The following is a 46,032-nucleotide window of genomic DNA, read 5'->3' as shown; positions in this document are numbered from 1 at the left end:
TTGGCTCCCCCTCCCCGACTCGAACGGGGGACCTGCGGATTAACAGTCCGTCGCTCTAACCAACTGAGCTAAGGGGGAATCGTTTATGGTTAAAAAGCTTGGCTCCCCCTCCCCGACTCGAACGGGGGACCTGCGGATTAACAGTCCGTCGCTCTAACCAACTGAGCTAAGGGGGAATCGTTTATGGTTAAAAAGCTTGGCTCCCCCTCCCCGACTCGAACGGGGGACCTGCGGATTAACAGTCCGTCGCTCTAACCAACTGAGCTAAGGGGGAATCGTTTATGGTTAAAAAGCTTGGCTCCCCCTCCCCGACTCGAACGGGGGACCTGCGGATTAACAGTCCGTCGCTCTAACCAACTGAGCTAAGGGGGAAGCGTCTTGCCTTTCAACGGGGCGAAATATTAATGACCGCGCTGCAAAGTGTCAACATATAAAAGTCATAAATTAAAAAAAGAGGTTTATTCGTTGTTTTTATGTGCAATCTGCGTGTTTTATAGCTTTGTTTTAAGCACTTCATTGGCATTTTTATAAAACCGTTACTAACAAAATAACTTTTTGTGATCGTTTAGTACTGTTGGTTGAGTAAATAAAATACAAAGATAAAGTGATTTATTACGCGTAAAACTCAAAAAACAAAATTAACTGTTTAGGCCTATTAGTTAATTAATTCTGTAATATTGATGTTAGGGTATTTTTTATTCGGTATTACTTTACTGATAAACACGCTGTTTAATTGTGTGCAATTATGAAGTGTAAACATTTAAATAAATAAAGTCCTGCATGTTCATAAAGAACACAATCAATAACTTGTAACTACATACGCATGCGTTAATGCGTGGTCACAGGGCTGTCGAAATTTAAAAATATTAACCTAGGTTAATTTGTCGGCTAAGGTTACAAAAGCATTAAAATGTAAATCCCTCATTTGGTCAGACCTGCACGTAAAATGTATGTCTCTCGAAGCCTTTATAAATGCGGCCTTGAATGAGTTATCCACGGTTTCTGTGGATAACTCTGTTTATGAAACTTTAAGAACATCAGCGGCACCAGTATTTTAGAGTGCTACAACGATTTCAAGCTTTTAAATCATTATTTTTATTTTAAATGAAAACAGCAGCTTAGCGTTTTAGGGTTGCAGTGTGTTATTCGATGAGAGTAACTTTTCGTTACGATAAATCAAAGTGTCGAATTGTGTAAAAAACCGACAGGTAAACCGTGTGTTTTGTAATAAAAGTAGCAAAAATGTGTCTTAATTGTTTTTTGATGCATTAAGGCCTTATTTTAGCAAAAACGTATAAAAAGTGATGTTTACTCCATACGCTCTTTTTATTGGGTGTGCCTGTGTAAAATGTAGTGATAAATCCGTGGCTTGAATTGCCCTGATGCTTTAAAATGATCAACTCAGTAAAAGAGGCCATTTATTCCATGCGCGCAATTTCAAATACGAAGACTCGCCCAGATTTACTTAACGATCCCATTATGCCAACGTTGAAAATAATGACTGTTCCGATGATCTTCGGCATGATCATGTTAATGATGTTTAATATAGTTGATACCTTCTTTATCAGTTTGTTGGGTACAGAGCCTCTCGCTGCAGTGAGTTTTACTTTTCCAGTCACCTTTACCGTAATTAGCTTAGCTATTGGTTTAGGCATAGGCACTTCAGCTGTCATTGCAAAAGCGTTAGGCAGCAACAAAATAGATGAAGCTCGTTTTGACGCCAGCATCTCTATATTAGTGGCTGTTGTGTTGGTGCTTATATTATCGTTTATAGGCTATTTACTTATTGACCCGGTATTTACGTTACTGGGTGCAGGACAGCAGGTGCTTCCTTTAATACATGAATACATGAATGTGTGGTTTATTGGCAGTGTATTTTTAATCACACCCATGATTGGGAACTCTGTATTACGTGCCAGTGGCGATACTAAAACTCCCAGTATTGTAATGGGAGGAGCAGGGCTTATAAATGCAATACTCGACCCCATGCTTATATTTGGTTTTGGTCCTATACCTGCAATGGGTATACAAGGCGCAGCCATTGCAAGTGTAATAGCTTGGGCTGTAGCTGTTGTCATTATTTTATATATTTTAATAGCAAGAAAACGATTACTTAGTTTAAAAGCTGGGTCACAAACAGTTATGGGGTCAATCCGCAAAATATTAAAAATAGGTGTACCTGCCGCAAGTGCTAATATGCTTACACCAATTGCAATGGCGGTAATGACGGCACTTGTTGCTAATCATGGTCCTGAGGCCGTTGCCGCGTTTGGTGTTGGTAGTAGAATAGAGTCTATTGCAAGTATTTTAGTGCTTGCCTTATCAATGACACTCCCGCCATTTGTAAGCCAAAACTTCGGTGCTGGAAAATTATGTAGAGTTAAAGACGCATACATAGGGACGTTGAAGTTTGTGATGGTTTGGCAATTTATTATTTACGTTTTGCTGATTATTTTTTCTGGAGTAATAAGCCAGATATTTGGTAAAGAGCAGGCAGTAATAGATGTAATTAAGCTCTTTATTTACACCATACCATTAAGTTATGGTTTGCAAGGTGTGATCATATTATCAAATTCATCGTTTAATGCTTTGCACAAACCAATGAATGCATTGTTTTTAAGTATTATACGTTTATTTATTTTTTATGTTCCGTTTGCTTACTTAGGCAGTCATTTTGCAGGGTTGACGGGGTTATTTATTGGTGCGGCGGTAGGTAATTTATTTACCGCGTTTGTAGCGTATAAATGGTTTATAAAAGAGCTTGAGTCATTGAGCAGTCAGTCATTACAGGAGTGCAATAATTGAGCGATCATTTTCAGTTAAAATCACAGTTTCAACCAGCAGGGGACCAACCTACTGCAATAAAGCAATTATGTGAAGGTTTAGAAGCCGGGCTTGCTCATCAAACATTGTTAGGGGCAACAGGTACGGGGAAAACCTTTACCATGGCTAATATAATTAACGATTTGAACCGCCCGACAATTATAATGGCGCACAACAAAACGTTGGCTGCGCAGCTTTATGGTGAAATGAAAGAGTTTTTTCCTAAAAATGCCGTTGAATATTTTGTTTCTTATTACGACTACTACCAGCCTGAAGCGTACGTTGTATCGAGCGATACCTTTATTGAAAAAGACGCATCCATCAATGAGCACATTGAGCAGATGCGATTAAGCGCAACCAAAGCATTACTTGAACGCCGTGATACTATTATTGTTGCGTCGGTTTCGGCTATTTATGGTTTGGGTGACCCCCAGTCATACATGAAAATGATGTTGCTTTTAAAAGTAGGTGAAAAAGTTGATCAACGCGATATGCTTCGCCGTTTAGCCGAAATACAATATACTCGTAATGACATAGAGTTTAGTCGTGGTACTTACCGAGTTCGCGGCGAAGTGGTCGACATATTCCCGGCAGAGTCAGAAACATACGCAGTGCGAGTAGAAATGTTTGACGACGAGATAGAGCGTTTAAGTATTTTTGACCCGCTAACAGGCGCTGTTGAAAAACATGTTGTGCGCGCCACTATTTACCCTAAAACGCACTATGTAACTCCGCGTGAAAAAATTCTTGGCGCAATCGAAAATATTAAAATAGAACTAAAAGATAGAAGAGCTCAATTACTCAGTGCCAATAAATTAGTAGAAGAGCAGCGCATTGCGCAGCGTACTCAGTACGACATAGAAATGATGACCGAGTTGGGTTATTGCTCGGGAATAGAAAACTACAGTCGTTACTTATCGGGTCGTACCCCCGGCGATCCGCCGCCAACCTTGCTTGATTATCTACCTGATGACGCATTAATGATTATTGATGAATCGCATGTAACTGTATCGCAAATTGGCGCTATGTATAAAGGCGACAGAAGCCGTAAAGAAAACCTTGTAGAGTATGGTTTTAGAATGCCCTCAGCTATGGACAATCGACCCCTTAGGTTTGAAGAGTTTGAAGCCATTGCACCGCAAACCATTTATGTATCGGCAACGCCTGGCGACTTTGAAATGGAGCGAAGTGGTGGGGAAGTTGCAGAGCAAATTATTCGCCCAACAGGGCTTTTAGATCCGCTTATTGAAGTGAGACCCGTTGGCGACCAAGTTGATGATTTACTCTCAGAAATATATCAATGTGTTGAAAAAGGTGAGCGAGTATTGGTTACTACACTGACAAAACGCATGTCAGAAGATTTAACCGATTATTTAAGCGAACATGGCGTAAAAGTGCGCTACCTGCATTCAGACATAGATACCGTAGAGCGGGTAGAAATAATTCGCGACTTACGCGCTGGTGTATTCGATGTGTTAGTGGGTATTAACTTACTAAGGGAAGGCTTAGACATGCCAGAAGTGGCATTGGTTGCCATACTTGATGCCGACAAAGAAGGCTTTTTACGCTCAGCCCGTTCGCTCATTCAGACCATTGGTCGAGCTGCGCGTCATTTGGATGGGCGTGCTATTTTATATGGCGATAAAGTCACAAAATCAATGGCAAAAGCAATAGATGAGACAAGTCGCAGACGCGAAATTCAGCATCAATACAATTTAGACAACGGCATAGAGCCACGTGCATTGGCTAAAAAGATTCTTGATGTGATGGATGTAGGCGAAGAGGCTGGCCCTAAAGATAACCTTCAGCTTATTCGCAAAGAATCTAAAAAGGTACTTAGCGCGAAAGAAATTGCAACGCAAATTAAGCAACTTGAAACTAAAATGCACGCGTATGCGAGCAACTTAGAATTTGAAAAAGCAGGCTCTGTGCGCGACGAAATACACGAACTACAACAACAGTTGATTAATTAAAAAATGACTACAAATTTTACGCCTCTGATTACGGCACTTGAAAGCGCCCCTATTTTAAATAACGAATTGTGTCGTGTTTTTCATGGGCGAGGCCATAGTGTTGAGGCATTAAGCCACTTAAATTTAGATTTTTATCCACCAAGCTTATTTTTAGTCTCTTATGATGAAATAGACGAAAAAACGCTTCATCAGTTAACCGAAACGCTTTGGCAATGGGCGCAAGCACACCACCCAGAATTAATTACCTCGCTTGTTTATCAGCAACGCGCGGGTGTGCAAAGTCAAAACACAGTCATGTTTGGAACGCTCCCTAATAAGCATACAGTAACCGAAAACGGAATTCGCTTTTTAGTCGATTTGCAAAGCCGCCAAAATACAGGGATTTTTCCTGATATGCGAAGCGGCCGCGAGTTTGTAATGGCTAATAGTAAGCATGGCAAAGTACTTAATTTATTTTCGTACACGTGCGGTTTTTCGTTAGCAGCAATGCAAGGCGGTGCCGATCATGTAATGAATATGGATATGAGTAAAGGGGTGCTTAAAGTAGGTAAGCAAAACCATCAGTTAAATGGTTTTGACAAAGGGGTGAGTTACTTACCTCACGATATTTTAAAGTCGTTTGGTAAATTAAAAAAAGCAGCCCCGTTTGATTTAATTATTGTCGATCCGCCAAGTTTTCAAAAAGGCAGCTTTATTTTAACCAAAGACTACCAAAAAGTGCTTCGCAGGCTCCCAGAGTTACTTAATCAAACAACAAAATTGCTCTTATGCGCAAATAGCCCTGAGCTCTCAGAGGATGCATTTAAAGCCCTGATTGACGAGCACACACAAGGTGCGATTACATTCGTAGAACGCCTTGCACCTACCGACCGCTTTATTGAAATAGACAGTGATAAAAGTTTAAAAGCGCTCGTCTATAAAATGTCACATTCGCCTGATTAAATGAAACTCAGTAAACGACTGACTGCGATTGATGCGCTTATAACACGCCAGCAAAACACTATTTGGGATTGTTGCTGCGATCATGGCTATTTAGGTATGGCTTTGTTGAAGCGCTCAGCTGCCAATAAAGTCATGTTTGTTGATATTTTGCCTAATGTGATGACCGATTTAGAAGCGCGATTAACCCATAATAAAAAATTTAGGGTGCCTGGTAATAAAAAGCCAGAATGGCAGGTCTTGTGTCAGGACGTTGGAAGTATAAAGCTGGATGATGTAAAAAATCAGATCGTTGTTATAGCCGGTATTGGTGGTGAATTAGCGCTGCGTTTGGTGAAGCAAATAATAGCGAATAACTCACCAGAGCGTTTACAGCATGTGCGTTTTATTTTATGCCCAATTCACCATACTTATTTACTGCGCAGTGGTTTACACACGCTTAATTTGGGTTTGCATAGCGAGCAAATTATTAGTGACAAAAACCGTGTTTATGAACTCCTAGAGGTTAGCTTTAAAAGCAGCCAACCGGTAAGTAAAACAGGTGATGCCATGTGGGACTTAAATGATAAACAGCATACGGCTTACATTCAACGACTATTAAATCATTATAATAAAATGCTCAATAAAGATGAGCTTTATTATCAAAAAGTTATAAGCGACTATCAAAGCCTTTACGATAGTTAAAAAAGCCCAATTTTGTCGGGCGGCTGTGATCTAATTACATAACAAAACACGTAATGTAAACACAGTTAATATCTTGCCCAGTGCGAGTTTATTTGGTTTATTTATGTCAGATAAAAATAGTCACCTAAATACGTTACTCAGTAACGACAAAAAATGGCAACATAGTTACGAGCAGCCAATCCCGTATGCGCCGCTTGTGCAATTAGCGAATAATAATTGGATAGTTCCACAGCATTTTTTACGTTACAAACATACGCTTGAAAGTGTGAACGAAGTGCTCGAAAGTATTGAGTTTTCGGCTCATTTTAGGGTGCTTGCCGCTCAAAAAGGTGATGAGATATACCTTCAAGTTGCGGTACTCAGCCCTGACAACTACAAAAAAAGTGGTAATCAAAATACCGACAAAGCAAAAAAACTGCTTTTTGGTAGACGCTGGATTGTAGAAGAAAACTTACCTACGTCAGAACTTATTCAAACGGCTTTTTTGGCTTTAAAAGTTGCGCGTGAGCACGAAGTGAGAGAGTTATTCCAGTTAAAACAAAATGGTGCAATAAGCACACCGTTTAATAACCATCACGATTTACCTGTCATGGCGCAAAACCCAGAGTTAGTTTTACACACGCACCATAGCGATAATATTACCGATTTGGTGAGCCGCATTGTATTTGCTGATTCGGCTGTTGAACTAACAGGGTATCAAGCCATTACTGACGAGCAACATTTGTATACAGTAAAATTGCATTGTGATGGCGCTCAGTTAAGCGAGTTTAACAATAAATCCATCGCGTTTCTGACTACGGGGTCGTCAAGTAACCATTTTTTACATGGTTTTATCACAGCCTTAGTTAACACGAGCAACGACTATGTGAGCGAGCAATTTAAATATCAAGGGTTTGCCCGATTTAGTAAAAACGTGGCAGTAGAAAACATTGGTAAGTTAAGTATTGCAATGCGCTCCCCCAGTACAGTTGATTTGTGCTCAATGGGTAAGCAAGAAGCCAATCAATTAAACTTTGAAATAGACAGTGGGCGTGCACCTCAAGGGTGTGGACAAGCTATAGGTGGGTTTTTAGCAGCCCATGGAATAGAGCAACCAGAAAATGCCCATCTATATCCAAATTACCTTTAATAAATTTAGCGAACGAGTAAGCGTTTAATAACGCTTACAGTTTATTGATCTCTTGCTTAACGTTAAAGCTTGAGTCAGTCACAATGGCTTCAAGTGTTTGTACACGTTCTCTTAGAGCAACCACTTCTGCTTTTGTTTCGGCAAGTTGTTTATGAGCGTCGCTATTATTGTTTTGCATTTTATGTTTAAACTCTAAATGCTTTTTATACATATCGTAAACCACACCCGAACCCACAGATATAAGCACAATAAGTACAATCATCGTAGTACCAGACATAACTATATTCCTTTTTAATTTTATTTATTAAAGTATACGCTTTCCCCACTTTAGTTAAAGCTGACAATTGTAACTTTATTTGTAAAGAGCTGTACGGTGAAATTAACCGCTTAATACCATGGCTAAATACGTATACACAAATACTTACGTGTGGTGTTCATACTTTATACAGTAACAGGGTTGTTTAATATGAAATTAATCGCCATATAGTTATTAACATATTATTTTATAAACTAATTTTATCAGTGAGTTATTATGCTAAATAATAAAATCCCCCCCGTTATCGTTGTTCTATTTTTTGCAGGCATTATGGCGCTCATAGCGCAATACAGTGTCATTGACTTCACTGTATTTGTTGCCTATTTAGCGGCAAGTTTAGTTATTATTGGGTGTGTAAGTTGTGTTGCAGGTGTAGTGAGCTTTAAGTTAGCTAAAACCACGGTAAACCCAAATAAACCCGAACAGGCATCAAAGTTAGTCACCAGCGGTATTTACCGTATTTCACGTAACCCAATGTATTTAGGGTTTGCATTTATTTTAGCTGGGTGGGGCGTGTGGTTAAGTTCGGTTTGGGCAATGCTAGGTGTTGTTGGCTTTATTGGTTATTTAACGTTGTTTCAAATAATGCCAGAAGAACGTGCGCTTACTAAATTATTTGGTGAAGAATTTACTGCCTACAAAGCACGCGTAAGGCGCTGGTTGTAATTTTTAAAAGGATTTTTTAATTATACGCTGTGTAATTAAATGCTATGCAATAAAAAAGGCTACGTAACATAGCCTTTTTTATTTAAACCTAAATAACTATTTATTTGTTGCTTATTCGTATTCTAAAGGGTCTGTAATATTATTAAGTGCAAATGCTTCTAAACGTTCTTGGCACGCACCGCATTTACCACAGGCCTTTTCACGGCCGTTATAGCACGTCCATGTTTGGCTGTAATCTAAACCCATTTTTATGCCATCGGTTAAAATATCAATTTTGGTGTTATTTAAATACGGGCTAAAAATTTCCACTGCATCGTAGTTTGCAATACGACATACATCATCCATTTTTTGCACAAATTCAGGACGGCAATCGGGGTAAATAGCATGATCCCCAGAATGAGCACCGTAATAAACTTGGCTTGCTTTAAGTGATACCGCGTAACCAACAGCAAGCGAGAGCAAAATCATATTACGATTTGGCACAATCGTGCTCTTCATGCTTTCTTCTTCGTAATGACCTTCTGGCACGTCAATGTTATCGGTTAACGACGAACCACCAATAAGCTGATTGATAGCCGAAATATCCACAATTTTGTGCGGAACATTAAGCTTTTCACACACTTGTGCAGCCACTTTAAGCTCTTTTACATGACGCTGACCATAGTCAAACGAAAGGGCATATACATCATGGCCTTGCTGCAGGGCTTTATTTAATACGGTAAATGAGTCCATACCGCCGGAATAAATAACAACTACTTTTTGCGTCATATCTGTTTTGCTCTTAGTTTTAATAGAGGTTTATATCAGGGCGCGATATACTACACGGCCGCAGCTTAAATAACAATTTTTGCACAGCGCTTTTTCGTCTTTAATAGTAGCAATTTGGCTACTAGGTAGTAAGTGAGATCTCTTTTGTACAAAATTAATGAAGTATTTGAAACCATCCAAGGTGAAGCAAGTTTTACTGGCACACCCTCAATATTTTTGCGCCTGCAAGGCTGCCCAGTCGGTTGCTCGTGGTGTGACACTAAACAAACCTGGGATGTAGACAACGTATACAAAGTATCACTTGATGAAACCGTAGAAAAAAAAGCCGACTCAGATCATTGGGCCGATGCCAGCGCAGAGCAAGTACTCGCGTTATTTAAATCACGTGGTTATACCGCAAAGCACGTAGTAATTACCGGCGGCGAGCCATGCATGTTCGATTTAAACCCAGTATGTAACTTATTACACGATAACGGTTTTACAACGCAAATAGAAACCAGCGGCACGTTTGAAATACTCGCCCCTGAGCAAACATGGGTGACAGTATCGCCAAAGATAAACATGCGCGGCGGTTACGAAGTGCTTACCAGCGCTATGAAGCGCGCTAACGAAATTAAGCACCCGATAGCCATGCAAAAACACGTAGAAGAGTTAGAAGCGTTATTTGCTAAAACAGGGGTTAACCCCAAGCTTGTGTATTTACAGCCAATTAGCCAAAAGGTATCTGCAACCAAATTAGCAATCGACACCTGTATTGCTAAAAACTGGCGCTTATCAATCCAAGTGCATAAGTATTTAGGAATTAGTTAAAGCGCAAAGGCGGCTTTAAGTGGTTAGCTGTAAGCGATAAGCTGCTCGGCGTTAATTTATATTACGTAGATAAAAGGTTGGGTTGAGTGAAACGAAACCCAACACAGCAACTTCAATGCTCACTCTTTCCAAGCACTCTTTCCAAGCACTCTTTATATCAAACTCTAACAAGCTTATTTAAACACGTAGGTCGGATAAGCGAAGCGCCATCCGACAAGGCTAGTTAATTTCTTCCTCGCAGTGATAGCACTTATTTGTTGGCAGGCGATAGCTTGTAGCCGATTGCATTACTTGGTTTTTCTTACACTTTGGGCAGAAGTAATTAATAACATTAACAATTAGTACGATTGCAAAAATAAAACCGCCAATATAAAACGGGTTTGCATAAAACAGATTACTTGCCGTCGAAAACTGAAACCCAATAATACATGTGATCAAAGCCACTAAATACGCTTTAAACCTAACTGCTTTTTTCAAATTTAAATCCTTATATTTTGTTCTTAATATGTTTTTATCAAATAGGTTGGTGTTTAGCCATACAAAGTTCTATTTTATATGAGCTTTTTGAAAGTGTTTCACTCAATGAATATGGAGATTATAAATGGGAAAGGAATTGCAGATAACAATTTCAAATGATGTAAAGCTTACTCCTTTATTGATTGGTGATGCGAACGAGATATTGAAACTGGTGAATTCAAACCGTGCTAATTTAGCAAGGTTTCTTTATTGGGTTAAAGACGTAAATGATATCGCGTCTGCTCAAAAATACATCTCTGACAGGATAAACAGTGGGCAACATGGTGCGCGCTGGTTTAAAGTACACTTTAAGGGTGATTTTTGTGGTGTATTTGCCGTTAAATCAATTTGTTCTGACTCTGCTGTTGCAGAGTTAGGTTATTGGTTGAGTCAAAGTACTCAGGGTAATGGGGTTATTAGTCAAATTATTTCAAAAGCTTCAGAACTATTGGCGGATACTCATACTCAATTTATCGAATTTAAGTGTTTAGAGAAAAACGCGGCAAGCATAAACATTGCATTGAAGTCGGGCGCATTGATAGTGGATGTTATACCTAATTTTGCATTTGCCGATAATGTATGGCAAAACCTGAATATATACAGATCGATGTTAAAATAGAAATGTATACATAATGACTTTCATCAATAGCCTAATTATTAAGGTTGCAAAACATAATTTTTGACTAAGTATTCTTTATCCAGCCGATACTGAGTACATAACGGTTACCTTTTTCTATTTTCGATACTTGGTGCTCGCAGATATCAGGACGAAATAACTTGATTCGTTTTGTTTCAAATAGGGGGCTAGCGCAAATAAACTCTCCGCCTATATCCGCTTTTTTTAAAACAATATTTAGTCTGTAATGATGACCATCTTTAACATGATCAGTGTGCGGTGGTATTTCACTTCCTTTTGGAAACTTTAATAAATACACATCAAACTTTATGGGCCAAAATGCACCACAAAGCAGCATTTTATCATAGCCTGATTTTTGCCTGCCTCGTGACCATCGAAATAGCTTTTTTACAAAAGACATGCACACTCCTTGATTTAGAAACTTTAATTCGCGCTTTTAATTGTTGCTTAAAGCATTATGCACATCGAATATGAGCACTTGGGGCTTATAAATTAGCGAGCACCATTTGTTTTATTTTATGAGCTTTTACAAAGTGATCTAATTGATGGGTTTGAATCCACCAAGTAGCAGCTTCCATTAAAAGTTCAGGATTGTTGTTTTTATTAGCAAAAAAAGCATAGAAAGACAGGCCTACATTATCACCTTTACTGGCAATTTTTTTATCACACACTTCAATAATTTTAGTTCTTAATTCTGGTCTCATAAATAAGTAACCTAATAGATCGTATTGGGGAAACAAAAAGGGACAAACTGTAACTTCAAATTCAAAACTAGCAATTGTTTATTTATCTCTCGAAGATACTTTATTTAACCTGGATATTTAGTAAATAACATAAAAAAGCGCTGCTCTAGGGCAACGCTTTATGTATTTTTTTGGTCGTTATTTTCTAACTTATTCTGCCGCCAAATAATCAAGCACCACTTGATGATGATCTTTGGTTTTAAATTTATCAAATAAGTGTTTAATTTTACCGTCTTGGCCTACTAAAAATGTAAGGCGGTGAATACCATCGTATTCTTTACCCATAAATTTTTTGTAGCCCCATACGCCAAATGCTTCTGCAATGGCGTGATCTTCATCGGCTAGTAAATCAAAGTTAAGCTCTTTTTTAGTTTCAAAGTTTTTAAGGCGCTTAATTGGATCTGGGCTAATGCCTACAACACGCGTGTTAAATTTAGCAAGCTCGTCTTGTTGGTCGCGCAGGTTTTCTGCTTGTACGGTACAACCCGGAGTAGAAGCTTTAGGGTAAAAGTACACAAGTACTTGTTGTTCTTTTAACAATTCACTTAAAGTGATTGTTTCGTCGTTTTGGTTTTGTAAGCTAAAAGCGGGTGCTGTATCACCTGCTTGTAATGGACTAATTGTGTTCATGCTATTTCCTTAACGAATGCGTTTAAAAATATAATCTACGTTTAGGGTATGAGAAAGGCTCTCAAAACTAATTTTAAATTTATCTATGTCTACATCTATTGGGATATTAAATTCTACTTCACAGCGCATTTTTGTGTCAGTTTCTTCGTTAAACGTATCTGACTTTAAAGAACAAATGCTGATGTGGTTATCGGCAAAAAAGCGTGTCACTTTGCTTAGTGTGCCCGGGGTGTCTATACCTGTGTATTCGAGCGTATAGCCGGCACAAAACTCGCCAGGGGTATGGCTTGTAGTGCGTTTCATCATGGTTAGCAGGCCAAGTTCCATTGCCTTGGTTGGTAACACGTGTTCAATGCGGCTTATGGCCGACATGTCACCCTGCAATAACATTATAAAGGTAAACTCACAGCCTAAAATGGCAATGCGGCTGTCTATAATATTACAGTGGCAGTCGCTGACTAATTGCGTAAGCTCACTGACAATACCCGGCCTGTCTTCGCCTATAGCGGTTAACACAATTTGATGATTTGAAAATGCAGTCATGGGTTAAAATACCTAAGTTACAAGGGTTATAACAACGCAATGGATAACACTACTAAATACACTCGAGGACTTGCTCGGCGGCGAAGTTTAACACAAAACGGTGTGTAAACTATAATGCGGGCTAATTAAGCGCGTTTAAAGTACGGTGTTTCTTGTTTTTACTGGCACAGGAAAGTACCATAGCTAAAATTTGCTTATTTGCCCTTAGTTTTTTCTAAGTTGAGGTGCTGAACTTTATTGCAATTAAGTAGCCAAATAAAAATGTAAAGTTAATATTGATTTTACACTGAACCAAATCGGCATAACCCACTCATATATTTGTTAAAACAATTAAAGGGTATGCTAAGGAGAAATATCTGTGCAGTATTGGATCCCAAAAGCACTTGCAGTAAGTGTATTGGTAAGTTTATCAGGGTGTAGTGTATTTGTTAACGATGCGCATAATGAACGTAATTACCGCGCATATGAACCAGTAAAAGCGCCAGCGTCTTTATCTCAGCCGGCTCAGGATCCAGTTTATAAAATGGAAGTAGGTCAATATAACAATAATCCAGACGCAACCAACTATCGTCCACCAGCTCAAGTACTCACTGTAGCAAAAGGCAGTTGGGTCGAAGAGGCGGATAATTTAGCACGCGTATATTTTGATAAAAACGATGGCATTGTTGATTTAGATGACTTTATTTGGGATTCAATAAATGCTGTTTTAGCTGAAAATAACACCGCTACAACCAAAGAAGACAAGTTACTTGGTATTATTGAAACCGATTGGTACGCAATTATTAAAACCGAAGAAAGCTGGTTGTGGGGCGATGAAAAGAACGATGACCTCCAACGTTTTAGATTTTCTATTGAAAAAAAATCGCATGAACGTACAGCCTCTTTACGTGCTGAATTAATAGATTTTAAAGGTGATACAACACTTACAGACTTGCTTAAGCAGCAACTAGAAGTGCGTGCACTTAACCAAGTTATTACTGAATTTGATTACCGCTATCGCCAACTTGAAGTTGATATGCGCAAGCGCCAAGGTATTATTTCTTTAGAAATGGGCTTTGACAATAAAGGCAATGCAGCACTGGTTACTGAGCAATCTTACGATGCGGTATTTGATCGTTTTTCAGGCTTTTTAGAGCGCTTGTCGTTTACTATTGTTGAAATAAATCAAGACACAGGTTTAATTACCGCCGATTATAAAGCACCAGAGAGCAGTATGTGGGATTCGATTTGGGGCGACGATTTTGCGCAATTACCAATTGATGAAGGCCAATACCAAATTTTAGTGAGTAAAACCAAGCAAGGTGGCACAAGCTTAACCTGGATGGACGATAAAGGCGAAACGCTTGAGCCAGGTACCATGAATGGTTTACAGCAAGCACTAGAAGCAGCACTTATTAAGCGCGGCATTAAAATATAAATAATAATACGTTTTACCACAAAAAGAGCGCTTAGCTCTTTTTGTGGTTTTTATAGGTTAAAAATATGTCTCAATTATCAACTTCACCTCAGTACGATTGGCGTACTTGGTTTGCGTTCCTTGTGCCTTCGTTAATTGGTGTGTTTTTGTTTATGACGCCGGTGTCAAGCGGTGAAGCAATGACCATACCTATTGCAATGATGGCTAAAGCCATGCAAGTGTTTTTTGCAGATACAGCACAGGCCATTATTACAGCCATAATTTGTATAACGGGTGTATCTTCATTCATTATCAGTATTTTTAAGCCTCACTTTATTTGTAAAATACCACTGTTAAATCATTTATTTAACGTTAGTTGGATTTGGTTAGTTACGCGTTTATTTGGTACAGCATTTGTATTAATGACCTATTTAGGCGTGGGGCCGCATGCTATCACGTCCGAAAATACAGGGGCACTGGTACTAAACGACTTACTTCCTGTGTTGTTTTCGGTGTTTATACTGGCAGGGCTTTTGCTCCCTTTGTTACTTAACTTTGGTTTGCTTGAGTTGGTAGGCACGTTATTAACTAAAGTAATGCGTCCGTTATTTGGCGTGCCAGGGCGAAGTGCCGTTAACTGTGTGGCATCGTGGTTAGGTGATGGCAGTGTAGGAATATTAATGACTGCGCGCCAATACGAAGATAAATACTACACACAACGCGAAGCTGCTGTTATTGGTACTACATTTTCTGCTGTTTCAATTACGTTTTGTTTAGTGGTTATTGGCCAGGTAAAGCTTGAGTATTTATTTGCTCCGTTTTATTTAACGGTGTGTTTAGCAGGGATTACGGCTGCTATTATTGTGCCGCGCTTGCCACCGCTTAGGTTTAAAAAAGATTTGCTTATTGATGGCTCAGAGCCTGACGCAAACGCAGAGCTGGTGCCTTTAGGTAAATCATTAGTGGGTCATTCTTTAGATATAGCGCTGGCCAAGGCAGATAAATCGCCGGGCGTAGTGGGGACATTAAAAGAAGGCGTACACAACGCACTTGATATGGTATTTGCTGTGTTACCCGTTGTTATGGCCGTGGGTACATTTGCATTAATTATTGCAGAATATACGCCGCTATTTCAATATTTGGGTATGCCGTTTATTCCATTTTTAGAGTTGTTGCAAGTACCTGAAGCTGAGGCTGCAGCACAAACAATCATGGTTGGTTTTGCCGATATGTTTATCCCTTCTATCCTTGCAGCTGGGACTATTGAGAGTGATGTAACACGCTTTATTATTGCTGCTATGAGTGTGACTCAGCTTATATACATGTCTGAAGTGGGCGCGTTGTTGTTAGGAAGTAAAATTCCAGTAAACATCGTTGAGCTGTTCGTTATATTTATTCTCAGAACGCTAATAACATTGCCGATTATTTCGTTAATGGCACATTGGCTAGTTGGTTAAGCTTATTATTTAAATTAAAAGCCCTGATTTATCAGGGCTTTTTTGTGTCTTGCTTGTTTTTTAAGTGCGTGTCTGATTTCTTAAATTCCATATTAGCACTGTGTTTTATTAGGGCAATATTGCCTATCACAACGCCAAATACCATCACTACAATGAGTACTATTTGCCATGTTTGCATATTAATTTCTCATTTTTATTTTTTGGCTATTCTACTTTTTTAAACTGTAATTACCAGCAAAAACATCAGTTGGGTAGTTTACCTATTCGCTATAAAATTTAATGATTGTGAGCGGCTAAACGTGTCGCTAACTGCGTTAAAAACTCTCTTTTAAAGTAACTATATAGCGACTCTTTTGTTTAGCTATCAACACATTTACCCACGGTTAAAATAGATCATTTAATTAAACGAATGGTTATTAAAAGCGCTTGGCAACCGATAAGGTCATAAAATCAAGTCCGGGGTTAGGTTTTTGAAAGCCCGCATTAGAGTAATGAATAATTCGTAAAGCAATGTGTGTATCGCCTAAGTCAGCAACGAGTCCAATACGATCTTCAAATTGATAATGGCTATTTAGGTTTTTACCACCAAATTGTGTTTCGTCAATGAGTGATACGCCAATGCCAGCTTCAACATAAAATGGGGTGTTATTAAAACTAAACGCTGGAAACTGCAATACAGGCGATATCGCTAATACTAAGTTGGATTGTGAGTGGTGGTTATGCGCAAATTCCCACAGGTTTACACTGGTTTCGATTTAAAAACGGGCATCTCCAACTAAGTTTTGCATTTTTGGCATATGGTACTAATAGGCTAATTTTATGCCATTTATATTGCCAGTGCCTTTAAGTACATCGACTGCGTAGCCATGGCTTGATTGTGCTAATACTGTGTTATTAATAAAAAGTGAGGCGATTAATAAAGTAATTATTTTAAAGGAGGTTTTCATGGCTGCTCGCTGATAGTTGATTTATCGAAAAAACAGATGATGAGGGTGGGTAGGTTGTAAATTCAAGACGAGCGAAAACAGGGATGTATACTGCGTGTTAACAGGTTTTATTAACTTATTGAAATTTAGTCACTTAATTTATTGGTGCTTTTTAGGCATTAATAAATTGCTTATTTGTGCCTGTTTTATTGCGTATGAATGACGTAAATTAGCGTTATCTTAATCACACAAACAAACATATTATGAAACTTATTAAACCATTTTTAATTGCTATCGCACTTTTAAGCACATCGCTTTATGCACAAGCTCAGCAATCACCAGATATACTTTTAGAGTCTGTTGCAGACACCCTTTTTGCCGATATAGGTAAGGTGAACAGCAAAGGTAATGCCAGTAAAATTGAAATGTCGGGAATTGTTGAAAAACGTTTAATGCCACACATTGATATTAAGTTTGTGTCTTTTAAATTATTAGGCAAACACATTAAAGGCATTGAGCGCCAACAAGCGGTTGATTTTATTGACGCGGTTGAGCATTACTTGACTGGTACATATGCCGGTGCATTAATGAAATACACAGGCCAAAAAGTGGTGTTTGAGCACAATAATGCACAAAGCGACTCAGAATATGCCACGGTTAATACGCAAATTATAGAGCCTAACGCCCCCACAATTGATTTAAGCTTTAAGTTACGCCTAGGTAAAGACAACCAATGGAAAGTGTACGACATTGTGGCTGAAGGTATTTCGCTTTTAAGTGCTAAGCAAAAAGAGATCATCCAGCGCATTTCAGATGTAGGCATTGACCAAGTAATTAGTGAGTTAAAGAACAAATAATTAATCTTTTTGTGTGAAAAAGATCAAGCCCAGCTCCAACCTAAAAAGCAGCCAAGTAATTAGTTACTTGGCTGCTTTTATATTTTTGATTATTCATCTACTTTGTTCTAGCGTGGCGATCTGGGTGTGCTAGAATATCGCCTCTTTGATTAAGCGTGGTGTCAGCTGAAAGCTGTTATAACCTGACCACTTACCTAAGCTACACTGGAGTTGTGTTGTTTTAATGGAAAATGTACTGATTTGGCCAAAGGAATATCCGTTACTTATTAAAGGCCTTGTAGAGCAAAACGGTGCCTTTATTTTAGATGCATTAGAAGCTTGGCCTGCTTGTCGTTCTACCAATGAAGACGATGGTGTGTGTACCACTGTTTTGCCCCCTATTTATTATTTGGCCTGGTTAACCCCGCTTGAGCCTTTTGAAGAGTGTTATTTCCAACATATTTGTGAATACGACGAAGATGCACAAGCCTATATTGGCGCAATGAAAACTCATTTTTACGATAATGAATATACACCAGAAAGCTTAGTGCTTTTGGTGTGCCAACGTTTAGAAAAATACGCAAGTGTTGCTGCACAAAATGCCGTTGAAACACCACTTTCATTATTAAGTTTATTTTTTAGTAAACGCTATTTTACATTGATTGAACATGCGTTAAATAATGGCAGTAAGCTCAGTGCTGTTGATGCGTTATCGCTTTGGAAAGAAGTTGATTTTAGAGATCGCTTAAGTCACTTTATACCAGAGTCAATTGCTGACCTAGCCGTGTTAAGTGAACTTGCAAGTGACAAAGTAGCAATGGGTAAAGACTATTTTACTTTATTAAAACAAGTGTCGCCTGATGTTGATTCTGTAGTTTTACTTGAGCAAGCATTACTAACACATTTGCGTAAAAAAACGGCTAAGCAAACAATGGCTATGCGTTTTATTGAGCAAGGAGCAACAGGCACATTAGCTGATGAAAACGGTAAAACTGCATTTATGTGGGCGGCAGAGCGTGGTTTTGTAAACGTGGTGCAAACCTTATTACCTCAGCAAGATAAAAAAGCGTCAGATAGCTTGGGTAACACTGCATTGCATTATGCTGTACTCTCTAAAAATGAATCGTTAATGGTGATGCTAATTAAAGCCGGGTTTGATTTTAGAGCGCGTAATAACGAGGGCTTAAGTTGTTATAGGTTGGCTGTGAGTATCAAAGCGCAAAATTTAGTTAAATGCCTAGAGCGTGACTTTGGTATTAAAGAGTTATCGCCAGATGGGCAGTTTGATCGCATTAAAAAAGTACATGTGTTACATGCTATTGTGACGTTATTATTACCTTTGCAGTTATTTTTCTTCTTTGACGAAGCGCTGACCATAAAAAGTGAACTTACGCTTGGTTTAACTATGGTAACGGTGATTTGTTTTTTCTTTGCTATGAGCTTAAAGCGCTGCGCTTTGTATCCACATATAAAACACCCTTGGGGTTTATTTGTATTGAGGGGCTTTTCACTTTTGAGTTTATTAGCTCAGCTTGGTTTAGCGGGTATCGTGACCTTGGCTGCACTGAGTGAATTGGTGTAAGTAGTTTATAAGCAATTAAGTAATGGTTGAAAGCGCGTTTACTAGAGAGTAAACGCGCTTTTTTATTTTATTTATTAAATTCGTTTGCGGCTTTTTCGTCGGCTAAATCTTCTTTCAATTTGCGAATTTTTAAGCCTAACTCTTGCCCGCGGTGTCTTGCATAATAAGTACATCCAATAAACATGAATGATGCAAATAATAACTCTAGCAACACCCAAATTAGCTCATTAGGTGCAACCCAAAGCATGGTTAAGCCATGAATAAAATAAAGCATAACAACAAAGTTTGCCCAAGCGTAGGTATATGTACTGTCTTTAATAATCCCTCTAAGTGGAAGCAATAGAGGAATAATAGGTACAAATAACGACATAATATCGAGCGGGCCTTCTTGAGGCGGAACAAAATACATCCACAATGGCATTAAAATAAGTAGGCCAACATAACCAATTAAAGCAGTACGCTGAAACTTTACGGTTATTGGCTTTTTTGCAGGATGGGTCACTGTGTTCATTGAAGTTTACTCGCAATTTTTGTCAGGCGAATGCCAACGCTTTGGCATATTTTAATTTCGTCTTTACTTAACTGAGCACTATTGTTACTACCAGCAACATGCGTAGCACCATACGGAGTACCGCCAGTTTGTGTGCCTAATAATTCAGGTACATCGTAGGGTACACCAAGTAACATCATTCCGTGGTGAAGTAAGGGTAATGATAAATTAAGCAGTGTGGCCTCATTACCCCCATGCATACTGCTTGACGATGAAAATACACACGCAGGCTTATCAATTAGTTGACCTTTTAGCCACAGTTCGCTGGTGGTTTCCCAAAATGCTTTTGCCTGAGACGCCATCATACCAAATCGTGTTGGTGTGCCAAAGGCCAGGCCATCACACTGTATAAGGTCATCTTTGGTAATAACAATGTCGTGCGGATTTTTAGCTACAAACGTTCTCAGTAGGGCTGTTGCCCCTTGTTGCTCTATTGATTCAGCTATTTCATGGGCCATCGCTTCAACTGAGCCATGGCTCGAGTGGTAAAGTACCACTATGTTTGTGCTCATTATAAAACGCTTAATACGTTTTCTGGTGGGCGACCAATAGCTGCTTTACCATTGTGCTCAACAATAGGGCGTTCAATTAATTTTGGATGCTCAACCATTGCGTTTATAAGCGTGGTTTCGTTTGTTTCATCTTTAAGATTGAGTGTTTTGTACTCGGTTTCTTTTGTGCGCATTAAGTCACGAGCAGAGCTAAAATCAAGTTGGTCTATCAGTGTGCTTATTTGATCATGAGTTAAAGGCGTTTTTAAGTACTCAACAACGGTGGGCTCTATTGACTTGCTTTGTAAAAGGGCAAGTGTTTCACGCGATTTAGAACAACGCGAATTATGATAGATAGTAACAGACATAAAAGTTTCCATAGTGTGAATTGCCTCTATTTTAGGGCAACAGCTTGCAGAATTAAAGCCTTGCAAGCTCTTTTTGTAAACGGCGATACTGGGTAAGTAATGCCTTTAATCGCTGCTGTTTTATTAGCTCTGTTGATTCTACGAAGTTAAGCGCTTTTTGGATTTCATCAGCGGCTTTCATGTAGGCACCGTATTGCGATAGCACGTCAGCGTTTGCCTCGTGATAGGCCGCCAATTTGTCTTGTTTTTTGTAGGCGTCAGCAAGTAGCTCCTTACCTAAGCTGTGCTCTGGTTTTTCTAATAAAAAACCTTTAAGCACGTTTTCGGCAAGTTCGTATTGCTTTGCCTCTAGTGCTGCATTTGCATAGTTGAGCGTAATTACTTGATTGTTAGGACGGTAATTATGAAGTTCAGCTAAAAATGAAACGGCGTCGTCTGCTTTTTTTTGCGCTATGAGTAAATCAGTTTGCGTATCAATATAAAATAAATTTTTAGGGTCGTTTTTTAATAGCTTACTTAAAATAGAGTCTGCTTCGTCAAGTTTTTCTTGGTCAAGTAAGCTTAACGCTAAACCATAATTAAGGGCTGTATTACTGTAGCTGTTTTCGCGAAGTAATTTTCTAAATAAGGCTTCAGCGTTTTCTGGTTTGTTGTCGTAACGCGCGAGTACTCGGCTTTTAGCAAGGTTAAATTCAAGGCTTGCAGGTAGGCGGCGCATTGGATACTGCTCTGCACGAAGGCGCACGTCAGACACTCGGCTTTCTGGAAGAGGGTGAGTGAGTAAGAATGCAGGTGGCTTATACTTATAACGAATTTGTGCAGCCAGCTTAGTTAAGAAGTCGCTAGATGCACGTGCATCAAATCCTGCATTGTTAAGTGTTTGCATGCCAATTCGATCAGCTTCTTGTTCAGCAGAACGGCTGTGCGTTAATTGGCTAAAAGCAGATTGTGTTTGGCTTGCTGAAATAATGGCAATACCAGCATCTGGGGCAACAATAGTCGCTAAAATGCCGGCTATCATCCCCGCTATGGTCATTGCACTGTTATCTTGCTGTTGCTGGATCCTACGTGCTAAATGGCGCTGAGTAACATGGGCGATTTCGTGACCAAGTACAGATGCAAACTGACTTTCGCTATCGGCTTGTGCAATTAGCCCTGTGTGAACGCCTACATGTCCGCCGTAAAAGGCAAATGCGTTAATATCTGAGTTATTGATCCAAAAAAATGAAAACGGAAAACGAACATCGTTCGCGTTTGCAACGAGCTTTCTGCCAATGGTGGTTAGGTATTCATCTAATACGGGGTCGTTAATAATTGGTGAGCCGCCGCGAATTTGCATCATCATCACTTCCCCAATCGCTTGTTCTTTTTCGAGGGGGAGTACCTGTAATGCAGAAGTTCCTAAATCAGGAAGATTAAAATTAGTTTGCGCCTTTAATGGCTCACTTACTAAAAGGCTAAATGTAAGGACGGCACTGCATAAAGAGATAAAGGCTGATTTTAGCTGCATCTTATTCCTTGTTTATTGGCTCGCCAATGGCAATTTTGGCTATGTCTATTTCGTCACTGCTTGCACGGCTGTCTTTTTCGCACAATTGGTAGAGTTCTTTTATTGAGACTCCATCAACCTTTATTACGTTCAACTCTCGCTGTAAAAAAGTAATAATTTTATGAACAACTTTGTGTGAGTGCAAAATAAGGGCTTTATCGGCTTTATCACCGCGTTCAAAGTAAAAACCAATAAACTTATGTAATTGATTTAACCTTAATAGTACTTTCATTGAATGCGGATCCCACACTCTAAATTCCATAAAGCGGTTATCTTTTATGTATTGGTCAACAACAATATCTTTTGCGTAGGGCAGTGCCCACAGCTCAAAGCCTCGGTCTGTAAATACCTGATGTAACGCAATTCGCGGTTTATGCTTGGTGTGGATCTCACCTAAGTCGTCCTCAAAGCCGTCGAGTATGTCTAGATTCCAGTTACGTCTGTCTATAAGTTGTTTTACGGCGTTATCAAATCCATGCTCTAAAACACCTTCAGACTCGCTAACCGAAGAGGCAACTAAATGATAAAAAGGAGGAAGCTCCCCCCAATTTATTTGTTTTTTAAACCAATTAATCTCTTTGAGTGTTGGATTACTTGGTAGATGCGCTTTATTATGCGTGCGAGACATTAACCTGTCCTTACTGCTAACTATGTATTACAGAATAAACCATAGCAGGCGTTGTTTTAAGAAAAAGTTACATTTGTTGATGTTTTTAGACTATTAACACACAGCAATGCGACTTATTATTCATTTTAATAAATCGGTAAAGCGAGTATGTTACACCAAGATTTACGAAGTTATAGATGTCCTCAACAGTTTGTTCAGTTTAAATTAGGGCTACATGAAGCATTATCTACACAGCAAACCATCACTTTTAGTGTAAATAGTGATGAGAGCATGGATGATATTGAGCGATATTTAAAAAAATATGCTTACAGTTACAACTTAGATAAACAACAAGGTTTATTATTAGTGGAGCCATTACGTGTTTGAATATATAAAAACATGGTACGAAAGAAAATTTTCTGATCCTCATTCGGTCACCTTATTATTTTTACTACTCGTTTCTGTTGCCTTACTTTACTTTTTTGGCTCGTTAATTGTGCCGGTTTTAGTGGCATTAGTTATTGCTTATTTACTTGATTGGCCAGTTGTTCACTTAGAGCGTCTTGGTTTACGCCGTTTTACTGCTACGGTGATCGTAATGCTTATATTTACAGGCATTATGCTCACTTTAATTTTAGTGATTGGTCCTGTTCTTTGGAAACAAACTAGCAATTTAGTACAAGAAACCCCTCATATGTTAGAGCAAGGCAAGTCATATTTGATTGCCTTACCAGAGCAATACCCAAGTTTAATTAATGCCGACCAAGTACAAGGGATTGTTGCTACAGTTGAGGCTAAAGTTATTGAGTTTGGCCAAGTGGTTTTATCGTTTTCGTTAACGTCGTTAAAAGATGTTGTAGCGTGGCTAATTTACCTAGTGCTTGTGCCGTTGCTGGTGTTTTTTATGCTTAAAGACAAGCTGGAATTAACGGGCAGTGTGGCTAAATTAATTCCGCAACAGCGTCGTTTAATATTGCAAGTATGGAACGAAATGAACCAGCAAATTATGAATTACATTCGCGGTAAAGTGTTTGAAATTTTAATTGTAGGCGGTGTTTCGTTCATTGCGTTTACTTTTTTAGACTTGCGCTACGCGGCCTTGTTAGGCGTTTTGGTTGGGTTTTCTGTGTTAATTCCGTTCGTTGGTGCTGCGCTTGTGACTATTCCGGTTGCTGCCGTGGCGTTATTCCAGTTTGGATTAGAAACCCAGTTTTGGACGGTTTTAGTTATTTATGGAATTATTCAGGCTCTCGATGGAAATGTGTTAGTTCCCTTATTGTTTTCAGAAGCCGTTGACTTGAACCCGGTATTTATCATTGTGGCTGTGCTATTTTTTGGTGGCTTGTGGGGCTTTTGGGGCGTGTTTTTTGCTATTCCTTTGGCCTCGTTGGTTAAAGCATTGATTACAGCGTGGTCTTCAACGCAAGAAGAGCTAAATAATAAACTGACAGAAGGTTAGTTCAAAAAGGCATAGAAAACGCACCGTCAGTACTAATTGATTATTACTCAATACGTCTAAAGTTATGTAATATTGGTAATAAGATATATCTTTTAGTAATAAGGTCCGTTTTTAGATGTCTGACTCTTTATTAAACTCTGAGCAAGTTTACCTTGATGCAAACGCAACAACGCCTGTGTTGCCATGCATAGCCGATGTGGTTTCTCATACAATGCAAATTTGTTTTGGTAACCCTTCAAGCCCTCATATTACGGGTATTCAGGCCAAGCATTTATTAGAACAAACCCGCGAAAACGCACGTACTGTGATTGGGGCAATAGAGGGAGATATTTTATTTACCTCTGGCGCGACCGAAGGCATTCAGACCGCTGTTGTATCTACGCTTATTAACGCTAAAAATCATAATATTGCTAAACCCGTATTACTTTACGGTGCCACTGAACACAAAGCGGTTCCTAACACATTAAAGCATTGGAATAGTGTATTGGGCATTCATGCTCAAGTTTTGGCTATTCCGGTGGATAATAATGGCATTTTAGACTTAGCGTTTATCGCTGAACATATACCTAATGCGCTAATGATATGCACCATGGCGGTTAATAACGAAACGGGAGTTTATCAAGATTTAGATGCCATTGAACATACTATTCGTTTTCGTAATACGAAAGTGTCTTGGATGGTAGATTGTGTGCAAGCGCTGGGGAAAAAACAACTCGACCTGAGCGCCACCACAATAGATTACGCGCCTTTTTCAGGCCATAAACTTTATGCCCCTAAAGGTATTGGTTTTTTATATATTCGTGCTGGCAGTGCCTATACCCCTTTTATAGCGGGTGGAGGGCAAGAAAGCGGAATGCGCTCTGGCACCGAAAACTTACCTGGTATTGCGGGTTTAAATAAATTGTTTAGTTTATTGCTAGATAAGTCAGACACCACATTTAAATCAATCGATGTGCTTAGTAATTACCGGGCTCAAATAAAAAACGCTATTGAAGAAACATTTGATGAAGTAACCTTTAATCATAGCTTTGAACACTCGGTACCAACAACATTAAACTTTGCTGTAAATGAGTTAACAAGCAAAGAAGTAATTGATTTATTTGATGCCGCTGGTATTCGTGTCAGTGGAGGCTCTGCATGCAGCACGGGCTCTTCAACGAGTTTTGTGCTTGATGCGATGGGAGTTAACCAATGGCAGAGTGAAAATGCAATTAGGCTATCATTCGGTCCCGCTGCCACTGCCGCTGAAATAGCAAATGCGTGTGCATCTATACGTTCATTAAAAACCATTTTGCAGGCTAATTGTTTAATAGTCTCTGATAGTACAACACCTCAACAAGATGTGTGCGCGCTCGGTTTAACGCAGTTTAGGCACCAAGGAGCGTGTTGTTGGTTATATGTAAATGCCGATAAACAAGCAGTTATTATAGATCCTATTGTAGAGCTCATACCGCGTATAGAAAAAATAGCCAATACACAAAACCTGACTATTAAAGGAGTACTTAATACGCACGTTCATCAAGAGCGAAGTTGTGCTGTAACTTTATTACGCAGTGTATTAGCAAGTCGATGCGACGAGATTGCAGTAGATAAACTAGGTTGGCCGAAAAATGCAGCTAATATCGACCTAAATAACGAACGACTAGAAAAAATAGCCACACCGGGGCACAGTGAAGACAGTGTAAGTTATGTTTTAAAAAGTGAAGATAACCACATTAATTATTGCTTTTGTGGTGATCTAATATTACCCGGTGGCTTGGGTAACACTTCTTTAGCTGGTGGCAATGCCAAGGCTATGGCTTATTCTATTTTAGCACTTGCTGAGCAATTAGATGAAACGAGTGTGATATGTTCAGGGCACGATTATTTGCAATGCTTTGCAATGAACTGGGCCGCAGAGCAACAACAAACACCTTTATTAAACCGATTAATAAATCGCCAAATTAGTATTGATGAATTTGTAATTAAAAAACAGCTTAATGATGAGGCAAAAGAAAAATCAAGGTTACAATTATGTGGTTATGTTACTGCGTTGCCTGAGTTAAATATTCAGCAATTAAATTTTGATAGTGCAAAAGCCATGCTCAGTGATAATGACACTTATTTGATTGATACCAGAGAGCCTTACGAACATGGTGCACATAATGTATCGCAACTTTTTCACACTAGCGAAACAAAAACACTTAACATACCGCTTAGTCGTATGGCTAACGCGTTGATGGAAGGTCAGCTAAGTAAACGCGGTAAATACATATTGTTGTGTCGTAGCGGTAATCGCTCAAGGCTTGCTGCTGCTAACCTAATGCAGCTAGGGTATCGAACAGTGTATAATTTAGAAGGTGGTTTGGCATTGAGCCTTTAAAATACAATACTTATAAGGTTTGCATAAAATCGGCTTCAGTAGCCGATTTTTTATTTATTCACATAAATGTCATAATTATTAAAAAAGTACTGAACGTTTAGTAAAATTCACGAATACACCAACTTAACCGATTAAGCTTTGTGGGTGCCTTTGAAATTGCGGGGAAAATAATTTGCAAAATATTTATGATACCGGTGTCAAAAGGTAAAAATTGCGTTATCATCTGCGTATAAAATAGTTAAAGCAGCGCTTATTTTTCGTTTATGGCTACACTATTGGCATTTTATTTTAGTGTATTTAGAACGTGTTAAGCAGTTTTACAACATAAAAAGAATATATAAATCAACCGGTTAAATTTTTTAGAGGATTTTTAAATGTCGAACCGAACGCAATTAGCAAGTTGGCAAGCCCTTGAACAAAGTGCTGCTAAGATGAAACAAACACATCTTAAAACGTTATTTGCACAAGACGGTGGCCGCTTTTCTCAGTTTTCAACTCAGATCCCCGGTGTATTATTCGACTACTCTAAACAATTAATTGATAACGATGTTTTTGCTAATTTAGTGTCACTTGCTAAAGAGTGCGAAATTGCTTCTTGGCGAGATAAAATGTTTAGCGGCGAGAGAATTAACATCACCGAAGAGCGCTCTGTTTTGCATACTGCATTGCGTAACCGTGCGCATACTCCATTAATTGTTGATGGAGAAAATATAACGCAAGCAGTTGATAACGAGCTTGCTAAAATTAAAGTATTTGTAGAAAAAGTACGAAGCGGCCAGTGGCTTGGTTATACGGGCAAAGCGGTAAAAGACGTTGTTAGTATTGGGGTAGGCGGGTCGAACCTAGGTCCTCAAATGGCAACTGAAGCATTAAAAGCATTAGCAGATGACACTTTAAAAGTGCACTACGTATCAAATGCCGATGGTGTACAAATTGCTTCGGTACTTAAAAAAATTGATCCCGAAACAACATTATTTGTTATTTCGTCAAAAACATTTACTACATCAGAAACTATGACGAACGCTAAAACAGCGGTGGATTGGTTTTTAGAAACAACAAAAGATGAAAGCACAATTGCGAAACATTTTGTTGCAGTAAGTACAAATTTAGAAAAAACGGCTGCCTTTGGCATTGCTGATGAAAACGTATTCACTATGTGGGATTGGGTAGGTGGTCGCTTTTCATTATGGAGTGCGATAGGCTTACCCATTGCGCTGTATTTAGGTTATGACGCATTTGAAGAAATACTAACAGGTGCTTTTGAAGTTGATGAACACTTTAAAAATGCGCCGCTTGAGCAGAATATTCCTTTAATAATGGCTTTGTTAAGCGTCTGGAATACCAGCTTTTTAGGGTACACGTCGCAAGCTATTTTACCTTACGACCAATCTCTTCACATGTTACCTGCCTATTTACAACAAGGTGAGATGGAAAGTAACGGTAAGCATGTTAATTTTGCAGGCAAAGTAGTACCGTATACCACGGTTCCAATAATTTGGGGTATGACTGGCATTAATGGTCAGCACGCGTTTTATCAATGCCTGCACCAAGGCAATGTGATTGTGCCAGCAGATTTTATTGCATCTGTTAAACCACAAATAGATGTTGATAAGCATCATGATATTTTATTATCAAACTTTTTTGCTCAAACGGAAGCAATGATGAGTGGTGTTGATGCAGAACAAGTTACAGCCGATTTAACGGCTAAAGGTAAATCGCAGGCACAAATTGATGAATTACTAAATCACAAAATTCATAAAGGAAACCGCCCAACAACATCAATGCTGCTAGACACAGTAGATGCTAAAACGGTAGGGCGTTTAATTGCGTTATATGAACACAAGATTTTTTGCCAAGGCATAATATTAGACATTTGTTCATTTGATCAGTGGGGTGTTGAACTTGGTAAAGGTTTGGCATCTAAGATTGAAAGTGAGCTGACCGATGATAATGTAAATCACGATCACGATAGCTCAACAAGTGGATTAATGGTGTACTACAAGCAACATCGTACGCAGTAAAAAATTTAGCCTACGTAATAGTAGGTAAACCGAGTACCTTTGAACGGGTAGCGCTGGAGTGCTTAGGGTCTGTATTTTTGTGAGAGGAGATACAGAGTCCTAAGGCTCATTTAATAAAGCGTAGATGATAAAAAAACAATAATACATCATCAATAAAGAACAATTCAGCAGGCTTTTTTAACACATTATAAAAGCTATCATAATCCAAGTAATAAACAGGCATACCCACGAGCTTATTTTAGGACGGGGTATCACAACGTAGAGAGTAACTATGCTTAATCCTTTTGATATCATAATTTTTGGGGGCGGTGGTGATCTTGCGTTACGCAAATTACTACCTGCAATGTATCGAGCATATCAAGAAGGGAATTTACCTGAAGGCTCACGCATCCTGCCAACAGTTCGTGAAGAAAGCAAACGTGCTGAATACATAGAAACAGCGCATAAAGCACTCCAAGAGTTTTTAAGTAAAGGTGAATTTAATGCCAAAGATTGGAAAGCATTTTCAAATTATTTAGTGCCAGTGGTGAGTAATGTTACTGAAGCTGACGATAACTGGGATGTGCTTAAAGGTATTTTAGATGAGCACGATAGCACTAAATCTCGTGTCTTTTACTTATCTTTACCACCAGCCGTTTATGGCAAGTGCTGTGAAATTCTCTCTATTAAAGATTTGATCACGCCAACATCGCGTGTAGTTGTAGAAAAACCAATTGGGTACTGCGGGGAATCTGCAGAAGTAATAAACGCTAAAATTGCTGAGTTTTTTGAAGAAGACCAAATCTTCCGTATAGACCATTACTTAGGTAAAGAAACTGTACAGAACTTAATGGCACTGCGTTTTTCAAACTCATTATTTGAAAATATGTGGGATGCTAAGTCGATTGATAATATCCAAATTAGCCTTTCAGAAACAGTAGGTCTTGAAAGCAGAGCAGGGTTTTATGACAAAGCCGGCGCACTTCGTGACATGGTTCAAAATCACTTGCTACAGCTTTTATGCCTTGTTGCAATGGAAGCGCCTAATAAGCTTAACGCTAATAGCATTCGTAATGAAAAACTAAAGGTGCTAGAAGCACTTCGACCACTTATTGACTCTGGCGTTGATAGTAATATTGTGCGTGGTCAATATGTACCAGGGGATTTAAACGGTAAGATTGTCCCTGGTTACTTGGAAGAGTTAAACGAGGGCGCTAGTAAAACAGAGACCTTTGTTGCTATACGCGCACACATAGATAATTGGCGTTGGGCTGGCGTACCATTTTACCTCCGTACAGGTAAACGTATGGCAAAACGCTGTGCTGAAATTGTGGTTGAGTACAAAAAAGTATCGCACAATATTTATGAAGAAAATGTTGGCAACATAGAACCAAACCGCTTAGTTATTCGCCTTCAGCCAGAAGAAACGATTCAGCTAACGCTTATGTCAAAGCGCCTAGATAACCTTGAAATGCAATTAGAGCCGGTAACTATGAACATTGAGTTATCACAAGCTTACAGCAATGGTTTTCATTCTGATGCATACAAACGTCTAATGCTTGATGCCGCTGCGAATAACCCATCGTTGTTTATTCATCGTGATGAAGTTCGCCAAGCATGGAAATGGATTGATCCGATTGTTGAGCGTTGGCAAGAAAAAGGCAAGCCTGCACTTTACCGTGCTGGTACGTGGGGTCCAGATGATGCCGATGAGTTATTAGCAGAGAACAACCATCTGTGGTTTAACACAGGTGATAAGGCATAATTATGGCTACATTAGTTGAAAAATTTTTTGATGATAAAGATGCACTAACAAAAGAGTTATCGGCAACTTTAGAGCAATCATTATTAGATGGCATTAAAGACGATGGTCGCGCTGTACTGATGGTATCAGGTGGTTCATCACCTGCTGCAGCATATAAGCATTTATCAACCCTTGATTTAGATTGGCAGAACGTTGATGTAGCTATGGTTGATGAACGCTGGGTTGAGCCAAATCACGAAAAAAGTAATGAAGCATTTATTAAAAGTACGTTGTTGCAAAACTTTGGTAATGCAGCCAACTTTATAACAATGAAAAACGAAGCTTCTACTGCACAACAAGGTGCTGAAAAGTGTGAAGCCGCATACAGTGCGCTGAAAACGCCTTACGATGTGACTATTCTAGGTATGGGGCCTGATGGTCACACTGCGTCTTTATTCCCACATGCAGATGGGTTAGAGCATGGTTTAACAACCACTCAAACGGTTTGTGCGATTAACGCAATTCAAAGTGACGTAACAGGTAGTATTACCGAGCGAATGACGCTTACTCTAAATGCAATAGCTAACTCAAAAGTAGTTAAACTACTTATCAGCGGCGATGAAAAGCTTGCTGTGTACAAGCAGGCTAAAGCCGGTGGTGATGTTAACGATATGCCACTGCGTGCAGTACTTAATCATCCGAGCATCAATATCGAAGTTTATTGGGCCCCATAATTTAAGTAAATTTGCATTGCTTACCCCATTTTATAAAGGCAGCTAAATTAGCTGCCTTTTTATTTGCCTAAATATTCTTCACTATGAGCGTGGTTGTAGACAGAAGTCTGTTAACTTTTGTAAATAAGCCACCTCCCTTTGTATGCTAAATAACCGTGTAACGCTTTATTTTTAAGCATGTTTTAAAATTATTACTTGTATGTTTTTTGACAACATGCAGATTTATTTAAATTTTATTTTTAGATGGCTTGTGTCATAAAACTTTCCCTTCCTTTTTTACCTCAAAAGCATTAGCCTTAAGGCATTAACAATGAAACTTATAAATTTAAAAAACGGAGCAGTAACATGGCGGAGCAACAAGTACAGCCTTTACACAACGAAAAACATGCCAACATTAAAATTCAAAACGGCATCAATGTAGATTTCATGAAAACTCAACATTTAGTGCCTGTAGTTGCACATGAGTTTGCACGCGTAGCAAATGAGTTTCCTATGTCGTTTGTTAAAAATAACGAAGCAGGTACTTTCCAAGCAGTTGCAATGTTTGGTTTAGAGCCAGGCGAGAACTTATTTGTTGAAGGCGATAAGTGGACAGCTTCTTTTGCACCAATGGCCTCTACACGTTACCCACTTGGTTTAGTTAAACACCCAGATCAAGACCAATTTGGTATTGTTATTGATGAAGCAAGCCCGCTTGTAAGTGAAACTGATGGCAATGCATTATTTGAAAACGGTGAAGAAACAGATTACTTAAAGCGTCGTAAAGAGTCGCTAGTGTCTTTCATTGAGTTTTCTCAGGTAACCGATGCATTCACTAAATTTCTTGCTGATAAAGAGCTACTCATTGCTCAAACGTTAACAGTAGACATTAAAGGTGAGAAAAAAGACATCAACGGTATCTACCTTATCGACGAGAAAAAACTAAATGAGCTAAGCGATGAAGACTTCTTAGAACTTCGTAAGCGCGGTTATTTAGCACCAATTTATTCTTTCTTAACGTCTACTCACCAAGTAGCACGTTTAGCGCGTTTAAAAGCTAAACAAGCTTAATTTTAAACACGTTAATAATAAAAAGCGCCTTAAGGCGCTTTTTTTATGTCTTTAAACTTACTTTAGTTGAAATTTGCTTTTTAACCGTTCACATTAGTTTTAATACTTTGATGAGAAAGGCAGTCATGAAAAAAATAATCTTATTATCTATTTTAGCCAGTGCATGTATAGGATTTACTCACAGTGCATTAAGTAAAGAATCTCCGCTTGCCATTGCAATTCATGGTGGCGCAGGAACAATTGATAAAGCAAAGTTTACCCCCGAACAAGAAAAAGCTTATCGTGCTAAATTATCCGAGGCCGTTGAGGCAGGTTACAACGTACTAGAAAAAGGCGGGGAAAGCTTAGATGCGGTTACTGTTGCAATTACAGTATTAGAGCAATCTGAGTTTTTTAATGCCGGACGCGGCGCAGTATATACCTACGATGGTGGGCACGAGCTTGACGCGTCAATTATGGACGGACGTAACCGTCAAGCAGGGGCTGTTGCAGGTGTAAAACATGTAGAAAGCCCAATTAAGCTTGCCCGTTTAGTTATGGATAACTCAGTGCACGTTATGCTCAGTGGTCAAGGTGCTGAGGAGTTTGCAAAAGAGCAAGGTATTGAACTTATCGAAAATAATTTATTTGATACCAAACACCGTTACGATGCACTGCTTAAAGCAAAAGAAAAACTTGATAAAGCCAAAGCAACAAGTAAATTATATCAAGCCGCGCACAATGCGCTTCCTAATAACTTTAAAATGGGCACCGTTGGCGCTGTTGCCCTTGATAAAAATGGTAACTTAGCCGCTGGTACATCAACCGGTGGAATGACTGCAAAACGCTATGGTCGTGTTGGAGATGCACCCGTTATAGGTGCAGGTACGTTTGCTGAAAATGAATCATGCGCGGTATCGGCGACCGGCCACGGTGAATATTTTATTCGCTACAACGTGGCAAGTGATATTTGCGCTCGTGTTAAATACCAAGGCAGTACAATCGCCCAAGCCGGTGATGAAGTAATAAACAAAGTATTAAAGCCAATAGGTGGCACAGGCGGTGTGATTATTATCGACACGCAAGGCAACATTAGCTTACCGTTTAATACGTCGGGGATGTATCGCGCAAGTAAATCGAATACGCAAGCAACTTATGTAGGCATTTTTAAAGGCGAATAGAAATACAGCCTTGTACATGTGATTAAATGTCAAACAACTGAGCGTTTAATGATTTGTAGGATTAACCCCAGCCGTTAATTTTGATACAATTACGGCTCTTTAACATATTTTATAAGGTATGCGGGTGGTTAACCTAGGTCAGTTGTTTGGCGAGCTAAAAACGTGCTTAAAAAAAGATCAATTCATCTTTAAAAAACGCCTTCACGGCGTTAAAAAAATCGTCGACGAGACTAAACAAGCCAATGCGCTTGAAAAAATTGCCGCAGATATAACCCGCAGCCAACAATCAAAAGAAAAACGCTTAGCAAATTTGCCACAGGTAACATACCCAGAACAGCTGCCTGTAAGCCAAAAAAAACAAGCCATTAAAGACGCGATAGCAAATAATCAAGTTGTTATTATTGCTGGTGAAACAGGATCGGGAAAAACGACACAAATACCTAAAATGTGTTTAGAGCTTGGCCGCGGCGTTGATGGTTTTATTGGCCACACGCAACCGCGTAGGTTAGCCGCTCGCACCGTTGCAAACCGTATTGCCGATGAGATGAAGTGTGAACTAGGTCAACAAGTGGGTTTTAAAATCCGTTTTAGCGATCAGGTTTCTAACAATACATACATTAAACTGATGACTGACGGTATTTTACTTGCCGAAATTCAGCAAGATCGTTTTTTAAATCAATACGACACTATCATTATTGATGAGGCCCACGAGCGTAGTTTAAACATTGACTTTATTTTAGGGTACTTAAAAAACTTGCTGCCTAAGCGCCCTGATTTAAAAATTATTATTACTTCAGCAACCATTGACCCAGAGCGCTTTTCTAAACATTTTAACGATGCGCCAATTATAGAGGTATCGGGTCGTACTTTCCCCGTTGATGTTCGCTACAACCCAATTAGCGATATTAAAAAAGACGATATGGAAGCCGAAGGCGACCAGTTACAAGGTATTTTTGATGCAGTTGATGAGCTATGTGCAGAAGGCCCCGGCGACATACTCATATTTTTAAACGGTGAACGTGAAATTCGCGACACTGCAGATGCTTTGAGCAAACGTAATCTTAAGCACACCGATGTATTACCGCTGTACTCGCGTTTATCAAATACAGAGCAAAACAGAATATTTGCGCCGCACTCTCGCCGTCACATTATTTTATCGACTAACGTGGCTGAAACGTCACTGACCGTGCCAGGCATTCGCTATGTTATAGACCCAGGGACTGCGCGCATTAGCCGCTATAGTTACCGCACAAAAGTACAGCGTTTACCCATAGAGCCTATTTCACAAGCAAGTGCTAATCAGCGGATGGGCCGTTGTGGGCGTGTTGAAGCGGGTATTTGTATCCGTTTATATTCAGAGGATGATTTTTTATCTCGCCCTGAATTTACCGACCCTGAAATACTGCGTACAAACTTAGCCTCTGTTATTTTACAAATGCTTGCTTTGGGCTTGGGCGACATGGCGCAATTTCCATTTGTTCAAGCGCCAGACAGTAGAAATATCAGCGATGGCTTAACTCTGCTTGAGGAGTTACAAGCAGTAAAGTCGGCTAAGCGTGATAATAAAACCGCGTTAACGCAATCGGGTAGAGAGTTGAGCCGATTACCCGTTGATCCGCGTTTAGCTAAAATGGTTTTAACAGCGCATAAGCTAGGTGCACTGCGTGAAGTTATTATTATTGTGGCAGCTTTATCCATTCAGGACCCACGTGAACGCCCTCAAGAAAAGCGCGCGGCAGCGAATGAAAAACACGGTCGCTTTGATGATCCTGATTCAGACTTTATTGCCTTTTTAAATTTATGGAATTACTTAGAAGAGCAACAAAGTGAGCTGACAAATAGTCAGTTTAGAAAGTTATGCCAAAAAGATTTTTTAGCTTATATGCGCCTGCGTGAATGGCAAGATATTGTTTATCAAATAAGTACTGTGTGTAACGAAATGGGTATGAAGGCAACAAGTGATGCTGCTGATGGCGAAGCAGTACATAAAGCCTTACTAAGCGGTATGCTTAGCCATATTGGTTTTAAAGACGAAAAACAAGCTTATAAAGGTGCGCGTAATAGTCAGTTTCATATTTTTCCGGGTTCGGGTTTATTTAAAAAAGCGCCTAAATGGATTATGTCAGCAGAGCTTGTTGAAACGAGTAAATTGTATGCGCGCACTAATGCAAAAATCGATATCAATTGGGTTGAGCCCTTAGCTCAACACCTGGTAAAACGCAGCTATTCTGAGCCCCATTGGGAGAAAAAACCAGGGGCTGTTATTGCCTTTGAGCAACAAACTTTATACGGATTGTTAGTTGTTAATAAACGCCGCTGTGTTTATAGCAATATAGACCCTAAGGTTAGCCGAGAGCTGTTTGTGCGAACTGCACTTGTTGAACAAGAACTTGGTTTAAACGAGCGTTTTTTACAGTTTAATCGTGAGTTAATTGAAGATATACAAGTCCTTGAAAACAAGTCGCGCCGCCGTGATATTTTAGTTGATGAACAAACCTTATTTGAGTTTTACGATAAAAAAATACCAAAAGAAATTAATAATCGAGCTGCTTTTTTAAAGTGGTTTAAAACCCAAAAGCAACAAAACAAACACTTTCTACACATGACTCGGGATGAGTTAATGCGCCATGGCGCAAACAGTATTACAGAATTTGATTATCCAGATACTTGGCAGCAAGATAATTTAATATTACCGCTTACGTATCACTTTGACCCAGGTCAAGCGGTTGATGGTGTTGCTGTACAAATCCCTGTTGCATTATTGAATCAAGTACAAGAAACCGGCTTTGATTGGCATATTCCTGCCTTCAGGCACGAATTAATAAGTGGTTTGATTAAATCACTGCCAAAGTCACTTCGTCGTAACTTTGTACCGGCTCCCAATTATGCAGGCGCTGTACTTGCAGCGGTAGAGCCAATGCAAGGCACTTTACTTGACGCACTGACCACACGCTTATTGCGAATGACCGGTGTGCGCGTTGACCCTGAGGCGTGGGATTTAACATCACTTGCTCCTCATCTACGTTTACAATTTGAAGTGCGCGATCAGCACAATAAATTACTGGCTCGCGGTTTAGACCTTACGAAGCTCAAGGCAGAGCTTCAAGGAGAGGTAACCGAAACACTTTCAAAAGTAGCTGATGATGGCATTGAAAAAGCAGACTTAACACAATGGAACTTTGGTGAACTGCCTAAGTCTTACGTTAAAAAGCAAGGCCAGTATGAAATAAAAGCGTACCCAGCGCTGGTGGATAAAAAATCAAGTGCTGCGGTTGAGCTATTTGATAACGAAATAAAAGCACAGGTTGCTCACCAACAAGGTCTTCGCCGATTGGTACTATTAAACGTGCCTTCACCAATTAAATATTTACAACAGAATCTACCTAATAAGGCTAAGTTGGGATTGTACTTTAATCCATTTGGAAAAATAGCCGACTTAATTAACGATTGCATTGCTGCCGGCGTTGATAGTTTGTTACTTAAGTATGGTGACATCAGAACAAGCGCTGAGTTTGAAAACGTTAAAGAGGAGATACGTGGCGAGCTAGGTGATGCCGTAGTCGACATAGCAATACATGTTGAACAAGTTCTCAGTATTGCACATGCGCTGCATAAAAAAATGAAAGGGCGGGTTGATTTAACCATGATCACCGCTCATGGCGATATTAAATCGCAACTTGAATCGTTAATTTTTAAAGGGTTTGTTAGTCAACATGGCGCGACTAAACTTACTGATTTAATTCGTTACTTAAAGGCGATTCAAAAGCGATTAGAAAAACTTCCGGTTGATCCTAATAGAGACAGGTTGTGTGTACTTGAGCTTGATAAAGTGGCCACTGAATATAAAAAACTAACGAATAAAATACCCAAAGGTATGCCGATACCCAGCGACATAGAAGCGATATTTTGGATGCAACAAGAGTTTAGAGTCTCATTATTTGCACAAACGTTAGGAACGCCTTACCCTATTTCGTCTAAACGAATTTTAAATGCTATAAAAGAAATAGAATAATGCTTGCATTTATTAAGAAGGTTAGTACCTTAAAGGTAGGATTTATTTTTGTTTTGAGAAGGAAACGACATAAGCATGTCCTCGGTGATTGAACCAAAAACAAAGCGGCTGCTAGTAGTCGATGACGAGTATTTTAATTATGAAATGCTTGAATCTGCACTAGAGTCTAAATTTGACGTTAGTTATGCTGACTCAGGTCAGAATTGTCTTGCGTCTGCAATTGCCAATCCTCCTGACATTATTTTACTTGATGTATGTATGCCAGGTCTTGATGGTTATGATACATGCAGAATGCTAAAACATACGCCAGAAACTAAAAACATTCCTGTGGTTATGGTATCAGGCCTTGAGTCTGAGCTTGAGAAAAAAATGGGGTTTGACGCTGGATGTGATGCTTATGTAGTGAAACCATTCGCTATAAGCGCACTGTTAGAGCAAATAAACACAATAGTTTAGAGGGAATTATGTTCACAGAAGATAAACGAAACTATAGACGCATGCAGGTAAACGCTACTGCAATGCTTACAACTATTGAGCCAGTTGCAGGCTTAACATATACCGCTGAATGCGTAGACTTAAGTGCAACGGGTTTATCGCTGCATTTAGATGATTTGCTAGAGCCTGATACACTTTTGTCTGTTGATATTGCATCAACTCATCCAAGTATTGCTCCGTTAAAAGCGACCGCTAAGGTAATACGTGCCAGCAAAGAAGATGATGGCACAATTACAGCAGGGCTTGAGATAATAGAGTTTAATTAACCAATTAAATGTTAATTAATAAACTTTACAAATAAGCCCTTTTAAGTAAAAGCCTTCAGGGTAGCTGCCCGCAATGGGGTGGTCAGCTGCTTGGTTTAAACGTTCCATTATTAACAAGTCTTTTCCAGCATCCAGTGCTGCGTCTGCAACTACTTTTTGAAATAAATTTTGTTCCATTAAGCCCGAGCAAGAGAACGTTAATAGTGTGCCGCCCGGCTTTAATATTTGCATAGCGATCATATTGATATCTTTATAGCCTCTGCATGCACCTGTTAGCTGTGCCTTGTTGTCGGCAAATTTAGGTGGGTCCATGACGATAGTATCGAATTGTTTACCTTCGTCTCTGTATTGGCGTAAAAGTTTAAATACATCTTGTTTAACAAAATCGACTTTATTTAGATCTAAATTATTATGCTCAACATTACGTTTTGCGGTATCGAGTGCGGGTTGTGATACGTCAACATTAGTAACATGCTTACAGCCACCGCGAAGCGCATAAAGTGAGAATGTACCTGTGTAGCTAAAGCAGTTAAGCACGGTTTTATCTTTTGAAAAACGCTCAAGTGCTGCACGGCTATCGCGTTGATCTAGATAAAACCCTGTTTTATGGCCTTCTAAAATATCTACCTCGAGCTTTAAACCATTTTCTTCAATGAGTACCGGTTGTGTTGGTTCAGAGCCCCAAAGCACACCTTTAATTGGCTCTAGACCTTCTTTTGTCCGTACGTCTACGTCTGAACGTTCATAAATACTGCTGCCAGGAAATATAGCTATCAGTGCACCTACAATTTCACCTTTATGGCGCTCAGCTCCTGCGCTTAAAAGTTGGCATACGAGCACATTATCAAATTTATCGATTGTCACACCCGGTAAGTAATCAGACTCAGCGGCACATAATCGGTAACCGGTTAATCCACCATCTTCAATTACTTGACTACGAGCTTCTAATGCACGGCGTAAGCGTCGCTCAAAAAAGTGTTGATCAATGATTTCTTTTTCGTCAAAGCTCCACACACGAGCTCGAATTTGAGAGTGCGGGCTGTATGCTGCTGTTGCTAAATATTTACCTTCACTATCATGGATTGTGACTGTGTCGCCAAGCCCTGGTTTACCTTTGATCTTTTTAATGGCTTTTGAAAATAACCACGGATGTTTTCTTTTTAATGATTTATCGCGACCAGCTTGTAGGTAAACGGCAGATGACATAAGACTTCTCTGTTGTAGTAAATAAGCGCTGTATTTTAGTCAAGGCAAGGTCAACATACAATGAATGTTTTGCAAGTAAACTGCAAAGCACGGTAAAGTAAGGATAATTCAATGTGTTAATAAATTTTTGGAAAATACCTTGGTTGAAACTACGTTAACTCCGTCATTACAATTACTTTCTGAGCAATGCCGTGACTTTATTAAATCGCTTATACATGCCGATGTAGCCCATGATATTACCCATATAGAGCGTGTGGTTAAAGTGGCGATACAGCTTTGCAACGCTGAAAAAGCGAATATGGCTGTTGTGCTACCCGCAGCATGGTTACATGACTGTGTAGCTGTTGCTAAAAACCACCCTGACAGGGCCAAAGCATCGACTATGGCAGCAGATAAAGCAATTGGGTTTTTACAAGGCTTAGGTTATGACGAAAGCTTGTTTGAAGATATTCATCATGCAATAGCTGCACATAGTTTTAGCGCCAATATTAAAATTAAAACGGTTGAGGCACAAATAGTACAAGACGCAGACAGAATGGATGCCTTAGGCGCTATTGGTATTAGCCGTTGCATGAAAGTAGGGGGCTCTATTAATCGCCTACTTTATAGCCCTGATGATCCATTTTGTACAACTAGAAAGCCAGACGATAATAAATTTACTCTAGATCATTTTTTTATAAAACTTTTAACTATTGCCAAGAGTATGAATACCCCCTCAGCGAAAGAGGAGGCGAATAAACGCACCCACTATATGCACGCATTTTTAGAGCAGTTAAGGTCTGAGGTAGGTGAATAGTATGACTAACAAAACAATCCCTTTTTTGTCAGGAATTGACCATTGCCATATTAATGTAGATAACTTGCCCAGCGCAGTAGTGTGGTTTGAGCGAGTTCTTGGCTTTAAGGTTATAGAAGAACTTGCCTTTTGGGATGAAACCGGAAAAGGTCCATTAACGTTACAAGATAAAAATGCGACAACACGGTTAGCATTGTTTGAAGGTCAAGTTCGTAGCAAGGGTATCGCGTTTGCTGCAACTGGGGAGCAATTTATTGCGTGGCTTACGCACTTTAAAGCAATGGATGTAAAAGCAGTATTGGCCGACCACGGTGTTACGTTTTCAATGTATTTTAAAGATGAAAGCGGTAATAGCCATGAAATAACATCTCATGATTATGAATATATAAAGGCGTTTTATCCAGATGTTGAACAAGGTTCGCACAGCGCTAAAAAGGTTTAACTTTCTTGATTCCTTTGTTTAATAGTGAGTATTTCGTCCAGTTTTTCAACTAATAAGTCAATAATAGCTGGGTCGAAGTGGCTACCTGCTTGCTCTTTCATATGTGAAATTGTCTTTTCTACACTCCACGCGTCTTTGTAAGGGCGCTTCGAAGTCAGTGCGTCAAATACATCTGCAACAGCAATAATTCTGCCTTCGATGGATATTTCATCACCTTTTAAACCATATGGGTAACCAGATCCATCCCACTTTTCGTGATGTTCAATTGCTAACTTGTGAGCAAGTTGTAATAGCGGGGAAGATGAGTTAGCTAAAATCTTTGCGCCAATTAAGGCATGCTCTTTCATGTGTTCAAACTCTGTGACAGATAATTTTCCGGGTTTTAATAAAATTGCATCAGGAATACCTATTTTTCCAACATCATGCATAGGCGCTGCTTGATGCAAGAGCTCTGCTTGATTTTCTGACATGCCAATTCCTAAGGCAAGAACTTTACTATACTGACTCATACGAACTATGTGTTCACCCGTATCGGTATCTTTATACTCAGCTGCACGCCCTAAACGTTGAACTAAATCTACATGTGCCTGCTTTAATTGCTCAGCTTGTACTAATGAAAGATGTGTTTTAACACGCGCTCTTACAATGGCAGGGCTTATTGGCTTGGTTATGTAGTCAACAGCCCCTAATTCAAACCCTTTATACTCGTCACTTTCGTCACCGAGCGCAGTGACAAAAATAACGGGAATATGCGCTGTTTTTGGATTACTTTTAATGTGCTCACATACTTCAAACCCATTCATGTCTGGCATCATTATGTCGAGTAAAATAAGCTTAGGTAACTCTTTTTCAAGTAAAGTTAAGGCCGCTGTTCCAGATTTTGCAAACGACAGTCGGTACTGTTCGCCTAATATTTCACGCATCACTTTTAGGTTTGCCGGCTCATCATCAACAATTAATACTCTGGGACTTTGTGCAGAAAAAATCATTTATATACTCATATATCGTTTAGCTTTTTTAGTAATTCGTTTAACTTAACCTGCGCATTATCAAAATCAAACTCATCAAAGGCATCGGTTATTGCTTTAATATTACTTACCAATGAACCATTTGAACAACTTTGAAGGCCACTAAGTGCAGTGTCATTAAATTCAGCATTTATTGCGGATTCGATGAGTGTTTCACACAATAATTTTAGTTCAGTGTTGGAAATAACTGTTTGATTATTTTCAGGATTACTGAGTGGTTCAGTTTTTTTGAATGTTAACAACTTAGAAATCATAACAAACTCAGCTTTTATTGCTTTTAAAATATCATCAACGCTATCACCTTGTTTAATAGCTTTCTCTAAGTTGGATAAAAGCTTCATCAACGCAATTAGGCCCAAATTGCCAGAAATGCCTTTTAGTGTATGTATTAAACTATAACTACTTTGAGAGTTTAGCTGAGGCTCATTTAACAAAAGTTCAAATCGATTATCACTATCGTTTGTAAATTTAGTAATTTCAGTTAGTTGTTTAGATTTAGAGCCCCACAAGGCTAACCCTTTTTTAAAGTCGATATGTTTAGCATTAGGGTCAGTTTGCGCAATTTCTATCTCTTTAGAAACGCCTAAACCCAGCACTTGTGCGATTTCTTGGTTTAGCTGATTAATATCAATCGGCTTATTTGCAAACCCATTCATCCCCGCTTTTTTGGCCGAAAGTTTGTCTTGCTGCAAAACACTGGCTGTTAATGCAATGATTGGGGTGTTTTTCAATTTTTTTTGCTTTTCTAGTTCTCTTATTCTCATAGATGCTTCAATCCCATCACACTCCGGCATATGGATATCCATCAAAACCACATCAAAATCGTGTTGTTGGAAAGTAGCAATGGCCTCAAAACCGTTACTCGCTTTCGTAACCGCATGGTGATCTCTTGAGAGTAATAATGAGAGAAGCTCTGTGTTTTGTTCTATATCGTCAACGACTAATACTCTTAGCGCAGGCAATTGTGTGTGAAGGCGATCAAAATGATCAATTTTATTTTCATCACCCACCTTTAGAGGAAGCGAAAAATAAAAGCAGGTGCCTTTATTTAATTCACTGACTAAATTTATAGTCCCCCCCATAAGTTCAACTAATTGTTTACTTATGGTTGTACCAAGCCCCGTTCCACCAAAGCGACGTGTTGTAGTTCCGTCGGCTTGAACAAAAGGCTGAAAAATAGCGCTTACTCTGTCCGGTGCAATACCAATACCTGTGTCTTGTACTTCAAAAAATAAGTGCCCGTTTTGCGTCGTACTCACTGTTATGGTTATAGAGCCGCGCTCTGTAAATTTAATCGCGTTGCCAATCAGGTTGGTTAATATTTGTCTTAACCTGTCAGGATCGCCGTAGTAAGTGTTTTGCACTGACTCTTTAATAGTTAGATTGAGTATAAGATCTTTCTTTTTTGCCTCTAACCAAAAGGTTGAAATAATAGTGTCTATAACGGGTTTAAGGCTAAAATGTACCGCTTCTATTGTTAGCTTGCCACGCTCTAATTTTGCTGAATCGAGTACTTCGTTAAGTAAGCGAAGTAGTGAACGGGCTGCATTATTAACAGTAACAAGGTGCTTTTGCTGCTCATGATTTAGCGGTGTATCCATAAGTAAGTCGCTAAAACCGATAATTGAGTTCATAGGAGTGCGTATTTCGTGGCTCATATTAGCCATAAATGATTGCTTAGCTTGTGCGGCTTCCTCAGCTTGCAGTTTAGCTTTTTCGAGTTTGTCTTCGTATTCTTTACGCTCGGTGATATCAATAAGTACGCCGTCTATCCACTGAGCTTGATCTTGGTTATTATAATAAAAGCTACCTTGGTCTAATAACCATAACACTTTGCCATTTCTGTGACGAATTCTATACTCGATAGAGTATTGACGTTTATCTTGGACTGCTTTTAATACTGCATCCATAACGGCTTGCTGATCTGTTTTTAGAATAAGATCAATAAACTCTAAGCAATGCTCAGTAAATTCATCTGATTGGTAACCTGTTAGCTCTAAAATACTTGGGCTTATAAATAACATACTCCAATTTTCATCTAGCCTACATCTGAATACAGCACCCGGCATATTATTTATTAAAGAGCGGTACTTTTGCTCTTTTTCAATAAGGCTGCGTTGTAATTCGCGCTGTTCGGTCAAGTCAGTAATGTAACCTACGTATAGGGGAGTTTGTCCGGGCTGGTTAACTTCGCCAATACCGATTCGAATAGGGAAAAGATAACCTTCTTTATGCTTTGCAAAAATTTCACGGTTTACCCCAAGGACCTTCTCAGAGAATGTATTTTCAGCATTGGCAAGGTATTGATCGTGATGCTTTGCAATTTTATCATCCATTAACATTTTTATGTTTTTGTTTTTAACTTCATGCTCTTGCCAGCCAAAAATATGGGTGGCTGAGGTATTAAAACTTAAAATAATACCTGCATGGTCAATGGTAACTATTGCGTCAATTGCGGTTTCTAGAATGGCATTTAACCGAGACTCATCGGCAGATTTTTCCTCTAACAACATTTTATAACGAACCATGCCATTGATAACGGCAACCACACTCGTAATTGCTATCGTTGCGGTTGCGACGGCTATTGCAACAAATGTAAGGCCTGCAGACGCATTAACATCGGTAAATAGTAAAGGCGATGTTGCAACAAAGCGTGTTGCAGCCATGCCCATATAGTGCATTCCTGCAACAGCGAAGCCCAAAATAATAGCGCTTATGGTACGGCTTTGTAGCGCTGTTAATTTCGGGAAAACCTTAGTAAGGTTAAACTGGCTATACAGGGCGATAAATGATAAAGCGACGGCAACAAAGAGCGATAAAACAAAGGTAAGTGGGTCGTAGCGTAACAAAGGCGCCAACTCCATAGCGGCCATGCCGCTGTAATGCATTGTACCTATGCCAGCGCCTAATAATACAGAACATAAACCAAGTATTTTGAAGGTCGTCTTATTGTTAATTAAAATAGATACAGCAAATTGGCAAGCAAAAAAAGCAGGAAGAAAAGATAAAATAGTTATTGTTGGGTCGTATTTGATATTTGTGCATAGAGAGAAGGCCAGCATACCGATAAAGTGCATACTCCAAATGCCTGCTGAAAATATTGCTGCGGCAGTGAATTTTGCTAAACGCCTATAATTATAAAATTTTGTTTCTTTTGCTAAATCAATGAGCCTAGTTGTAAAAAAAGAGGCGAATATCGCTATTAAAATAGATATAGATACTAAAAGTGGGTCATATACCCCGTTAATAATCAGGCTAGGGTCATGGTCTGTTACAAAAAACGCAGATAGCATATTGGCTCAAAAATTAGTCTTTAAGTAAGTAGTTTAATATAATTATCATATAAATAAATACTTAATTGACTAGTGCGGTATAAAAAGTGATTTCGTTTCAATTTTTTAACGTATAGTTTTCAAGTTATTATTTTTTATGTTTATTTTAAGTAAAGTTATTATAAGTTATTAATTAAAATGAAAAGTAAGCAGGGTAAAAACCAATAGCGTTTATCCATTAAATAGCGTTAAAACGGGCCAAAGAATTAAATTAATGAGAGAAAGTAGTGTTTGATTATCAACTTAAAAAAAGTAAGCGCAGAAAGACAGTGGCTATAAAAATATATAATCAAACAGTAACCGTATTCGCACCTCATTATGTGCCGATAAAACAAATCGATAGTTGGTTACTCGAAAAGCAACATTGGATAGAAACACAATTAAAAAAGCAGCTTAATGTAATAGACACTAAACAGTACCCAATTGAGAAAAATAAAATAAAGATTTTTTCTGAGTCGGTTGAATTAATTTTTCGTGAAGGCCCATCATCTGACGTGAAAGAGCATAATAACGCGCTATATGTTACACACTCTAGTCGTGTAAAAAATTATAAAAATAAATATGAGAGTTTAATTAAACGCTATTTAGAAGAAAAGTTAGCGGCTTATGTGGAAATGCGTATTGCTTTTTATTGTGAAAAAATGGATGAGGCGTTGCCGAAAAAATTAACGTTAGCTGTTTACAAGCGTCGTTGGGGCAGTTGTAACAGTAAGCGAGAATTGTCGTTTAATTTACATTTAATAGGAGCACCTCATAGAATTATTGATTATGTAATAGTGCATGAGCTTGCTCATTTAAGGTATTTAAATCACAGTAAGCAATTTTGGGACAGAGTAGAGATTTTTTATCCAGACTATAAAGCTGCATCCAATTGGTTAAAAACAAACGGCATGAGTTTACAGTGGGTGTTTTAAGCTATTTTGAATATAGGAATATAGGAATATAGGAATATAGGAATATAGGAATATAGGAATATAGGAATATAGGAATATAGGAATATAGGAATA

Annotated in this window: 41 protein-coding genes, 4 tRNA genes and 1 pseudogene; 26 read left to right on the top strand and 20 right to left on the bottom strand. The window is 39.0% G+C overall.

Features of this window, described 5'->3' with window-relative positions; translation table 11 throughout:
• Window position 1: 1 nt before the first annotated feature.
• The 4 genes from KZZ04_RS17200 to KZZ04_RS17185 all read right to left on the bottom strand — a co-directional run bounded on the left by KZZ04_RS17200 (window position 2) and on the right by KZZ04_RS17185 (window position 372).
• A tRNA-Asn gene (locus KZZ04_RS17200) sits at window positions 2-78 on the bottom strand.
• Window positions 79-99: 21 nt separating this feature from the next.
• Window positions 100-176: transfer RNA gene (locus KZZ04_RS17195), tRNA-Asn, on the bottom strand.
• Between the two features lie 21 nt (window positions 177-197).
• Window positions 198-274, bottom strand: a tRNA-Asn gene (locus tag KZZ04_RS17190).
• Window positions 275-295: 21 nt separating this feature from the next.
• Window positions 296-372: transfer RNA gene (locus tag KZZ04_RS17185), tRNA-Asn, on the bottom strand.
• Window positions 373-1,425: 1,053 nt separating this feature from the next.
• Here KZZ04_RS17185 and KZZ04_RS17180 point away from each other — a divergent pair.
• From KZZ04_RS17180 to KZZ04_RS17160, 5 genes are all read left to right on the top strand, one after another.
• On the top strand, window positions 1,426-2,805 hold the full coding sequence (locus KZZ04_RS17180; protein ID WP_219423439.1) for an MATE family efflux transporter: 1,380 nt from the start codon (window positions 1,426-1,428) through the stop codon (window positions 2,803-2,805).
• A complete protein-coding gene (gene uvrB, locus KZZ04_RS17175) occupies window positions 2,802-4,796 on the top strand; it encodes an excinuclease ABC subunit UvrB (RefSeq protein WP_219423433.1) in 1,995 nt (664 codons plus the stop codon). Before KZZ04_RS17180 ends, uvrB begins: the two co-directional genes overlap by 4 nt.
• Before the next feature lie 3 nt (window positions 4,797-4,799).
• On the top strand, window positions 4,800-5,738 hold the full coding sequence (locus KZZ04_RS17170) for a class I SAM-dependent methyltransferase (RefSeq protein ID WP_219423431.1): 939 nt from the start codon (window positions 4,800-4,802) through the stop codon (window positions 5,736-5,738).
• A complete protein-coding gene (locus tag KZZ04_RS17165) occupies window positions 5,739-6,419 on the top strand; it encodes a tRNA (adenine(22)-N(1))-methyltransferase TrmK (RefSeq protein ID WP_219423429.1) in 681 nt (226 codons plus the stop codon).
• 103 nt (window positions 6,420-6,522) lie between these two features.
• Window positions 6,523-7,548 carry a hypothetical protein gene (locus KZZ04_RS17160; RefSeq protein WP_219423427.1) on the top strand — a complete coding sequence of 342 codons (1,026 nt, stop codon included), beginning with the start codon at window positions 6,523-6,525 and terminating at the stop codon, window positions 7,546-7,548.
• 34 nt (window positions 7,549-7,582) lie between these two features.
• Here the strand turns inward: KZZ04_RS17160 and KZZ04_RS17155 are convergent, their stop codons facing one another.
• The gene (locus tag KZZ04_RS17155) at window positions 7,583-7,825 is read right to left on the bottom strand and encodes a hypothetical protein (RefSeq protein WP_006792318.1); all 243 of its coding nucleotides are present in this window, start codon (window positions 7,823-7,825) and stop codon (window positions 7,583-7,585) included.
• 255 nt (window positions 7,826-8,080) lie between these two features.
• Here KZZ04_RS17155 and KZZ04_RS17150 point away from each other — a divergent pair, with 255 nt between their 5' ends.
• A complete protein-coding gene (locus KZZ04_RS17150; RefSeq protein WP_219423426.1) occupies window positions 8,081-8,530 on the top strand; it encodes an isoprenylcysteine carboxylmethyltransferase family protein in 450 nt (149 codons plus the stop codon).
• A gap of 111 nt (window positions 8,531-8,641) precedes the next feature.
• Here KZZ04_RS17150 and queC read toward each other — a convergent pair whose 3' ends face one another.
• Window positions 8,642-9,298 (bottom strand): 7-cyano-7-deazaguanine synthase QueC, encoded by a 657-nt coding sequence (gene queC / locus KZZ04_RS17145; RefSeq protein ID WP_006792320.1) that lies wholly within the window; start codon window positions 9,296-9,298, stop codon window positions 8,642-8,644.
• A gap of 144 nt (window positions 9,299-9,442) precedes the next feature.
• On the opposite strand from queC, the gene queE reads away from it, so the two are divergent.
• Both queE and KZZ04_RS17135 read left to right on the top strand, forming a co-directional pair.
• The gene (gene queE / locus KZZ04_RS17140; RefSeq protein ID WP_219423437.1) at window positions 9,443-10,108 is read left to right on the top strand and encodes a 7-carboxy-7-deazaguanine synthase QueE; all 666 of its coding nucleotides are present in this window, start codon (window positions 9,443-9,445) and stop codon (window positions 10,106-10,108) included.
• Window positions 10,109-10,709: 601 nt separating this feature from the next.
• Complete coding sequence (locus KZZ04_RS17135) at window positions 10,710-11,243, top strand: GNAT family N-acetyltransferase (RefSeq protein ID WP_257903661.1); 534 nt, start codon at window positions 10,710-10,712, stop codon at window positions 11,241-11,243.
• 64 nt (window positions 11,244-11,307) lie between these two features.
• Here KZZ04_RS17135 and KZZ04_RS17130 read toward each other — a convergent pair whose 3' ends face one another.
• The 4 genes from KZZ04_RS17130 to KZZ04_RS17115 form a co-directional block, all read right to left on the bottom strand.
• Complete coding sequence (locus tag KZZ04_RS17130; protein WP_219423425.1) at window positions 11,308-11,661, bottom strand: 2OG-Fe(II) oxygenase; 354 nt, start codon at window positions 11,659-11,661, stop codon at window positions 11,308-11,310.
• An 85-nt stretch (window positions 11,662-11,746) separates the two neighbouring features.
• Window positions 11,747-11,965 carry a DUF6500 family protein gene (locus tag KZZ04_RS17125; protein WP_219423423.1) on the bottom strand — a complete coding sequence of 73 codons (219 nt, stop codon included), beginning with the start codon at window positions 11,963-11,965 and terminating at the stop codon, window positions 11,747-11,749.
• Window positions 11,966-12,154: 189 nt separating this feature from the next.
• Window positions 12,155-12,634 (bottom strand): thioredoxin-dependent thiol peroxidase, encoded by a 480-nt coding sequence (bcp, locus tag KZZ04_RS17120; RefSeq protein ID WP_058404144.1) that lies wholly within the window; start codon window positions 12,632-12,634, stop codon window positions 12,155-12,157.
• 9 nt (window positions 12,635-12,643) lie between these two features.
• A complete protein-coding gene (locus tag KZZ04_RS17115) occupies window positions 12,644-13,177 on the bottom strand; it encodes a glycine cleavage system protein R (protein WP_138530897.1) in 534 nt (177 codons plus the stop codon).
• A 358-nt stretch (window positions 13,178-13,535) separates the two neighbouring features.
• Here KZZ04_RS17115 and bamC point away from each other — a divergent pair, with 358 nt between their 5' ends.
• Together bamC and KZZ04_RS17105 are read left to right on the top strand one after the other, a co-directional pair.
• Window positions 13,536-14,594 carry an outer membrane protein assembly factor BamC gene (gene bamC, locus KZZ04_RS17110; RefSeq protein ID WP_219423421.1) on the top strand — a complete coding sequence of 353 codons (1,059 nt, stop codon included), beginning with the start codon at window positions 13,536-13,538 and terminating at the stop codon, window positions 14,592-14,594.
• A 65-nt stretch (window positions 14,595-14,659) separates the two neighbouring features.
• The gene (locus tag KZZ04_RS17105; protein WP_219423419.1) at window positions 14,660-16,030 is read left to right on the top strand and encodes a YjiH family protein; all 1,371 of its coding nucleotides are present in this window, start codon (window positions 14,660-14,662) and stop codon (window positions 16,028-16,030) included.
• Between the two features lie 31 nt (window positions 16,031-16,061).
• Here KZZ04_RS17105 and KZZ04_RS17100 read toward each other — a convergent pair whose 3' ends face one another.
• Complete coding sequence (locus KZZ04_RS17100; RefSeq protein WP_082653601.1) at window positions 16,062-16,208, bottom strand: DUF2897 family protein; 147 nt, start codon at window positions 16,206-16,208, stop codon at window positions 16,062-16,064.
• A gap of 238 nt (window positions 16,209-16,446) precedes the next feature.
• A pseudogene (locus tag KZZ04_RS21380) lies at window positions 16,447-16,977 on the bottom strand (acyloxyacyl hydrolase).
• 242 nt (window positions 16,978-17,219) lie between these two features.
• On the opposite strand from KZZ04_RS21380, the gene KZZ04_RS17090 reads away from it, so the two are divergent.
• Window positions 17,220-17,813, top strand: a complete 594-nt coding sequence (locus KZZ04_RS17090; RefSeq protein ID WP_058404148.1) for a phospholipid-binding protein MlaC — start codon at window positions 17,220-17,222, stop codon at window positions 17,811-17,813.
• Between the two features lie 223 nt (window positions 17,814-18,036).
• The gene (locus KZZ04_RS17085) at window positions 18,037-19,374 is read left to right on the top strand and encodes an ankyrin repeat domain-containing protein (protein ID WP_219423417.1); all 1,338 of its coding nucleotides are present in this window, start codon (window positions 18,037-18,039) and stop codon (window positions 19,372-19,374) included.
• Between the two features lie 67 nt (window positions 19,375-19,441).
• Here the strand turns inward: KZZ04_RS17085 and KZZ04_RS17080 are convergent, their stop codons facing one another.
• Genes KZZ04_RS17080 through KZZ04_RS17060 form a run of 5 tightly spaced genes read right to left on the bottom strand, consistent with a single transcriptional unit; the run spans window position 19,442 to window position 22,960 of the window.
• Window positions 19,442-19,885 carry a DUF2069 domain-containing protein gene (locus tag KZZ04_RS17080; RefSeq protein ID WP_058404150.1) on the bottom strand — a complete coding sequence of 148 codons (444 nt, stop codon included), beginning with the start codon at window positions 19,883-19,885 and terminating at the stop codon, window positions 19,442-19,444.
• Window positions 19,882-20,436 (bottom strand): NAD(P)H:quinone oxidoreductase, encoded by a 555-nt coding sequence (wrbA, locus tag KZZ04_RS17075; RefSeq protein WP_058404151.1) that lies wholly within the window; start codon window positions 20,434-20,436, stop codon window positions 19,882-19,884. The genes KZZ04_RS17080 and wrbA overlap by 4 nt, the downstream gene beginning before the upstream one ends.
• On the bottom strand, window positions 20,436-20,783 hold the full coding sequence (gene arsC, locus KZZ04_RS17070; protein ID WP_058404165.1) for an arsenate reductase (glutaredoxin): 348 nt from the start codon (window positions 20,781-20,783) through the stop codon (window positions 20,436-20,438). The genes wrbA and arsC overlap by 1 nt, the downstream gene beginning before the upstream one ends.
• Before the next feature lie 52 nt (window positions 20,784-20,835).
• Window positions 20,836-22,293 carry a M48 family metalloprotease gene (locus KZZ04_RS17065; protein ID WP_058404152.1) on the bottom strand — a complete coding sequence of 486 codons (1,458 nt, stop codon included), beginning with the start codon at window positions 22,291-22,293 and terminating at the stop codon, window positions 20,836-20,838.
• 1 nt (window position 22,294) lies between these two features.
• A complete protein-coding gene (locus KZZ04_RS17060) occupies window positions 22,295-22,960 on the bottom strand; it encodes a hypothetical protein (RefSeq protein WP_138530907.1) in 666 nt (221 codons plus the stop codon).
• Window positions 22,961-23,107: 147 nt separating this feature from the next.
• Between KZZ04_RS17060 and KZZ04_RS17055 the strand changes: the two genes are divergently transcribed.
• The 11 genes from KZZ04_RS17055 to KZZ04_RS17005 all read left to right on the top strand — a co-directional run bounded on the left by KZZ04_RS17055 (window position 23,108) and on the right by KZZ04_RS17005 (window position 38,221).
• Window positions 23,108-23,326, top strand: coding sequence for a hypothetical protein (locus KZZ04_RS17055; protein WP_138530909.1), 219 nt, complete (start codon window positions 23,108-23,110; stop codon window positions 23,324-23,326).
• Window positions 23,319-24,398: an AI-2E family transporter gene (locus KZZ04_RS17050; protein WP_058404155.1), complete on the top strand. Its 1,080-nt coding sequence runs from the start codon at window positions 23,319-23,321 to the stop codon at window positions 24,396-24,398. The genes KZZ04_RS17055 and KZZ04_RS17050 overlap by 8 nt, the downstream gene beginning before the upstream one ends.
• A 115-nt stretch (window positions 24,399-24,513) precedes the next feature.
• Window positions 24,514-26,760, top strand: coding sequence for an aminotransferase class V-fold PLP-dependent enzyme (locus KZZ04_RS17045; RefSeq protein ID WP_219423415.1), 2,247 nt, complete (start codon window positions 24,514-24,516; stop codon window positions 26,758-26,760).
• Between the two features lie 374 nt (window positions 26,761-27,134).
• The gene (gene pgi / locus KZZ04_RS17040) at window positions 27,135-28,781 is read left to right on the top strand and encodes a glucose-6-phosphate isomerase (protein ID WP_219423413.1); all 1,647 of its coding nucleotides are present in this window, start codon (window positions 27,135-27,137) and stop codon (window positions 28,779-28,781) included.
• Between the two features lie 271 nt (window positions 28,782-29,052).
• The gene (gene zwf / locus KZZ04_RS17035) at window positions 29,053-30,525 is read left to right on the top strand and encodes a glucose-6-phosphate dehydrogenase (protein ID WP_219423411.1); all 1,473 of its coding nucleotides are present in this window, start codon (window positions 29,053-29,055) and stop codon (window positions 30,523-30,525) included.
• A gap of 2 nt (window positions 30,526-30,527) precedes the next feature.
• Window positions 30,528-31,238 carry a 6-phosphogluconolactonase gene (gene pgl, locus KZZ04_RS17030; RefSeq protein ID WP_219423409.1) on the top strand — a complete coding sequence of 237 codons (711 nt, stop codon included), beginning with the start codon at window positions 30,528-30,530 and terminating at the stop codon, window positions 31,236-31,238.
• Window positions 31,239-31,583: 345 nt separating this feature from the next.
• Window positions 31,584-32,288 (top strand): SapC family protein, encoded by a 705-nt coding sequence (locus tag KZZ04_RS17025; RefSeq protein ID WP_058404160.1) that lies wholly within the window; start codon window positions 31,584-31,586, stop codon window positions 32,286-32,288.
• 125 nt (window positions 32,289-32,413) lie between these two features.
• A complete protein-coding gene (locus KZZ04_RS17020) occupies window positions 32,414-33,448 on the top strand; it encodes an isoaspartyl peptidase/L-asparaginase family protein (protein WP_058404161.1) in 1,035 nt (344 codons plus the stop codon).
• Window positions 33,449-33,572: 124 nt separating this feature from the next.
• Window positions 33,573-37,460, top strand: a complete 3,888-nt coding sequence (gene hrpA / locus KZZ04_RS17015; RefSeq protein WP_219423407.1) for an ATP-dependent RNA helicase HrpA — start codon at window positions 33,573-33,575, stop codon at window positions 37,458-37,460.
• A 75-nt stretch (window positions 37,461-37,535) separates the two neighbouring features.
• Window positions 37,536-37,916 carry a PleD family two-component system response regulator gene (locus tag KZZ04_RS17010; RefSeq protein ID WP_058404674.1) on the top strand — a complete coding sequence of 127 codons (381 nt, stop codon included), beginning with the start codon at window positions 37,536-37,538 and terminating at the stop codon, window positions 37,914-37,916.
• 8 nt (window positions 37,917-37,924) lie between these two features.
• Complete coding sequence (locus KZZ04_RS17005) at window positions 37,925-38,221, top strand: PilZ domain-containing protein (protein WP_039036718.1); 297 nt, start codon at window positions 37,925-37,927, stop codon at window positions 38,219-38,221.
• A 15-nt stretch (window positions 38,222-38,236) separates the two neighbouring features.
• Here KZZ04_RS17005 and KZZ04_RS17000 read toward each other — a convergent pair whose 3' ends face one another.
• The gene (locus tag KZZ04_RS17000) at window positions 38,237-39,427 is read right to left on the bottom strand and encodes a class I SAM-dependent methyltransferase (RefSeq protein WP_219423405.1); all 1,191 of its coding nucleotides are present in this window, start codon (window positions 39,425-39,427) and stop codon (window positions 38,237-38,239) included.
• Window positions 39,428-39,566: 139 nt separating this feature from the next.
• Here KZZ04_RS17000 and KZZ04_RS16995 point away from each other — a divergent pair, with 139 nt between their 5' ends.
• Both KZZ04_RS16995 and KZZ04_RS16990 read left to right on the top strand, forming a co-directional pair.
• The gene (locus tag KZZ04_RS16995) at window positions 39,567-40,223 is read left to right on the top strand and encodes an HD domain-containing protein (RefSeq protein WP_219423403.1); all 657 of its coding nucleotides are present in this window, start codon (window positions 39,567-39,569) and stop codon (window positions 40,221-40,223) included.
• A gap of 1 nt (window position 40,224) precedes the next feature.
• A complete protein-coding gene (locus tag KZZ04_RS16990; RefSeq protein WP_219423401.1) occupies window positions 40,225-40,665 on the top strand; it encodes a VOC family protein in 441 nt (146 codons plus the stop codon).
• Here the strand turns inward: KZZ04_RS16990 and KZZ04_RS16985 are convergent.
• Window positions 40,662-41,654 carry a two-component system response regulator gene (locus KZZ04_RS16985; RefSeq protein WP_219423400.1) on the bottom strand — a complete coding sequence of 331 codons (993 nt, stop codon included), beginning with the start codon at window positions 41,652-41,654 and terminating at the stop codon, window positions 40,662-40,664. The genes KZZ04_RS16990 and KZZ04_RS16985 overlap by 4 nt on opposite strands.
• A gap of 8 nt (window positions 41,655-41,662) precedes the next feature.
• The gene (locus tag KZZ04_RS16980; RefSeq protein ID WP_219423398.1) at window positions 41,663-44,986 is read right to left on the bottom strand and encodes an MHYT domain-containing protein; all 3,324 of its coding nucleotides are present in this window, start codon (window positions 44,984-44,986) and stop codon (window positions 41,663-41,665) included.
• A 266-nt stretch (window positions 44,987-45,252) separates the two neighbouring features.
• Here KZZ04_RS16980 and KZZ04_RS16975 point away from each other — a divergent pair, with 266 nt between their 5' ends.
• Window positions 45,253-45,939: a SprT family zinc-dependent metalloprotease gene (locus KZZ04_RS16975; protein WP_219423396.1), complete on the top strand. Its 687-nt coding sequence runs from the start codon at window positions 45,253-45,255 to the stop codon at window positions 45,937-45,939.
• Window positions 45,940-46,032: the final 93 nt, after the last annotated feature.

The sequence above is a fragment of the Pseudoalteromonas sp. CR1 genome (assembly GCF_019392235.1).
In the GTDB taxonomy this organism is placed as follows: domain Bacteria; phylum Pseudomonadota; class Gammaproteobacteria; order Enterobacterales; family Alteromonadaceae; genus Pseudoalteromonas.
This window is presented reverse-complemented; position numbering and strand designations above follow the sequence as displayed.

Excerpts from the sequence above, each read along its gene's own strand:
- KZZ04_RS17155 (WP_006792318.1), bottom strand. The coding sequence starts at position 7,825 with ATGTCTGGTACTACGATGATTGTACTTATTGTGCTTATATCTGTGGGT.
- KZZ04_RS16990 (WP_219423401.1), top strand. The coding sequence starts at position 40,225 with ATGACTAACAAAACAATCCCTTTTTTGTCAGGAATTGACCATTGCCAT.
- wrbA (WP_058404151.1), bottom strand. The coding sequence starts at position 20,436 with ATGAGCACAAACATAGTGGTACTTTACCACTCGAGCCATGGCTCAGTT.
- KZZ04_RS17060 (WP_138530907.1), bottom strand. The coding sequence starts at position 22,960 with ATGTCTCGCACGCATAATAAAGCGCATCTACCAAGTAATCCAACACTC.
- KZZ04_RS17160 (WP_219423427.1), top strand. The coding sequence starts at position 6,523 with ATGTCAGATAAAAATAGTCACCTAAATACGTTACTCAGTAACGACAAA.
- zwf (WP_219423411.1), top strand. The coding sequence starts at position 29,053 with ATGCTTAATCCTTTTGATATCATAATTTTTGGGGGCGGTGGTGATCTT.
- bcp (WP_058404144.1), bottom strand. The coding sequence starts at position 12,634 with ATGAACACAATTAGTCCATTACAAGCAGGTGATACAGCACCCGCTTTT.
- KZZ04_RS16985 (WP_219423400.1), bottom strand. The coding sequence starts at position 41,654 with ATGATTTTTTCTGCACAAAGTCCCAGAGTATTAATTGTTGATGATGAG.
- KZZ04_RS17165 (WP_219423429.1), top strand. The coding sequence starts at position 5,739 with ATGAAACTCAGTAAACGACTGACTGCGATTGATGCGCTTATAACACGC.
- KZZ04_RS17005 (WP_039036718.1), top strand. The coding sequence starts at position 37,925 with ATGTTCACAGAAGATAAACGAAACTATAGACGCATGCAGGTAAACGCT.
- KZZ04_RS17065 (WP_058404152.1), bottom strand. The coding sequence starts at position 22,293 with ATGCAGCTAAAATCAGCCTTTATCTCTTTATGCAGTGCCGTCCTTACA.
- pgl (WP_219423409.1), top strand. The coding sequence starts at position 30,528 with ATGGCTACATTAGTTGAAAAATTTTTTGATGATAAAGATGCACTAACA.
- KZZ04_RS17150 (WP_219423426.1), top strand. The coding sequence starts at position 8,081 with ATGCTAAATAATAAAATCCCCCCCGTTATCGTTGTTCTATTTTTTGCA.
- KZZ04_RS17010 (WP_058404674.1), top strand. The coding sequence starts at position 37,536 with ATGTCCTCGGTGATTGAACCAAAAACAAAGCGGCTGCTAGTAGTCGAT.
- arsC (WP_058404165.1), bottom strand. The coding sequence starts at position 20,783 with ATGTCTGTTACTATCTATCATAATTCGCGTTGTTCTAAATCGCGTGAA.
- KZZ04_RS17170 (WP_219423431.1), top strand. The coding sequence starts at position 4,800 with ATGACTACAAATTTTACGCCTCTGATTACGGCACTTGAAAGCGCCCCT.
- KZZ04_RS17135 (WP_257903661.1), top strand. The coding sequence starts at position 10,710 with ATGGGAAAGGAATTGCAGATAACAATTTCAAATGATGTAAAGCTTACT.
- KZZ04_RS17100 (WP_082653601.1), bottom strand. The coding sequence starts at position 16,208 with ATGCAAACATGGCAAATAGTACTCATTGTAGTGATGGTATTTGGCGTT.
- KZZ04_RS17125 (WP_219423423.1), bottom strand. The coding sequence starts at position 11,965 with ATGAGACCAGAATTAAGAACTAAAATTATTGAAGTGTGTGATAAAAAA.
- KZZ04_RS17055 (WP_138530909.1), top strand. The coding sequence starts at position 23,108 with ATGTTACACCAAGATTTACGAAGTTATAGATGTCCTCAACAGTTTGTT.
- KZZ04_RS17180 (WP_219423439.1), top strand. The coding sequence starts at position 1,426 with ATGCGCGCAATTTCAAATACGAAGACTCGCCCAGATTTACTTAACGAT.
- KZZ04_RS17105 (WP_219423419.1), top strand. The coding sequence starts at position 14,660 with ATGTCTCAATTATCAACTTCACCTCAGTACGATTGGCGTACTTGGTTT.
- KZZ04_RS17080 (WP_058404150.1), bottom strand. The coding sequence starts at position 19,885 with ATGAACACAGTGACCCATCCTGCAAAAAAGCCAATAACCGTAAAGTTT.
- KZZ04_RS17045 (WP_219423415.1), top strand. The coding sequence starts at position 24,514 with ATGTCTGACTCTTTATTAAACTCTGAGCAAGTTTACCTTGATGCAAAC.
- KZZ04_RS17000 (WP_219423405.1), bottom strand. The coding sequence starts at position 39,427 with ATGTCATCTGCCGTTTACCTACAAGCTGGTCGCGATAAATCATTAAAA.
- KZZ04_RS16980 (WP_219423398.1), bottom strand. The coding sequence starts at position 44,986 with ATGCTATCTGCGTTTTTTGTAACAGACCATGACCCTAGCCTGATTATT.
- KZZ04_RS17020 (WP_058404161.1), top strand. The coding sequence starts at position 32,414 with ATGAAAAAAATAATCTTATTATCTATTTTAGCCAGTGCATGTATAGGA.
- queC (WP_006792320.1), bottom strand. The coding sequence starts at position 9,298 with ATGACGCAAAAAGTAGTTGTTATTTATTCCGGCGGTATGGACTCATTT.
- pgi (WP_219423413.1), top strand. The coding sequence starts at position 27,135 with ATGTCGAACCGAACGCAATTAGCAAGTTGGCAAGCCCTTGAACAAAGT.
- KZZ04_RS17090 (WP_058404148.1), top strand. The coding sequence starts at position 17,220 with ATGAAACTTATTAAACCATTTTTAATTGCTATCGCACTTTTAAGCACA.
- KZZ04_RS17115 (WP_138530897.1), bottom strand. The coding sequence starts at position 13,177 with ATGACTGCATTTTCAAATCATCAAATTGTGTTAACCGCTATAGGCGAA.
- KZZ04_RS17025 (WP_058404160.1), top strand. The coding sequence starts at position 31,584 with ATGGCGGAGCAACAAGTACAGCCTTTACACAACGAAAAACATGCCAAC.
- KZZ04_RS17130 (WP_219423425.1), bottom strand. The coding sequence starts at position 11,661 with ATGTCTTTTGTAAAAAAGCTATTTCGATGGTCACGAGGCAGGCAAAAA.
- KZZ04_RS17085 (WP_219423417.1), top strand. The coding sequence starts at position 18,037 with ATGGAAAATGTACTGATTTGGCCAAAGGAATATCCGTTACTTATTAAA.